Genomic DNA, 57671 nt, shown 5'->3' with positions numbered 1-57671 from the left:
TTGACCTCACGAACGAGTGCTATGAGCTCGTGATGGAGAGCGCGGCGGATGATAAGTATGACAAGATCGTTGAGATTCTGGATGAACTCGCCGCTTACGCGGCCACGCATTTTAAGAGTGAAGAGGCGTATGCGGAGAGTGTGGGCGACCCGCATCGGTTCAGTCACCGTGCGCTGCATCTGCGCTTTATGAAGAAGGTGGCAGAGATCGATCTGGAGAAGGTTGACGAGAATCAGCAGGAGTACCTGCTGAACATTCTCGACTTTCTCGCACGCTGGCTCTACGATCATATCAAGGGGCGGGACTGCAAGCTCCCGCATAAGACGGCGGCATCGTAACGGCGCACAAAAACGCCCCGCAATGAGCAGTTGCGGGGCGTTTTTGCTGTGTATTATATTTTAGGAGAGCTCTGGAAACCATATCCTTTCCTCAGGCTATGGCTTCAAACGAAAGCCTGGAGATAATATAGCACACTAGAGAATGAAATTCAATAGCATAAAAGAAAAAACTTACATATAAATTTTATATCATAAAGATAAAAGAAGGTTATTTTTCAATAAAAAACGAAAAAATAGGAAAAAAGAACTATGTTCAAGACGTTCGTTTTTTTCTATAATGAATATGGGACAAGGGAAATGTCTCAATAGAGATTGTGTACAGCCGTGCACAATCAAAAATACTCATAAGGAAATGAGGTGGCTGTAATGGCAGTCATATCACTTGCATCGGTGCTGGACGATCCGGCAAAACGGATCCCGATCAATGCGATGGTGCGTGCGGCGGCGGTATATCCTGCAAAGGATGACGCCCTCATCGAGGGGATGCGCGCACAGCGGCTCGCATATCGTGAGCAGATTCGGCAGCTGCACCGCATGGACAGTGAAGCGTACGAGGTCGACATCCAGGCACTTGCACGTTCGCTGCGCACGTTGGAGGAGGATATCCACGTGGACGCAACGCGTGAGTTGTTTGGGGATCCGTACGTAGTCGATCTGCAGGGCGTACGTCCTGCGACCGATGCCGAAGCGGCATCGGCGTAGTTCAGTTCTTCTCTTTCGGAGGGGATCGATCTGGAAAATTGCATAGAACTGCAAGCGAAAACCGCAGGAATCTGAATCGGTGTAATATCCGATCAGATTCCTGCGGTTTTTTGTGAAATGATGTGGAGAGAATGCATTGCGATTCTCTTCGCTGCCTACGCGGTCACTTGTGAAACTCTGTCTTCGCGAGAGTACGCACCACAGAAGCTGTCAGCGTCGGATCTGTTCCAAGATAAACGGATCCTTGATCTTGCCGTCCTCCGCAAAGAGGATAATCTTCGACATGATTTCCGCCGTTTTCGGATCCTCGTCGAGGAACGGCAGGAAGAGGCGGCCGCGGTGCTGACTGTGGACGGGCAGGACGTTCACCATCGCGCCCGCCTTCTGCTGCACGACGCCGCTGCCGAGGTGGACGGTATAGTCGCCGAGCGTTCCGTGGATATGCGCGTGCGCGCCCTCGAGACGAACGTTGTCGAGCTTAAAGAGCGGCAGATTGAACTGCACGATGGCGCGGCGCATCTCGATGGTCGAGTGGCTTGCCTCGGGGTCAACGCCGCCGACGTGCGCGACGGAGACGACGAGATCGACATCGCGCATGACCTCGGTGAAGATGAGGTCGGGCACATCGTCGATCGGCAGTTTCTTGAACGTCTTGCGGTCGAAGAAATCTACCCATTCGAGCGTCGGTGCTTCGATGTCGGCGGGCGAGAACCAGTCGGCGAGCGCGTAGATGCGTGCGATGATGTTCGCCTTGTAGTAGACGCGCTGCAGTCCGTCCGTGCCGTCAACGACCCAGCGGCGCGTCTTGAGCAGCGCGACGGTCTTCGCGGGCTGGATCTGGTGTCCCGCATAGCGCAGGCTCGTCTCCTTGCCGCGTTCGTCCGCTGTCTTGACGTAGAGCTCGCGGAATACCTGCTTGAACGGCTGACGGATGCCCTTTTCAAAGAGATATGTCTGATACGCCGTCCATGTGCCGCTCTCATAGAGATCGAGCGCGTGGGCGATTTTTAGTTCCGCATCCGCCGCGACCGCTGTGCGCGTGCCGTCGGGGGCAACGAGTACGCCGTCCTCGTAAAAGCCGAATGCCGTGTCCGATTTGAAGACGAGTACACGCAAGAGAGGAGCGATGACAGGATTGTGCTCCATGACGTTTGCAATCTCACGGGCGAGCAGCGGCGTGCCGTCCTCCATCATTTCCTCGAGCATCTTCCGCGCACGGCGGTACTGCTCCTTCAGATTCGTCTCCGCTTCCTTCAGTTCGAGCACGTAGGCATTCTTCTTCAGCTTTGCGGGGATGGATTTCAGCTCCTTGCCGCCCTTGGCACACACGAGGCTTACCTTGCCGTCCTCCGTCACGCGCAGCCACAGCTCCGTGTCCTCGACCGCCTTGGGCGCAAAGTGGGCGGCGTGCGCCTTGATGAGTTCCGTCTCCGCCGTCCACACGAGGCGCGTCACGTCGTCAAAGCCGCAGGCGCGGGCGAGGTTCGAGAGTGCGATCTCGACCGCCTTTGCCTCGCTCGCGCGGCGTTGTGCGCCGAACTGCCTGCTCTCCTTGAGGAAATTCTGCAGGAATGCGTAGCGTGCGAGCATATCCTTTTCCCGTGCGCGTTTCAGCGGGATCAGCCCGCAGCACAGGACGAGATCCTTGTTGCGCTTCGCCGCGATCTCCTTCTCCACGTCTGCGAGCTTCATCATGCCGCGCACCGCGTCGGCGAATTTGCGCGCCCGTGCGTGCTTCGCACCGTCGGAGATGTACTTTGCGGCATCGTAGAGACACTCGAAATGCGCCTTGCCGAGCTCCTTGTAGGCTGCGTTGAACCAGTCGATGTCAAACGCGCCCTCCTTCAGATCCTCGACGGCGATCGGGGTGTACTTTGCGATCATGCTCTCGCGATCCTTCGGGATGTCGCTCATGTGTGCCTGGAAGTAGTAACAGCCGCTTGCCATGCCGTGCCAGCCGAGGTGTGCCTCGATGAGCGGAATCCACTGCAGTGCGTACATCGCCGCCTCGACGAGCCGCTGCTCCGTGATGCCGCTTCCCGAGAGAGCCGTCTTTAACTCCGCCGCTGTCTCGCCCGCGCGCGGGTGACTGACCTTCAGCAGGTGACTGAGCGTCGATGCCTTCGCCTCGTTCGCACCGTAGTACCAGCTGCCGCGATCGAGTTTCAGTGCGCCGAGTGCCTGCAGGATGCGCACGAACGTATCCATGCCCTCGACGCGCACGATGCTTGCGACCGCAGCGGAGTGAAGCGCGGGGGTGTCGCCGCGCCGCAGCTCTGCCGTGACAATGCAGTCGATGACCTGCTGCCCTTCGTCCCGTACAAAGGCGAGGACATCCTCCGTCTGTGCGCCGCGGAAATCCGCGTCCTTTGGGTCGGGGAGGGCACCGCTGCGATATCGTTCGAGCACCTGTATGCGATTCTTTTCCACTGCTTTTTGTTTGCGTGCAGCGTCCTCGCTCATCCCGTCCGCCTGCACGCCGAGGAGCATCTTGTAGAACGCGTCCTTCTCCACCATGCCGAGGAGATGCGCCTGCGCGTGCTCGATGATGCCGACCATGCCGGACTCCGGCTCCTGCTCTGTGCGCAGCAGCTGTGCTTCGAGACGCTCCATCATGCGGTACCGCAGGGCGTAGGACTGTGCGAACTCCGCCGCACCCTGATAGCGCCGTGCGCCGTGCAGCGCGGTCTGCATGAGCGCAGTGTGGTGCATGATCTGGCGCGTATTCCCTGTGCGCCACTGGTTTTTGTACTCCACGAGAAAGAGGTTTTCGTCAAAGCAGTCGTAGGCACGGCTCATCATCAGCAGCCCTGCGGCAAAGACGAATGGGCGGTTTTCCTCTGCGTATGTCTCATAGAGTACGCGAATGACATTTTTCCCCGTCTGCCGTCCGACGTAACCCTCGCCGAAGTAACTCAGCTTCTGCGCGGCAAGGGCGGCGGGGAACGCTGTCCAGTCCCGCTCAGTCATGCGCGTCAGACCGTCGGCGAAGAATTCGTCCTCCGCCTTCGGCATACGGAGCGCGATGGCGAGCTGATAGAGCGTGGGGAAGTCCACGATTTCCTGTCGGTAGAACTCCTCCCAGACCTCAGCAAGCGGATAGTATTTGATATGATCGGGCGCGTCTTTCGCGTGCTCTGCGTCTGCCCGTTCGTAATAGCCCGCCGAAAGCGTCGTCTCCTCTCTGCCGATCCAGCGTGCCTTGTACTCGTAGTCCTCATGTTTCGCGTAGAGCGCGTTCAGTTTCGTGACGATGGCAAGCAGCTCCTCGTCCGTGCGCGGGAATATGTCTTTGAGTGTGAGCGTGTTGACGACGTGGATGGTGTTTGCCGCTGCATCGTAGCCGCCCGCCGATAATTCCTCTTTCGCGCCCGTGAGACGATTCAGCAGGCCGCGGATGCCGCCATTTTTCTCCGCATACTGAATCTCGATGGCGAAGTCCGGCGTGTATGCCGCGTCGAACAGTGCCTGCTCCTGTGCGTCCGCACCTGTGCTGCTCGACAGCTCGTCGATCAGCACCTGCTCGTCCGAGGTGGGCTTTTGGATGCCGTGTGCGAGGGCGAGCAGCTCCTCCTGTGCCATGCGCCCGTCCGCCTTGCAGCGCAGGAGGAGATCAAGTGCGCCGAGGCGTTTGTTCACGTCCTTCTGTGCGAGGAGATCTGCGATGCTGGTGCGGAGCAATTCGTCCTCCTGCGTGTAGAGAAGGTCGAGCACCGTGCGGCGCGTCTTTGCGGTCTTCAGGCGCAGCAGGGCGGCAATCTCTGTGCGGTGGCGCGGCACGAAGTCCGCAGCCGCCACGGTCGCCGTATCTTTTTTGAGGAGGATTGCTTCCGCTGTCTCGGGGGCGAGGCGCAGGAGGTCGAGAAGCGATGCCTCCTGTGCCGCACTCAGCGGTGTCTTGAGGAAGAGCCGCGCAGCGCGCTGTCCCGTGTAGCAGACGGGGAGGATGGGGGCGACGCGATCCGTCAGCGCAGTGCCGGCGCAGAGGGCAGTGAGCACCATCGCATTGGACAGTGCTTCCTTCGTCAGCGTCACATCGTACCACGGGAAGATGCACGCGGGGTACTTCTCCTCCTTGCGCTTCATTCGGTCGAGGGCACGCGCGCAGAGATCGAAGAAACGCGTGGCTTCCTCTGTGTCCGCGAAATACGTCGTTGCATCGAATTGCTTGACGAAGTCGTCGAGATCCCGCAGGATGTAGAAATCGCCCGTCATGTAGGACAGATAGCAGGCAATTTTCTTCATGTCCGCCGCACTCAGTTCCGCATCCGTGATGCCAAGGAGAACGCGCTTTGCAATGCGCCGCTCCTGTGCACCGTCCTGCAGGGCGTGCAGGAAGTACGAGACGAGCAGGACGGAGTGCGGCCGTCCCTCTGCGATGATCGCCTCCATGCCGGCAATGAGCTGCGTGAGGTCATGTATGCCCTTGCTCCACAGTCCGACCATCGCCTCGACATTGTCCTCACTGCACAGGAGTGTGTCCGCCTCCGCAGGATTGCGCAGCACGCGCATCATGAGCGCGAGGAGCTTCTTGTCCACACGCTCGCTGTCCGTGCCGATACCGATGGTCGTTGCGATCGCGCGGCGCACGGACGAGAAGCGGATGAGGTTGTGCTCCTCGATGATGCCCATGATATAGACGAAGTGCTCCTGCCGCCCGCAGTCCATTGTCTCGCAGATCGCCTGCCGCAGTCCCTCCTGCAGTTTCCCCGCGAGCAGGAGTTTGCCGACGAGCTCCACGAGTTCTGTACTGCGTGACTTGAAGATGGCGCGGAAAATATCGTAGGTGAGCACGTTCGTGTTGTTCTCACTGAGGAGCATGTCGCGGATGATGGCGATGGTCTCTGCGTCCCCACGGTCGATCCATACGGCGATCTGCTCGGGCGGGAGGAAGCTGCTGCCGTACCTCTCCACATCGTACTCTCTGCGCAGGAGCTGCAGGAAGTTCTTCCCTAAGGCGTACTCGCGCACAAGCTGCTCGACCAGATTCCAAATGCGGCCGACGTGCTGATGGTAGTCGCGTGAGCGGACGAGACGTCGGTAGTAGCGGTTCGTGTAGGGATAGGCGGCGAGGCTGTGCGCCATATCGACGAGATCCCTCCGCAGGTCCTCGCCTATCATCAGGTCAAAGGCGGGGTAGAGCGCAGGCGGCAGCACGTCATCATCGACCGTGCAGACCACGCCTTTCTTGTTGCGGCGAAAGTTTGCCACGCCGACGTCCCAGTCGTAGTCCGGTTCTCCCTTCTCGTCCGTACGGAAAAAGAGAAAGTTGAGCAGCTTTTGGCTCTGTGGATTCAGCGCGTCAAACCCTGCCTTCAGCCGCTCAATATAGCGTGTCATTTCCTCATCGCGCAAATAGTAGCTAATCATCGTATTCCTCCATCGGGTTTACCACATGGCACTATGATAAAAGTTACGGACAAAAGAAAATGCAGTACTCCTAAGCAAACCCTAGTGGAGCAAGCGGCGTAGAGTGTGCGACCCGCCCCCTGCGGATTTTAATCATTCAAGCGCAGCGCGTTTGGAATCCGCAGGTATTGGGGAATCACGAACGCAATGATGCTGTTCAGATTGGTGCGGATTTTTCGTCCTATCAAGGAGATAAACCGGAAGCATAGCGGTGGCTATGCTGAGGATTTATCGACGCAGAGAGGGCGAAAAAGATGTGCCAAGATGGACAACTGAATGTGTCCGTGATTCCCTCGCGGACGAGCACACGTCCGCTTGCGTAACGAGGGTTCTGCGTGGAGTACGCATCGCCAATCCGTAACAGTTGCCATAGCCCTACCACATACGTCCTGCGAGCATTGTCAGGCGGACAAAGGTGATCTCATCGTTTTCTCGGAGCATGACAGGCGTGTCGAGCGTGCCCCCCACTTCATCGCCGTTGATGAAGATGCGGTAGATGCCGTCCTCGAACGACTGACGCGCGTTCTCGATCGCCGCCGTGAGATCCTGCACCTGCCCGTTGTAGTCCGCGCCGAACCCGACCTTGCCGACCGTGGCGGCATCCGTGATCTCCTCGCTCGTCAGATAGCGGAGCACCGTCTCGCCCGCCGTCGCCCGTTCGTTGAACCGCGCAACCTCCGCCGTGACGAACGCCGCAATCAGCCCGCCAATGCTGCGCACCGCACCGATCTCATACGGTTTCGTCTCGATCGCGTTTCTTCGCTTCCCGATGCGCTTTACGTTCACCTGTACCTGCATAATGCTGCTCCTTTGCACCGTATTCTCACAGAGCCTTATTGTAGCATAATTTCGTATGCCGTACACGATAGTAAGAGTTAATAGAAAGAATAATTTTCGATTATAAAATTTTATAGAACTGTGATTTTGCTCACAGCGGGGCAAACGCCGTTATAGTAAAATTATATCGTGTATATAAGTCTTTTTCATGAAAAAGAATTGTTGGAGGGGTGAAGGCGTGAGCAGTATCTTCAAAAAGTTCAAGTATCTGATTCCTACGTCAGAACTTGCAGGCGGTCATGCCGAGATGCATGAGGGCGGGCGCACATGGGAGAATATGTACCGCGACCGCTGGTCGTTCGACAAGACCGTCCGCACGACGCACGGGGTCAACTGCACGGGCTCGTGCAGCTGGAATGTCCACGTCAAGAACGGCATTGTGGCGTGGGAGAATCAGGCGACGGACTATCCCGAGACGGCACCGGACATGCCGGACTTCGAGCCGCGCGGCTGTCCGCGCGGGACGACGTTCTCGTGGTATCTCTACAGTCCGCACCGCGTGAAGTACCCGTATATGCGCGGGGAACTCGCGGCTCTTTGGCGTGAGGCGCGTGCGGCGCATCCGAATGCGTACGAGGCGTGGAAGAGCATTGCCTCCGATCCCGCGAAGAAAAAGAAGTACAAGCAGGCGCGCGGCATGGGCGGCTTTGTGCGCTCGAATTGGCAGGAGGTCAGCGAGCTGATCGCCGCCTCCGTGCTCTACACGGCGTACACCTACGGCTCCGACCGTATCTTCGGCTTCTCCGTTATCCCGGCGATGTCGATGCTGAGCTATGCGGCGGGCATCCGCTTTATGCAGCTGATGGGCGGCGTCGGCCTCTCGTTCTACGACTGGTACGCCGATCTGCCGCCCGCGAGCCCGCAGATCTGGGGCGAGCAGACGGACGTGCCAGAGTCGAGCGACTGGTACAATGCGGGCTACCTCATCACATGGGGCTCGAACGTACCGCTCACGCGCACGCCGGACGCGCATTTCATGGCGGAGGTGCGCTACAAGGGCACAAAGGTCGTGTCGATTGCGCCTGACTATGCAGAGTCCTCGATGTTCGCCGATACGTGGATCTCGCTCAAGGTCGGCAGCGACTCCGCAATGGCGATGGCGATGGGGCACGTCATTCTCAAAGAATACTATGTTGACAAGACAACGCCGTTCTTCCTCGAGTATACGCGGAAGTATACGGATTTCCCGTTCCTCGTGCGCATCGAGAAGAAAGAGGACGGCACTTACATCCCCGGGCGTATGCTTTCCGCGCGTGACATGGGACGCGATGAAAAGCATTCCGACTTCCGTTACTACGTCGTGGACGACAAGACGGGCGAGATCCTCATTCCGAACGGCACGCTCGGTGAGCGTTGGAGTACACAGGAGAAGTGGAACATCCGCGAGGAGAACCGCGACACGGGCGCGGAGATCTGCCCGCGCCTCTCCGTCTGGGACGACAAGACGGGGACGGTGGAGGTGCAGCTGCCGTACTTTGGCAACGACCGCAGGGAGCGCACACTGACGCGTGCTCTGCCCGTGCGCAGGGTGAAGACGGCGGCGGGCGAGGTGCTCGTGACGACGGTCTACGATCTCACGCTTGCGAACTATGCGATCGATCGCGGCATTGGCGGCGAGAGCGCGGGCTCGTACGAGGACGACACGCCGTACACGCCCGCATGGCAGGAGAAGTACACGGGCATTTCGCCCGATCTCGTCATCAAGACGGCGCGCGAGATTGCGGACAACGCCATCAAGACGAACGGCCGCACCATGATTATCATGGGCGGCGGCATCAACCACTGGTTCCACGCGGATGCGGTCTACCGCACGATCATCAATCTCCTGCTCTTCACGGGCTGCGAGGGGCGCAACGGCGGCGGCTGGGCACACTACGTCGGACAGGAGAAACTGCGCCCGAATGAGGGCTGGGCGCGCATTATGAGCGGCTCGGACTGGCAGGGTCCGCCGAAGCTGCTCAACTCGACCTCGTTCTACTACTTTGCGACCGACCAGTGGCGCAGCGACGAGATCCAGACGGACGCGCTGACGGCGGCGAATGAAAACGCACGCTACAGCCACGCGGCGGACTATGCCGTTATGGCGGCGCGTCTGGGCTGGGCACCGTCCTATCCGACGTTCAACCGCGGCTCGAACGACCTCGCAGCGGATGCAAAGGCGGCGGGCTTCGAGGGCGCGGACGGCATCAAGGAGTACATCGTCAAGAGTCTCAAGGACAAGTCGCTGAAATTCGCATGGGAAGACCCCGATGCACCCGAGAACTTCCCGCGCAACCTCTTTGTCTGGCGCTGCAACCTGCTCGGCTCGTCCGCGAAGGGCAATGACTACTTCCTCAAGTATCTCCTCGGCACGGAGAACAGCATCTTCCAGGAGGAGGACTGTGCGACGCACCCGCAGGAGGTCAAGTGGCGCGAGAAGGAGGAGCTGGAGAAGCCGGGCGGTGCGCTCGAGGGCAAGCTCGACCTCCTCGTTTCGCTCGATTTCCGTATGGCGGGCAACGCGTTGTACTCCGACATCGTGCTGCCGACGGCGACCTGGTACGAGAAAACCGACCTCTCATCGACGGATATGCACCCGTTTGTCCATCCCTTCCAGCCTGCGGTCGACCCGCTCTGGGAGTCGCGTACGGACTGGGACATCTACCGCACACTGGCACAGGCGGTGTCTGAGGTGGCAAAGGACGCAAAGCTCACGCCGTACACGAACATCGCCGCGACCCCGCTCGGCCACGACAGCGAGGCGGAGCTGGCACAGCCGGACGGTGTCGTGCGTGACTGGAGCAAGGGCGAGTGCGAGCCGATCCCCGGCAAGACCATGCCCAACATCGCATCGAATACGATTGACTATACGAAGCTCTATGAGAAGTGGATCGCGCTCGGCCCGAATGCGGGCGGCAAGACGGCGAGCCACGGCAATACGTGGGACTCGGCGGAGGACTACGAGGAGATCCGCCGGCGCAACGGCATCATCCAGAACAAGGACTATGTGTCCTACGGCTGCCCCTCGATCTATGAGGCGCGGCAGGCGATTGATGCAGTGCTTGGAATGTCCCCGACCACCTGCGGCAGGACGGCTGTCCGCGCATGGGAGGCGGTCGAGAAGCGCACGGGTCTCGACAACCTCGTGAAGCTCGCGAAGGATCGCGAGGACGAGCGGTTTACTTACGATCAGGTCATCGCGCAGCCGCGTGAGACGATCACCGCGCCGACCTTTACGGGCAGCAACCAGAACCGCCGCTACACGCCCTTTACGAACAACGTGGAGGAGCTGATCCCGTTCCGCACACTGACAGGGCGGCAGCATTTCTACATGGACCACGAGGTCATGCGCGAGTTCGGCGAGGCACAGGCGGTCTACCGTCCGATCCTCGACTTCCGTCCGATGAACAAGTCGCTGAACGGCACGCAGAAGGAAATCACGCTGAAGTACCTCACGCCCCACAACAAGTGGAGCACACACAGCATGTACTTCGACGCGCAGCAGATGCTCACGATGTTCCGCGGCGGACAGAGCGTATGGATGAGCGAGAAGGACGCGGCGGAGATCGGTGTGAAGGACAACGACTGGATCGAGCTCTACAACCGCAACGGTGTCGTCGCCTCGCGCGTCGTTGTCTCGCCGCGCCTCCCGCAGGGCAGTGTCTTTATGCACCACGCACAGGATCGCCACATCAATGTGCCGGGCTCGAAGATCTCGGGCACGCGCGCGGGCACGCACAATACGCCGACACACATTCACATCAAGCCCACCCACCTCATCGGCGGCTACGGGCAGCTCAGCTACGGTTTCAACTACTACGGCCCGACGGGCAATCAGCGCGACTCGTACGTCGTCGTGCGGCGCATGGAGGAGGTAGATTGGCTTGAAGATTAAAGCGCAGATTGCGATGGTCATGAATCTGGACAAGTGCATTGGCTGTCACACGTGCTCCATCCTCTGCAAGAACGTCTGGACGAACCGACGCGGCGCGGAGTATATGTATTTCAACAACGTCGAAACGAAACCCGGCATCGGATACCCGAAGCAGTGGGAGAACCAGGAGAAGTGGAAGGGCGGCTGGGAGCTGAAGGACGGTCAGCTGAGCCTCAAAACGGGCGGCATGATGACGCGCCTGGCGAAGCTGTTCTACCATCCGCAGCAGCCCGAGATGGACGACTACTATGAGCCGTGGACATACGACTATGAGACGCTGATCCACACGAAGCGGCGCAATCATCAGCCCGTCGCACGCCCGCGCTCGCTGATTACGCAGAAGCGCATGGAGATCAAGTGGGGACCGAACTGGGAGGATGACCTCGCCGACGGACAGTCCGCGCGCAAGGATTACAACCTCAGCAAGATGGAACAGGAGATCACGCTCGAGTTCCACGACATCTTCATGAAGCACCTGCCGCGTCTCTGCAACCACTGCCTGAACCCCGCGTGTGTCGCCGCGTGCCCCTCGGGCGCGATCTACAAGCGCGACGAGGACGGTGTGGTGCTCATCTCGCAGGACGGCTGCCGCGGCTGGCGGCACTGCGTTCCGTCCTGCCCGTACAAGAAGATCTACTACAACTGGGAGACGAACAAGGCGGAGAAGTGCACGTTCTGCTTCCCTCGTCTTGAGAACGGTCTGCCGACCGTGTGCAGCGACGGCTGCGTCGGGCGTATGCGCTATATCGGTGTCCTGCTCTACGATGCGGACAAGGTCAAGACCGCAGCATCCACGCCCGATCCGAAGGATATCTACAAGAGTTACCTCGGTGCGCTCTGCGACCCGAACGATCCCGAGACCGTGAAGGCGGCACAGGCGGCGGGCATCCCCGACCGCTGGATCCGTGCGGCGCAGAACTCACCCTCGTACAAGCTGATCGCCGAGTGGCAGCTTGCGTTCCCACTCCATCCGGAGTACCGCACGCTGCCGAACGTCTGGTATGTACCACCCCTCAGCCCGATTGCGCGGCGCGTGGAGGAGAAGGTGTTCTTCCCGGGTGCGGCGGAGATGCGCATCCCCGTCGCCTACCTCGCACAGCTGCTGACGGCGGGCGATGAGGCCGCGATCGAGCGCGTGCTGCGCGTCCTGCTCGAGCTGCGCGCCGTCATGCGGACAAAGCAGACGGGCGAGGAACTGCCGGAGAACCTCACGCATGACCTTGAGACCTACGAGGCGATGTACCGCCTGCTCGGCATTGCCAAGCGCCGCGACCGCTTCAACATCCCCGCAGGACTGCAGGATGTCACGCATGAGAAGCTGCGCGAGCTGCAGGGCTCGGTCGGCTATGCCTGTCCCGGAGGGTGCTGCTGATGGATACGAACCGCATTCAGACACCGCTCCTTCTCACCTCCTACCTGTTCGAGTACCCCTCGGCAGAGTGGTGGGAGGGCGTTCCCACCCACGCGGCGGTGGTCGCAGATGTCGAACGTCCGCAGTCGCGCGAGGTGTTCGAGGAGTTCTTCGGCTACATCGGGGAGAGCGACCCGCAGGAGTTCGAGGATGCCTATGTGCGTGCCTTTGACTTCTCGCAGAACACGAACCTCTATCTCACGACGCACAACCGTACGGATTTCGGCAAGCAGTCCGAGGAGATGCTCGCGTACAAGCAGCTCTTCCTCGATGCGGGCTATGACCTCAATCACGAGCTGCCCGACTACCTGCCCGCGATCCTCGAACTCGCGGCAGCAGTGCCCGAGCGTGAGTCGCTGCACATCCTGACCGAGGTGCGTCCGAAACTGGAACTCCTGCGCGACCGTCTGATCGAGGCGAAGCTGCCCTACGCATTTCTCCTCGATGTCGTACTCACGGAGGCGGCAGGACTCGAAGGGAGGACAGCATAATGAAACAATTTGTTTGGGGCGTCCTGCCCTACATCGCGTTCACGTTCCTCATCGTGGGGACGATTGTGCGCTACACCGTCTTTGAGCGGAACTGGACGACGAAGTCCAGTCAGTTTCTCTCCAAGAGCGACCTGAAGATCGCGGGGCCGATGTTCCACCTCGGTCTTGTCATGGCATTCGGCGGGCACGTCATCGGTGTGCTCATCCCGAAGTTCATGACCGAGGCGGCGGGGATCAACGAGCATCTCTACCACATGATTGCGCTCGGCGGCGGCGCACCCGCAGGAGTGCTCTTCTTCGGGGGCTTCATTCTGCTTCTCATCCGCCGCTTCGGCAAGGATCGCATGGCGGTCAACACGTCGACGATGGACAAGTGGCTCTACTTATTCCTCTTCCTTGCGATCTTCTCCGGCTGTGCGTCCACGACGCTGAACGCTGTGCAGGGCGGCTTCGACTACCGCGAGACGATTTCGCCGTGGTTCCGCTCCGTACTCATGCTCAGCCCTGAGATCAGCTATATGGAGAATGTGCCGCTCATGTTCCGCATCCATATGTTCTCGTGGATGGCGGTGGCGTTCCTCTTCCCGTTCTCGCGCCTCGTCCACTGCCTCAGCGCACCGTTCGAATATCTCGTGCGCAGTCCGATCATCTATCGGAAGAAGTAAGATTGTCCCGAATGTCGCTGCAGGAATGCGGCGGCATTCTTTTATTTGACCAATGCGGAAGAATTATCTATAATAAAAAGGACTATTGGGAGAGCAGAAAGGATGGGACGAGCGATGAGCGAGACAAATGTGGGAGAATTGATTCGTTCGATGAGTGCGCAGCGCGTAGAGGTAATGCGTGCGGGCTATGAGGCGGACCTCATGGCGGCATGGGAGAAAGGAAAAGAGGCGGGCAAGGCGGAGGGCATCAGCGAGGGTGAGTTCCGAGGGCGCAAGCAGGGCGTGATCAGCGTTGCGCTGAACCTCCTGCGTGCGGGCTCACAGCCTGCCGTTGTTGCGAAGGCGGCGGAGCTGCCCGAACCGATCATCCGCAAGCTCGCGCAGGACAACGGCATCGAACTGGCGTAATACAGACGCGTGCTGTCATCGAGCGGCAAAGGAGCACGATATGGCATTCCCAAAGGAATTTCTCTGGGGCGGTGCAGTCGCGGCGAATCAGTGTGAGGGCGCGTACAATGCGGACGGCAAGGGACTCGACATACAGGACATCATGCCGCGCGGCATCACGGGCGCACCGACGCAGGAGCCAACGGCGGACAATCTGAAACTCACGGCGATTGACTTCTACCATCGGTACAAGGGGGACATTGCCCTCTTTGCCGAGATGGGGTTCAAGGTGTTCCGCACGTCAATTGCGTGGAGCCGCATCTACCCGAACGGGGACGATGCCGAGCCGAACGAGGCGGGGCTGCAGTTCTACGATAATCTCTTCGACGAGTGCCGGAAATACGGCATCGAGCCGCTCGTGACAATCTCGCACTATGAGACGCCGCTTCACCTTGCGAAAACATACAACGGCTGGATGAGTCACGACCTCATCGGCTTCTACGAGCGGTATGTGCGGACGATCTTCACGCGCTATCGGGATAAAGTAAAATACTGGCTGACGTTCAACGAGATCAACTCCGTACTCCATGAGCCGCTGCTCTCGGGCGGCATCATGACGCCGAAGGCGGAGCTGTCGCTCCAAGACCTCTATCAAGCGTGTCACCATGAGTTCGTCGCCTCGGCGCTTGCGACGAAGATCGGGCATGAGATCATCCCCGAGGCACAGATCGGCTGTATGATTCTCGCGATGCCGACCTATCCGCTGACCCCCGCGCCCGACGATATGATCGCCGTCATGCGGGCGGAGCACTTCAACGACTTCTTCGGCGATATGCACGTACGCGGCATTTACCCCGGCTATATGAAACGCTACTTCCGCGAGAACGGCATCGAGATCCGCGCGACACAGGAGGAGCTGCGGCTGCTGCGGGAACATACAGTGGACTTCGTCTCGTTCAGCTACTACGTCAGCATCTGCGAGGGTGCGGGCGGAACGGCGGGCGGCGGCAATCTCCTCGGCGGGAAGAAGAACCCGTATCTAAAGGCTAGCGAATGGGGCTGGCAGATCGACCCGCAGGGGCTGCGCTATGTGCTCAATCGCTATTATGACCGCTGGCAAAAGCCGCTCTTTATCGTCGAGAACGGCCTTGGGGCGAAGGATGTGCTCGTCGCGGACGGGGCGGGCGGCAGGACGGTCGCGGACGACTACCGCATCGACTATCTGAACGATCATCTCGTGCAGGTCGCGGAGGCAATCGCCGACGGCGTGCCCGTCATGGGCTATACGACGTGGGGCTGCATCGACCTCGTGAGCGCGTCGACGGCGCAGATGTCAAAGCGGTACGGCTTCATCTACGTCGACCGCAATGACGACGGGTCGGGAACGCTCGCACGATACCGCAAGAAGTCGTTTCACTGGTATAAGGACGTGATCGCGACGAACGGGGAATGTTTGAAGTGGTGAATCGAACAGCAGAGCATGAGGAGGTTCATGTTCTGCTTTTTTGTACGAAAACGAGGCTTATATTATCAGGAGACCTGAAACAATTTTCTTCTGTTTGAAATGCCGAGGAAGGCGCTGCTTGCGTATGTGCGGTGAGACTGCATGATGATCTCGACGGCACAAAGAAGGAGAGGAGATGTGCGGCAATGGAAAAGCAGCCGATGGCGATTGAAGTCCGCGGAGCGCGCGTTCACAATTTGAAAAATATATCTGTCGATATTCCGCTTCATAAGATTGTGGGTATTGCGGGGGTCTCCGGCTCGGGAAAGTCCTCGCTCGCACTGGGCGTGCTCTACGCCGAGGGCTCGCGCCGCTATCTCGAGGCGTTGTCGACGTATACGAGGCGGCGCATGACACAGGCAGAGAAGGCATGCGTCGATGAGGTGCGCTACATCCCTGCGGCGCTTGCACTGCATCAGCGCCCCGGCGTGCCCGGAATGCGCAGCACGTTCGGCACGTCTACGGAGCTGCTGAACGTCGTACGTCTGATGTTTTCGCGTCTGGCGAGCCATCGCTGCCCGAACGGTCACTATGCAGCGCCGACGCGCAAGGTGGCGGCGGAACAGGAGATCGTCTGCCCGACGTGCGGCGTACATTTCTATGCACCGGGTGCGGAGGAACTCGCGTTCAACAGCGGCGGTGCCTGTGAGGCGTGCGGAGGTACCGGCGTTGTCCGCGTCGTTGACGAATCGACGCTCGTGCCCGACGACTCCCTCTCGATCGACGATGGGGCAGTGCTGCCGTGGCAGACGCTCATGTGGTCTCTGATGAAGGAGATCGCGCAGAAACTCGGCGTGCGGACGGATGTGCCGTTTCGCGAACTGACTGCGCAGGAAAAGGAGATCGTCTTTCACGGACCTCCCGACAAGGTGCATCTGGTCTATCAGATCCAAAAGACCGGTGCGGCGGGGGAGATGGACTTCACCTACTTCAATGCAATTTATACCGTAGAAAATGCGCTCGCGAAGGTCAAGGATGAAAAGGGAATGAAGCGTGTGGAAAAATTCCTGCGCCAAGAAATCTGTCCGGCTTGTCACGGCACACGCCTCTCGGATGCCGCACGTGCGCCGCGCCTCGCAGAACTCTCTCTGCCGGATGTCTGCAGGATGACGCTGACGGAACTTGCGGCGTGGATCGCAGATGTTCCAAAGGCTATGCCGCGGGATATGATTCCGATGGCGGAAAGCATCTGTGAGAGTTTCCGGCATACGGCGGCGCGCCTCATGGAGCTTGGACTTGGCTACCTCACGCTCGACCGCGCGGCCTCGACGCTCTCGACGGGGGAGCGGCAGCGTATGCAGCTCGCGCGTGCCGTGCGCAATCGGACAACGGGCGTGCTCTACGTTCTTGACGAGCCGTCCATCGGACTCCATCCCTCGAACATTGATGGACTGCTGAACGTCATGCGGGAGCTTATGTCCGACGGGAACTCCATCGTCCTCGTCGATCACGATGTGCAGATTCTGCGCAGCGCAGATCATTTCATCGAGCTCGGGCCGGAGGCGGGCGCAGGCGGCGGTACGATCATCGCGCAGGGAACACTTGCAGAGATGAAAAAAAGTGCGAACTCACGCATCGGTGGTTTTCTTGACGGCAGGAAAAAGGTGCAGGTTCATACACCTGCGGCGGTCGAGGACATGTTCAAGCATGGGCGGATTGTGCTCAAGACAGAGCAGATTCATACGGTGAAGCCGCTCTCCGCCGTGTTTCCGCAGGGACGGCTGAGTGTTGTGACCGGTGTTTCTGGCTCGGGCAAGACGACGCTCATTCTGGAAAGCCTGATTCCGGCACTGGAAGCACAGCTCGGCAGGACATCGCTGCCCGCGCATGTCCGGTCGATTGCCGCCGACGGTGTGCGGCAGGTGCGGTTGATCGACGCTGTACCGATTGGCGCCAACGTGCGCTCGACCGTTGCTACCTACGCGAACGTGCACGATGAGCTGCGAAAACTTTATGCGCGTACGCCGGCAGCAAAGGAGAACGGGTATAAGGCCGGGGAGTTTTCCTATAATACGGGAAAACTTCGCTGTCCGACCTGCGACGGAACCGGCTCGATCAGCCTCGATGTCCAATTTCTGCCCGATGTCACGATCGACTGCCCCGACTGCGGCGGCTCTCGATACCGCAAGGAAGCTGCCGAGATTCTTCGTGTGCCGCGCAAGGGGAAGCAGCCGTGCTCGCTCCCCGCGTTGATGTCCCTGAGCGTTGACGAAGCACTGGCGGTTTGCTGTGATTTGAAAACGGTGCAGCGGCGCCTTCAGATCCTGCACGATCTCGGGCTCGGATATCTGACGCTCGGTGAGGCGACGCCCGGGCTCTCGGGCGGCGAGGCGCAGCGTCTGAAGCTCGCGAGCGATATGGGCAGGGGGCAGGAGGGCTCTGTATTCGTCTTCGATGAGCCGACAATCGGTCTGCATCCGCTCGATGTAGAGACTCTGCTCGGTGTGTTCCAAACGCTCATGGCGAGCGGTGCGACCGTCATCGTCATCGAGCATGACCTCGACGTTATACGCAATGCCGACTACATTCTCGACATGGGGCCCGGCGGCGGCGAAGAGGGAGGCGAGATCGTTGCCTGCGGTACGCATGCGGATATCCGGAAGGAACCCAAAAGTGTCACGGGACGGTATCTTTGAGCCGTTCTGTCGAAGGAGATGATTTGTTTGATTTGGGATAAGCTAAAAGATTTTTTTGATTTGCGCGGCGACACTGCTTCGGTACAGGAAATTACAGAACGGGTCAATGCCGGCGTGCAGTTTCGGGGGACGAATCTCAGTGTCCTGATATTGGCGATCTTCATTGCCTCCATCGGTCTCAATATGAACAGCACGGCGGTCATTATCGGCGCGATGCTGATCTCTCCGCTGATGGGGTCGATCCTTGGAATTGGCTATGGGCTTGCCCGTTATGACAGCACATACATTCGTTCCAGTGCAGGAAGGCTGCTCGCCCAAGTGATCATTTCGGTTGCTGCATCGACGCTTTATTTTTTCCTCACACCGATCGATAAACCCACGTCGGAACTGCTTGCACGGACATCGCCGGCCATTTGGGACGTTTTGATCGCGGTCTTTGGCGGCCTCGCAGGCATCATCGGTGTAACCCGCAAAGAGGGCGGGAATGTCATCCCTGGTGTTGCGATTGCAACAGCTCTGATGCCTCCTCTCTGCACCGCAGGATATGGCATTGCAACGGGCGTTATGGCGTACACCGTGGGTGCACTCTACCTGTTCTTTATCAACAGCTTCTTTATCTGTCTGACGGCATTCATCGTCCTGAAAATCATTGACATTCCCTCCAAGATAGAGCGCAACTCCGTGGAATTTTCAAGACAGAAACACTACCTGATGGCCTTTGCAGTGCTTATCACGCTGCCCAGCTGTTTCTTTGCGTATCAGAGCGTGCAGGAAAATCTGGAGAACGAGCAGGCGAAGATTTATATCGAGGAGAATTTCAAAGCACCACCTCGTCTGGCAATCTCCTATACTTTGGATAACGAGAAGAAAATGCTGACAGTGTTTACGATTGCCGGAATATCGGAGGATGATTTGACGGCATTGACGGAGAAGCTGCATGAAAAGAAATACCTCAGGCCGTTCCAGTTGGAGGTCTTTTCTGCCGAAACGGCGGAAGAGCGGGAAAAGATGGAGGCGATGATCGATCAGAGACTCAGCGAGGTTGACAAAAGTGCCATTCCCTCTATGCAGGAGCAGCAGACCGTGACCGCACTCAAGTCTGCCCGCGAGGAAAGTGAGAAGAAGGGGTCTTACATCTTGGACTGGAACCGTGAGGCACGCATCGTATTTCCGCAAATCTCCCGCATCGCCGTCGGGAGTGTGCAAGCCCCTGCTCCGGCGGCAGATAAATCGGCTGCTCTGAGTGAAACGCAAATTGCGTTCATATATCTGCAATCGGATATGGACGAAGCGTCGCGTGCTCGCTTGACCAAATGGATTTCGGACAAAGCAAAGAACCGTGTAGAGGTGCACTTCCTCCCCGAAGTTCCGCCAGCAGAGGCAAAAAAGGGATTGTAAGGAATCGCTGATAAAATAGACCCTCAGATTGGCGTAGATTTTTCGTCCTGTCAAGGAGACAAACCGGACGCATAGCCAAAGCTATGTGGAGGATTTGTCGACAAAGAGAGGGCGAAAAAGATGCGTCAAGATGGCGGTGCTGAATTTATCAGTGCTTCCGTAATCCGTGGCTGAGCGCGCGCTATGCACATCGTGTGGGCGAATTGGAAACAATAAACGAGAATAATTGAAAAAGAGATATAAAAATTGTACGCGGAAAAAAACTTGTCACTCCTTTGAACCTTGTGATAAAATGAACAAAGTCGTGCGCGGCGGTGGCTGTGATATCGCCGTGCAAATTAGTTACAAAGGAGGCGCTTAAATGGAAACGTTGGCCGCGATTATTTTTGTTGTAATGTATATGGTGATCGTCTCGGAAAAGATTCACCGCACGGTTGCTGCGATGATCGGCGCGGTGCTCATGATGCTGCTCGGCATCCTCTCGCAGGAGGTTGCGCTGCATCATGTGGACTTTGAGACGCTTGGACTGCTCGTCGGCATGATGGTGCTCGTCGGCGTGACGAAGGAGACGGGGCTGTTCGACTACGTGGCGATCAAGGCTGCGAAATCCGCAAAGGCGGAGCCGCGCCGCATTCTCGTCTACCTCTGTCTGATTACGGCGCTGTTCTCGGCGTTCCTCGACAACGTGACCACGGTGCTCCTCATGGTGCCTGTGACGTTCAGCATCACGAAGATTCTGAAGCTCGACCCCATGCCGTATCTTCTGACACAGATCATCGCGTCGAACATCGGCGGCACGGCAACGCTCATCGGCGACCCGCCGAACATCATGATCGGCAGTGCGGTGAAGGAACTCACTTTCGTCATGTTCATCGAACATCTCGCGCCCATCGCGATCATCTCAATGGTGGTGGTCATGTTCATCATGTCCGCGATCTATCGCAAGAGCCTCGTCACAACGCCGGAACTGCAGGCGGAGTTGATGCAGATGGACGAGAAGGCGGCAATCACGGATCACGGCCTGCTGAAGCGTTCGCTCTTCGTGCTCGGGCTGACGATCCTCGGATTTTTCACACACTCCTTTACGCACATCGAGTCCTCGCTGATCGCACTCACGGGCGGATTCCTGCTGCTCCTTCTCGCGGGCGGCAGCGAGCATCTCGTGGAGAAGGCGATGCACTCTGTCGAGTGGCCGACGATCTTCTTCTTCATCGGGCTCTTTATCGCGGTCGGCGGGCTGATTGAGGTTGGCATTATTGCACAGCTGGCTGAAACTGCGGTAGAAGCAACCGGGGGTGACCTGACGGCGACGGCGCTGCTGATCCTCTGGATGAGCGCGATCATCTCATCTGTGCTTGACAACATTCCGTTCGTGGCGACGATGATTCCGCTGATTCAAAATATGGGCGCAATGGGGATTACAAACCTCGAGCCGCTCTGGTGGTCGCTCGCGCTCGGCGCGTGTCTCGGCGGCAACGGTACACTCGTCGGCGCATCGGCAAACCTTATCGTGGCGGGTATGGCGGCGGAGCGCGGCGTACATATCAGCTTCATCCGCTACTTTAAGATCGGATTCCCGCTCATGCTGCTGACGATCGTACTCTCGACGGTCTATGTGTATGTGCGTTATTTGATATAAATTATTTGCAGGAAAAAGCCCGCACGGGGGCGAATCAAATTTAACAGAGAAATTTGTGGAAGGTACCGACACAGTTTCGGTGCCTTTTTGAGTTGGAGAGGAACTATGTTTATACTGGCATCTGCCTCGCCGCGCAGGCGTGCGCTTCTGCGGCAGATCGGGGCACAATTTGTCTCCATCACGCCCGCCGTGGATGAGGTGAAGGACGGGGAGCGTCCGCGCGATACAGTGATCTGCAATGCGCTGATGAAGGCACGCAAGGTGGCGGAGGAGTACCCCGAGCATGCCGTACTCGGCGCGGATACCACCGTCGTGCTGAACGGGCAGTCGTTCGGAAAGCCGCAGGATGCCGCCGAGGCACGTCACATGCTCTCCGCACTCGAGGGGCGTGAACATACGGTGCTCACGGGGATCGCGTGGGTCGTGGATGGCCGTGCGTACACGGATGCGGCGGAGACGATTGTGCGCTTTGCGCCCCTGACGCAGAAGGAGATCGCCGCCTATGTCGCGACGGGCGAGCCGATGGGCAAGGCGGGCGCGTATGCAATTCAGGGGCGCGCGGCAATCTACATCGAGGAGCTGCGCGGCTCGTTCTCAAACGTGGTCGGGCTGCCGCTTCATGCGGCTGCGGCACTCGCCCGCAAGGCGGGCGTTGCGATGGAGGACGAGGATGCATCTGCGTGATCTGCCCGCAGGTGAGCTGCCGCGTGAGCGCCTGATCGAACGCGGTGCAGGGGCGCTGAGTGACGCGGAACTGCTTGCGATTCTTCTCAGGACAGGGCGCGCGGGAGAGAACGTGCTCGAGCTCGCGCGCGGCATTGTCGCGCGCTTTCGTGAGACGGGGCTGCATGAGATTCTTGCGATGCCGCCAGCTGAGTTCGCACGCATCCCCGGCATCGGCATGGCAAAGGCGGCGACAGTGCTCGCAGCTCTTGAACTCGGACGACGTGCACAGCGCACGGCAAAGAGACGCCCGCACATCGACGCGGCAGAGGATGTGTATGAGCTGCTGCGCCCGCGTCTCACAGCGGAGAAGCGCGAGCATTTCCTCGTCCTGCCGCTCAGCTCGAAGAATGAGGTGCTGATGGTCGCGGAGGTGTCCGTCGGCACGCTCACGAATACGCTCGTCCATCCGCGTGAGGTGTTCGAGCCCGCGATCCGCTGCGGGGCGGCACACGTTATCCTTGCACATAACCATCCGAGCGGCGATCCCGTTCCAAGTGCGGAGGATCATCGGATCACGCGCGTGCTCAGGGAGGCGGGGGCGCTCCTCGGCATCCCTGTGACGGATCATGTGATCCTCGGGGGAGCGGCGTTTTTTAGTTTTTCCGAGGAAGGCATGCTGTAGATTTATACTTTTTTTTTGCGGAGAGAGGATTTTATCCTTCAATCATCGAAATATACTGATACCTTATAAATGGTCTTGTTAAAACGTGATTAGGAGGGATTATGATGAGCAAGATCAAGAAGATTCTTGTTCCGGTCGATGGATCGGTGGGCGGCTGCAAGGCGGTTGACGAGGCGCTGTTCATCGCGGAAAAATGCGATGCGGAGCTCGACTTCGTCTATGTGGCGAGCAACATCAACAAGGATATCCCGAGCCATATCGTCTTTGAACGCATCTGGGAAAAGCTGCCGGGCGACCGCAAGGCGCGCAAGCACGTCAAGAGCGGACATATCGCAAAGAGCATCCTCGAAGTTGCGGATGAGGAGCAGAGCGATATGATCATCATGGGAAGCCGCGGGCTCGGCCTCCTCAAGGGGGTTCTCATCGGCAGCGTCAGCCAGAAGGTGATCGAGGAGTCGAAGATCCCCGTCATGGTGATCAAGTAAGCAGGCGGGAGGTGGCGGCCTTGACCGTTCGAGAGCGGCTTGAGGCGCAGGAGGATGCACTCCTCTCACCGTTGGCGGCACGCAGCGCATGCGCAAAGCGCAGCCATCCGATGGAGGAGTGCCCCTTCCGCACGAAATTTCAGCGCGATCGCGACCGCATTCTGCATTCGAAGTCGTTCCGTCGGCTCAAGCACAAGACACAAGTCTACATCGTTGCGGGCGATCACTACCGCACGCGTATGACGCACACCCTGGAGGTCGCGCAGATCTCGCGGACGATTGCGCGCGGGCTCATGCTGAATGAGGACCTGACGGAGGCAATTGCGCTCGGACACGATGTCGGGCACACGCCGTTCGGGCACGCAGGCGAAGCGGTCGTGGAGGAAGTCACAGGGCATTTTGCGCACAACGAGCAGAGCCTGCGCATGGTCGAGATTCTCGAGCGCGGCGGACACGGACTGAACCTGACGGGGGAGGTGCGCGACGGCATCCTGAATCATACGGGAAAGGGCATGCCGACCACGTTCGAGGGGCGAATTGTACGCATCGCCGACCGCATCGCCTACCTCTGTCACGACTACGACGACAGCATTCGCGCGGGACTCCTCACGCCTGCTGAGCTCCCCGCCGAGGTGCGGGATGCGTTCGGCACGGATACCTCGGCGATGATCACGAGCATGGTGTCCGATATGATCGTCACCTCGGAGGCGCGCGGCGACGCGGCGCTCTCAGAGCCCGTGCAGCGTGTGATGGATGCGTTCCGTGCGTTCATGTTCGAGCGCATCTACCACTCCAAGACGCTCGCGCACGAGCGCGCACAGGCGGGGTTTGTCCTGCGTGCGCTGATGGATCACTTTACCGTGTATTTCGACACGCTCCCGCCCGAGTTTATTGCACGCGAGGAGAAGTGGGGGCGTGAGCAGTGCGTGGTGGACTATGTGGCGGGGCTGACGGACAGCTTTGCGGTGTCGCTCTTCCGCGAGATATACATTCCGCCCGTGGATCAGATGACAATTAAGCCGATATAATAAAAGGAGAAATTATGCGTGACCCGAGGATGGAGGCCTTTGTGCAGCAGGTGCGCGCTCAGACCGACATCCTTGCCGTCGTGCAGGGCTATGTTCCTCTGAAGCGCAAGGGCGGCCGCTATTGGGGCTGCTGCCCCTTCCACAACGAAAAAACTGCGTCGTTCTCCGTCGTGCCGGCCGACGGCTTCTTTTACTGTTTCGGCTGCCATGCGGGCGGCGACGCGTTCAAGTTCATATCACTCATCGAGCATATCACATGGTTCGAGGCGGTCAAGCGGCAGGCGGAGCAGCTCGGCATCCCGCTGCCCGCAGAGAAGCGCGACCCGCGTGAGGAGGCACGGCTGCGCGAACTCGACGATCTGCGCAAGGTCAATGCGCTCGCACGTGACTTCTTTCACAACTGTCTCACCATGACGCATTACGGTGCGGCGGGGCGGGCCTATCTCGCGGGGCGCGGCATTACGGAGGCTGCGATTGAACGCTGCGGCATCGGGTTTGCGCCCGATGCATGGGCAAAACTTTCCGACGCCTTCCGAAAGCGCGGCATTCCAGAGCACCTCCTTGTGACGGCGGGGCTTGCCGTGAAACGCGAGCGCGGCGGCGGTGTCTACGACCGCTTCCGCAACCGTGTCATTATCCCGATTGCGGATGAGCGCGGGCGCATCGTCGGCTTCGGCGGGCGTGCACTCGAGGGTGCCATGCCGAAGTACCTCAATACGGCGGAGACGCCCGTTTTTAATAAGAGAAAACTGCTCTACGGCCTCGACCGCGCGCATCGTGCAATCGCGAGCGAGGGCTGTGCGATCGTAGTCGAGGGCTATATGGATGCGATTGCCGCATGGGAGGCGGGCGTGGCGAATGTTGTCGCAACGCTCGGCACCTCGTTCACGGAGGGACATGCGGCGCTGCTCCTGCGCCGTGCGCCGCGCATTGTCTTTTGCTACGACAGCGATGCGGCAGGGCAGGAGGCGACGCTGCGCGCTCTCGCAGCAGTACGCGGGCGCGCGGCTGAGGTGCGCGTGCTCCTCCTGCCGGACGGCAAGGATCCCGATGAGTACGTCCGCACGCATGGCGCGGAGGCGTTCCGTGCGCTCGTTGCGACGGCGGTGCCCGTCCCGGCGTTCCGTCTGCGCCACGTGCGCACCCATATGGCGGACGGGGTGGAGGGGCAGAACGCGGCGCTTCAGGCGATGCTGCCCGTGCTTGCAGAGCTGGATGCGGTCGCGCGCGGCGCGTATGTGCGGCAGACGGCGGCGGAACTCTTTCTGGATGAGGGCGTGGTTGCGGATGCCCTGCGGAAATTTCTGCAGCGCGGCGGAGCAGAGCCTGCGGCTCCTGCTGACCTGCAGCGTCCTGTCCTACGTCAGGCGGACGACGCTGTGCGCCGCGCAGGACGCGAGCTCCTCGCGGCAGCTTGGCACACTCCTGATCTTCTCACTGAAATTTTATCTTTTATCCCGCGCACGGATTTCCCTGATGAACTCATCGGAGGAATTCTCGGTGCGATGGCGGAACATCTGCAGGCGGGCGGTGCGCTGGATGCGGACTTTATCGCCGAACAGCCTACAGCGGCGCGGGATGAGCTCATGCGTACCCTTGCCGAGGAGGGGCGGACGGATGCCTCCTATCGGGGGGCGCTGGCAACCCTCCGACGGGCGTATCTGACCGCTGCGCTCGCACGGCATACGCGCCGTGCCGAGGCGATGATGCAAGAAGGAAAAGCGGCATACATTGACGAATTAAACGAAGTGAAGAAAATACAGGATGAGATCTCCCGTGAAAATTTGAACGAATAATTCAAAAGAGACTTTAGAGCACGTTCATTTACTACGATAAGCTAAATAATAGATTTTATTAGATAATATTACGAACTGAAAGGAGGGGGCACGATGGCAACGGCAGCAGTACGTATGGAACGGGAAGATGTGCGCGAGACGGGAAATTTTGACGAGCTTGTGGCGAAGGGGAAAGCGAACGGCGGGACACTGACCTGCGGAGAACTCATTGAGGCATTTGACGCGTGGAACATAACCCCCGATGCAATGGATGGGCTCTATCAGCGGCTCAGCAGTGACAACATTGAGATTGTGGATGATACGGTGGTTGACGAGGGGACAGATGACGACGCGCTCGAACCGGTCGATGAACTCGACAAGGAAGAGGCGGAGATCGAGATCGATCTCTCCGTTCCTGAGGGGGTTGCACTCGACGATCCCGTTCGTATGTATCTGAAGGAGATCGGACGCGTGCCTCTCTTGACGGCAGAGGAGGAAGTCGACCTCGCGCGGCGCATGGAGGCGGGGGATATGACGGCGCGGCATCGCCTCGAGGAGGCGAACCTGCGCCTCGTTGTGAGCATCGCGAAGCGCTACGTCGGACGCGGCATGCTCTTCCTCGACCTCATCCAGGAGGGCAACCTCGGACTCCTGAAGGCAGTCGAGAAGTTCGACTACAGCAAGGGGTATAAGTTCAGTACCTATGCGACGTGGTGGATTCGGCAGGCGATTACGCGTGCGATTGCCGATCAGGCACGTACGATCCGCATCCCCGTGCACATGGTGGAGACGATCAACAAGTATATCCGCGTCTCGCGGCAGCTGCTGCAGGAACTCGGGCGCGATCCGACACCCGATGAGGTGGCAAAGCACATGGGGCTGAGCACCGCACGCGTGCGCGAGATCATGAAGATCGCGCAGGAGCCCGTATCCCTCGAAACACCGATCGGTGAGGAGGAAGACTCCCACCTCGGCGACTTCATCGAGGATGAGGCGGCACTCGACCCTGCGGATGCCGCATCGATGATGCTGCTCAAGGAACAGATCTCGGAGGTGCTCAAGACGCTCGCTCCGCGTGAGGCGGAGGTGCTGCGTCTGCGGTTCGGACTCGAGGATGGGCGGTCGCGCACACTCGAAGAGGTCGGACAGAGCTTTGGCGTGACGCGCGAACGCATCCGCCAGATTGAGGCAAAGGCGCTGAGGAAGCTTCGGCATCCCGTGCGTCTGCGCAAGTTACAGGGAAATATTGACCTTTGAGGCAGGTTGCCTTGCGAATACACGATAGGAGGACAGCGTTATGACAGTGGGGGCGGAGCAGAAAAAAGCACCGAGCGCCGACATCATTGAACGCCTGCTTGCCAAAGGCAAGAAAAACGGCGGCACGCTGACATACGGCGAACTCATTGACGCACTGCAAAAACAGGATATGTCCCCCGACGAAATGGACGATATGTACCAGCGGTTCAGCGACGAGGGCGTTGAGATCGTTGATGATGCGCCGAGTGCGGCGGCGGAAGAACCCGTCGACGACGATCCCCCCGAGAAGGAAGAGGAAGTCGAGATCGACCTCACCGTTCCTGAGGGGATATCCCTCGATGATCCCGTTCGGATGTATCTGAAGGAGATCGGGCATGTACCGCTCCTTACGGCAGAGGAGGAGGTCGAACTTGCCCAGCGCATGGAGGCGGGCGACGAGAGCGCGCGGCACCGCCTCGAGGAGGCGAACCTGCGTCTCGTTGTGAGCATCGCGAAGCGCTACGTCGGACGCGGCATGCTCTTCCTCGACCTCATCCAGGAGGGCAACCTCGGCCTCCTGAAGGCGGTCGAGAAATTTGACTACAGTAAGGGGTACAAGTTCAGCACCTACGCGACGTGGTGGATACGGCAGGCAATCACGCGTGCGATCGCCGATCAGGCGCGCACCATCCGCATCCCCGTGCACATGGTCGAGACAATCAACAAGCTCATCCGCATCTCTCGTCAGCTCCTGCAGGAGCTGGGCCGCGACCCGCGCCCCGAGGAGATCGCAAAGGAGATGGGCATCAGCGTCGCGCGTGTGCACGAGATCATGAAGATCGCACAAGAGCCCGTTTCTCTCGAAACGCCGATCGGTGAGGAGGAGGACTCCCACCTCGGCGACTTCATCGAGGACGAGGCGGCACCCGCACCCGCAGAGGCAGCGTCCTTCATGCTCCTGCGCGAGCAGCTTGAGGAGGTCCTCGAGACGCTGACCGACCGCGAGAAGAACGTCCTGCGTCTGCGCTTCGGACTTGAGGACGGGCGGTCGCGCACCCTTGAGGAGGTCGGGCAGAGCTTCGGTGTGACGCGCGAACGCATCCGCCAGATCGAGGCGAAGGCCCTCAGGAAGCTCAGACATCCGAGCCGAAGCAAGGTGCTGCGTGACTTCCTGGAATAGTTGACGAAATGGGCTGAATATCGTATAGTAAGCATACAAAAAGGGCGCTGCCGGTAAACGGTCAGCCCCCAAAGTTATTTGGAATAAGATCCCCGCCTAACGTTTGGAGACTGTGAGGCGGGGCTTCTTATGCTTTTGATATCACGATACAGATCGCAACGAGGAACACCAGCGAAAGAAATTCGTATGGGCCCATAAGCGAACCCCCTCTCAGGGGCTAAGAATCGACCGCCTACCGCATGGCAGCGCCTGTTTTGATTATAACCGCATGTTTCTTATCTACAAGCAACATTTTGCTTGACAGGACGGCGTATTCCCCTTATAATAGCAACGTCCGAAACATTCCTCGATAGCTCAGTCGGTAGAGCGTCTGACTGTTAATCAGAATGTCACTGGTTCGAGTCCAGTTCGAGGAGCCATTTGTTCATTACGGAGTGTAACGCAGCAGTTACACTCCTTTCTTATGTCTGTCAAAAAAGGGAGGGCGTGTATGCAGCTCGATGAACGGCTTGCGGCGATTGCCGCATTCGTTCCGCACGGTACGGCGGTTGCGGACATCGGCGGCGATCACGCCTACCTCGCCGCCACGCTCGTTATGGACGGCATTGCCCCGCGTGCCGTCGTCGGCGACCTCAGCGCGGGCGCGTGTGCGGCAGCGCGGCGCACCGTTCGGACGCAGCGCCTCACACAACAGATCGACGTACGGCAGGGCGACGGGCTGAGCGTGCTCGTGCCTGGCGAGGCGGAGTCCATCGTCATTGCGGGCATGGGCGGGGCTCTCATTGCGGAGATTCTTGCAGGCGCGCCCGTCGTCCTCACGCGCGTGCAGACCCTCGTCCTGCAGCCCATGAACGGTGCGGCGAAACTGCGCCGCTGGCTCTATGCACATGGCTGGGACATCGTCGACGAGACGCTTGCACGCGCAGGCGGCCGTCTCTACGAGATCATCCGTGCCGAGCGCGGCGCGGCAGAGATGCCTGACGACGTGCTTCTCCACATCGGGGTGCGGCTCTTTGCAAAGCGTGACCCTCTCCTGCGGGAACATATTGAGGCAAAGATTGCAAAGCTCGCCCGCGCCGCCGACGGGATGAATGTGAGCAGTGCAGCGCGGCGGAGTGCGGAATATCGTGAGACCGTATCGTGTCTCGCAGCGCTGCGTACAGTATTTGCGTTGCTTTGAGAGGAGATCCCCATGCTCAGCTGTCAGCTCATCATGAACGCGCTTGAGCGCATCGCGCCGCGCCGCCTCGCGGAGGACTGGGACAACCCCGGACTTCTCGTCGGCAGCTATGCGCAAAAAGTCGAGCGCGTGCTTGTCGCCCTCGATGTGGACGATGCGGTCACCGCGGAAGCCATCGAACGCAGGGCGGATATGATCGTTGCGCACCACCCTGCGATCTTTCGCGGCATCAAGCAGCTGCGCACCGATCTCCCGCTCGGGCGGCGGCTTGCCGCCCTCCTCACGCACAACATCGCCGTCGCGGCGGCGCACACGAACCTCGATGTCACGCACGGCGGCGTGAACGATGTGCTCGCCGCGCAGATCGGGCTGGAAAAACTCTCCTCCTTCGTCATTACGAGTCAGGAGGGCGGCGTGACCGAGAGCATCGGCCGTGTCGGCGTTCTTCCTGCTCCGACGAGCATCGAGGACTTTGCCCGCGCAGTGAAGGAACGCCTCTGCATCAGCCATGTGCGCCTTGCCTCTGCTGCCGCGCGCCCCGTACGGCGCGTCGCTGTCTGCGGCGGCGCGGGCGCGGACTTTATCGACAATGCCGTCCGCCTCGGCGCGGATGTCTACGTCACGGGCGATGTGAAGTACCACGATGCGCAGCGTGCCGTCGAGCAGGGCATGCACATCATCGATGCGGGGCACTTCGGCACAGAGGTGCCCGTCCTGCCTGTCCTCGCCGAGCATTTGCAGGCAGAGCTTGCGTCCGAACGCGGCGATATTGAGATTTTTGTCACAAACACGCAGCGCGACGTGTTCGATGTGATTATATAAGGAAGCAAAAAAGCAGGGGAAAGGGAACACTATGGATCAGAAGCATATCCGCAATTTTTCCATCATCGCCCACATCGACCACGGCAAATCCACCATTGCCGATCGCCTCATCGAGTATACGGGCACGCTCTCTGAGCGCGAGATGGAGGCACAGGTGCTCGACAGCATGGATCTCGAGCGCGAGCGCGGCATCACGATCAAGGCACAGACCGTGCGCCTCGACTACCGCGGTGAGGATGGGGAGCTGTACGAGCTGAACCTGATCGACACACCGGGGCACGTCGACTTCAACTACGAGGTCTCGCGCAGCCTTGCCGCGTGCGAGGGCGCACTCCTCGTCGTCGATGCGGCGCAGGGCGTTGAGGCGCAGACCCTTGCGAACGTCTATCTCGCGCTCGAGCACGACCTCGAGATCGTGCCCGTCATCAACAAGATTGACCTGCCGAGCGCCGAACCCGACCGCGTAAAGAGTGAGATTGAGGACAGCATCGGACTCGACACGAGTGCCGCCGTCCTCGCCTCGGCAAAGACGGGGATCGGCATCAAGGAGGTGCTCGATGCCGTCGTTGCCTACATCCCGCCGCCGGAGGGCGACCCCGAGGCACCGCTCAGAGCGCTGATCTTTGACTCGTACTTCGATCCGTACAAGGGCGTGATTGCGAACGTGCGCGTGAAAGAAGGCACGATCAAAAAAGGAATGAAGCTGAAGCTCATGGCGACGGGCAAGACCTTCGACGTGACGGATGTCGGCTGCTTCCGTCCCCAGCCCGTCGATACGGGGGCGCTCGGAACGGGCGAGGTCGGCTTTATCGCGGGTGCACTGAAAGATGTACGCGATGTCCGTGTGGGCGACACCGTGACAAGCGCGGAACGCCCTGCTGCCGAGGCGCTGCCCGGCTATCGCGGCGTGACGCCGATGGTGTTTTGCGGGCTCTACCCCGAGGACAGCAAGGACTACGACAACCTCCGCGAGGCTCTGGAAAAGCTGCAGCTCAACGATGCGGCGCTCGTCTTTGAACCGGAGACCTCGATTGCACTCGGCTTCGGCTTCCGCTGCGGCTTCCTCGGGCTCCTCCACATGGACGTGATTCAGGAGCGCCTCGAACGCGAGTACAACCTTGGGCTCATCATGACGGCTCCCTCCGTCGTCTACCACGTTTACCGCACGGATGGAAACATGGTGGAGGTCAGCAACCCCGCAGACCTCCCGCCGACAACCGAGATTGACCACATCGAGGAGCCGTGTGTCAAGGCGACCGTTATTGTGCCGAAGGACTACGTCGGTGCGGTTATGGAGATCTCGCAGGAGAAGCGCGGCGTGTTCCAGACCATGGACTACCTCGACGCGACGCGCGTTACCGTCATCTATCACATCCCGCTGAACGAGATTCTCTACGACTACTTCGACCGGCTGAAATCCGCTACGCGCGGCTATGCCTCCCTCGACTACGAGCTCATCGACTACCAGACATCGAGCCTCGTCAAACTCGACATCCTGCTCAACGGCGACCCCGTGGATGCCCTCTCGACCATTGTTCACCGTGACCGCGCCGTTGCACGCGGCCGTCAGCTTGCCGTAAAGCTGAAGGGCATCATCCCGCAGCAGATGTTCGAGATCCCGATTCAGGCGGCGATCGGGAGCAAGATTATCGCGCGCGAGAACGTGCGCGCGCGGCGCAAGGACGTCCTTGCGAAATGCTACGGCGGCGACATCACACGCAAGCGCAAGCTCCTCGAAAAGCAGAAGGAGGGCAAGAAGCGCATGAAGGCGGTCGGCAGTGTGGAGCTCCCGCAGGAGGCATTTATGGCGGTGCTGAAAATTGATGAATAACGCACAGGCGACACAATGGGGCATCTATGCCCACATCCCCTACTGCGTGAAAAAATGTGCATACTGTGACTTCATTTCCTCCGCCGTCGGAAAAGATACGCGCGCGGAGATGGAGGACTACGCGGCGGCGCTTCGGGCAGAGATCCTGCGCGAGGTGCCGCCGCTTCGTGCGCGGTGGGGCGATGCGGCAACGGTCTACCTCGGCGGCGGCACGCCGACGGCACTGCCCGCTGCACTGCTCACCGGAATTCTGGAGACGCTTCGCACGGCGGCGGGAACGCCTGTGGAATGCACCGTCGAGGCGAATCCCGGTACCGTGGACGCAGCGTATCTCACGCAGCTTCGCGCGGCGGGGGCAAACCGTCTCAGCCTTGGTGTGCAGAGCTTCGACGATCGTCTGCTTCGCGTCATCGGGCGCATCCACACAGCTGCGGAGGCGGAGCAGGCATTTCGCGCGGCGCGTGCGGCGGGGTTCGAGAACATCAGTCTCGACCTGATGTATGGTCTTCCGACGCAGACCCTCGATGACCTGAAGAAAAGCGTCGACGAAGCACTTGCGCTTGTCCCTGAGCACATCTCCGTCTACGGGCTGACCGTCGAGGAGGGAACGCCGTTTGCTGCGGCAGAGGCACAGGGGAAGCTTGCGCTTCCCACAGAGGACGCGGCGGAGGAGATGTACGACTGGCTGACGGCGGCACTTCCCGCACGCGGCTATGTGCGCTACGAGATCTCGAACTTTGCACGGCAGGGCTGTGAGAGCCGTCACAACCTCGGCTATTGGAGAAACGTTCCCTACCTCGGTGTCGGCGCAGCGGCGCACGGCTATGTGGACGGCGTACGCTTGGGCAACGAACCTGACACGGAGAAGTACATCCGCGCCATACAGACGGGCAGGAGTGTCCGCACGCCCGAGGATACGGAGCGCACCCGCACGAATGCAATGGAAGAGTACGCCTTTCTCGCACTGCGCACACGAGAGGGGATTGATACGGCGGATTTTTCACGCGCATTTGGTGTGGACATTGATACTGTTTATGGAGCGGTGATTGAGAAATATATCGCGCAGGGGTTGCTGCGCCGTGCAGACGGATTCGTCGCTCTGACGAATGAAGGCATGAAGGTCGGCAACGAGGTGTTTGCCGCCTTTTTGCATTAGATAAAACTTTGTGCTATGATAGACATCGCTTATTGTTCCTAACTTCCGAAAGGAGAACTGCCATGAAACACCTGATTATGATCGAGATGGAGGGCTGTCCCTACTGTGCAAACGCGCATCGTGCAATGGATGCGCTGCGTGCCGAGGGCTATGATGAGGACGTGTGCGTCATATTTCTTGACGAGAACAAACAACCGGAACAGGTGCAGCCGTTCGCGGGGGAGTACTATTACGTCCCGAGCATCTTCATGGACGGGGAAAAGCTCTACGAGGCGCAGCCGGGAGACAGTTATGATAAAATTTATGCCGCGGTGAAGCGCGCCTTCGACGCGGCACGTGCGGATTGAACGCCGTATTTATAGGAAATATGCAAAAGTTGCATAAGGAAAAACGAAAATAAAACTTGTAAAATCATCTGAAATCCAGCATAATAACGAAAGCGCTATTTTCACAATATACATAAAGATCCTCGGCCTGTCTCCGTATACGGGTAATGCGGCGGCGTTCACGAGGCGAAAAACAAGATGAGGTGAGTTTATGCATCAACCCGTAACCGACAATCCTTTTGTCATCATGGTCATCAACATGGTCATCGTCTTTGCTGTGTTGACAGCGATCTGGGGGCTCATCGAGCTGACCCATTTGCTTGACCCGACGAAGAAGAAGGCGGAGCCGCCCGCATCCGCCCCTGCCGCTCCCGCGCCTGCCCCCGCAGCCCCCGTTGCCCCTGCCGTACCCACAGGGCTCAGCACGGAGACCGTCGCTGTTATTGCGGCTGCCGTCACCGCCTGTGGCTACAGCGCCGAGCAGATCCACGCGATCCGTCCGGCAGAGCAGCCTGCATGGCGCAACTTCGGACGCACACAGGGTATGCGCACGCCGCGCTGAGAAGGGAGTGACAGATTATGGATTTTATCAATGCGTTTACTGTCTCCCTGCAGGCAGTTGTTGACGGCAGCGGATTTGTCGGCATGAGCGGCGGCAACGTTATCATGATTGGTGTCGGACTTGTCTTGCTCTACCTCGCGTTTGCACGTGACTTCGAGCCGCTGCTCCTGAGCCCGATTGCCTTCGGCTGTATCCTCGCGAACATTCCGTTCAACGGCTTTGAGGAGCCGGGAGTCATGTCCGCGATCGGCATGGGTATCAAATACGAGATCTTCCCGCCGCTCATCTTCCTCGGTGTCGGTGCGATGACGGACTTCGGTCCGCTGATTGCACGGCCCTCGAGCCTGCTCATGGGTGCGGCGGCACAGTTCGGTGTTTTCGTCGCCCTGCTCGGCGCGATGATGCTTGACTTCACGGCACAGGAAGCGGGCTCCATCGGCATCATCGGCGGCGCGGACGGTCCGACCTCGATCTACCTCGCGACCAAGATGGCGCCGCATCTCCTCGGTGCAATCGCCGTTGCGGCATACACCTACATGGCACTCGTGCCGCTCATTCAGCCGCCCGTTATGAAGCTCCTCACCACAAAGAAAGAGCGTGAGGTCGTCATGGAGCAGGCTCGTGAGGTCACGAAGTTCGAGCGCATCGCGTTCCCGATTGTCTCGACCATCTTCATCAGTCTGCTGCTGCCGTCCATCACGGCACTGCTCGGCATGCTGATGCTCGGCAACCTCTTCCGCGAGAGCGGCGTGACGGATCGTCTCTCCGATACGGCGCAGAACGCCCTCATCAACACGGTCACGATCTTCCTCGCACTCGGCACGGGTCTCACGATGAGCGCGGAGAGCTTCCTCGTCAAGGAGACCATTCTCATCATCTGCCTTGGTCTCGTCGCATTCATCTTCGGCACGGCGGCGGGCGTTGTCCTCGGCAAGATCATGTGCCGTGCGACGGGCTGGAAGGTCAACCCCCTCATCGGCTCTGCGGGCGTCTCCGCTGTTCCGATGGCGGCGCGCGTCAGCCAGATCGTCGGCATCAAGGCAAAGCCTGGCAACTACCTCCTCATGCACGCCATGGGGCCGAACGTCGCCGGGGTTATCGGCACCGCGGTTGCGGCAGGTACGATGCTCGCGATGCTGATGTAAACAGCGTTTTTTAAGTGAAAATACGCCTAAAGACAACGCTTTGCATTTGACAAAATCCTCCTTCATATGTACTATGAGGGAGGATTTTTGATTCCAGATCTCGCTCTGTTCTTCCACCGGAGCGAAAACAATGTTTATTTTTACATGGAAGGAAGATTTTATGCGCGGAACATTCTATGGCATCGGCGTCGGCCCCGGCGACCCCGAGCTTCTCACCGTCAAGGCAATCAAGGCAATCGAGGCGGCGGATGTCCTCATTGCCCCCAAGACGGAGAAGAAGGACGGCAGTGTCGCTCTCGAAATCGCACGCCCGTACCTGAAAAAAGATATCGAGATCGTTTACCAAGTCTTTCCGATGGTAAAGGATTTCGCGGAAGACACGGGCGCGTGGGAGGCGAACAAGGCGGAGATCCTTGCACTCCTGAATGCGGGCAAAAACGTTGCCTTTTTGACGCTCGGCGATCCCATGTTCTTCAGCACCTACATCTATGTGTTCCGTCTCCTCGAACATGAGGACGTGAACATCGTCACCATCCCCGGCATACCTGCCTTTATCGCCATCGGCAGCCGCGTCGGCCGCCCAATCGTGGAGGGCAACGACGTGCTCGCCATCATCCCCGGCACGGCGGAGCAGGAGCGCCTTGAGGAGGTCATGGCGGTCGCGAGCAGTGCCGTTGTCATGAAGGTCTACCACAACTCCGCTGAGATCATCGACCTCCTGCGGCGCAACAACATGACGAAGGAGGCGGTGCTGGTCAGCCGTGCGGGGCTCGACGACGAGCGCATCATTTACGACCTCGAAGCCCACGCGGATGAGAAGCTGAACTACCTCTCCACCATCCTTACACGGAGGAGCTGACATGATGAAACAGTGGGCACTTGCCCTTTTCACGGCGACATCACTTCTTCTCACTGCCTGCGGCACACCTGCGGCGGAGAATACGAATGCGGCCGGCGCGTATGCCTCCATTACGGACGACAACGGGCGCACCGTCACATTTGACAAGAAGCCCGAGCGCATTGTCGTCACCTCCGCCTCCTTCCTCGAGCCGCTCTACGCCGTCGGCGGCAGTGTCGTCGGCCGCCCCGATTCAAAGTCGAAGATCCCCGATGCGGCGAAGGATGTCACGAGCATCGGCAGAGTCTACCAGATCGACGCGGAGAAGATCATCGCACTGCAGCCCGACCTCGTCATCCTAAACAAAGGAATGAATGAGAAGCTCGTCGATACCCTCGCCGCGAACAACATCAAGACACTCATCCTCGACATGAAGAGCTTCGAGGACGTAAAGCGCGAGATCGGAACATTTGCGACGCTCACGGGCGAGAAGGCAAAGGGGGACGAACTCATTCGCAAGATGGATGCAGACATCGAAGCCGTCCGCGCCTCCATCCCGCAGGAAAAAAAGCGTGTCGCCATCATCCACAGCACGGGACAGGGCCTCTCCGTCCAGCTTGACGGCAGCATTGCGGGCAACATTGCAAACATCCTCGGCTGGGAGAACACAGCGGCGGGGATGCCCGCGCTGGACAAGAACCCCGATGCCGCGCCCTACAGCATGGAGACGCTCGTCGCGCAGAACCCCGACATCATCTTTGTCACGAGCATGGGTGAGGAGGCGGAGATCCGCGCCTCGATGGAGGCGATGTTCGCGGAGAGCCCCGCGTGGCAGAGCGTCGGCGCGATCCGTGACGGACGCGTCTACTACCTGCCGCAGGAGATGTTCCTGTTCAGCCCCGGCATCGACTACCCAAAGGCAGTACAGTACATGGCGAGGCTTGTCTATCCATGAAAAAACGCATCCTGCTCCTCGTCCTCTTTGCCGTGCTTGCGGTGCTTGCAATGCTCCTCTCTGCCGCGAAAGGGTCTGTTGACATCCCCATTGGGGAGATCATCGGCATCCTGAGCGGCACACAGAGCGGAGCAAACGCACAGATCCTCTGGAACATCCGCCTTCCGCGCACCATCGTCGCCGCACTCGTCGGCATCAACCTCTCTCTTTCGGGGGCGATCCTGCAGGCGATCCTCAGAAATCCGCTCGCCGACCCGCACATCATCGGCATCTCGTCCGGTGCGGGTCTTGCGGGCATTTTTATCATGCTCATGCTGCCGGGGGCGGCGTGGCTCATCACCCCTGCCGCGTTCGGCGGCGCGATGCTTGCCGCACTCCTCATCTATATCCTCGCGTGGCGCGACGGCATCCGCCCGACGCGCATCATCCTCGCGGGCGTTGCCGTGTCAGCGTTTCTCGGCGCGGGTATCTCCGCGCTGATGATCCTCTACAGCGACCGCGTGCACAGCGCACTTATGTGGATGGTCGGAGGGCTCTCCGCGCGCAGCTGGCCGCACGTCGAGATGCTGCTGCCGTACACTGTCGCAGCGGGACTCCTCGCGCTCCTCGCCGCGCAGCGGCTCAACATCCTGCAGCTCGGCGACGACATGGCACGCGGCATTGGGCTCGCCGTCGAGCGCACACGCATCCTTCTCACGGCGGTCGCCGCGCTCCTCGCCGCGAGCGCCGTCTCTGTGGTCGGACTCCTCGGCTTCGTCGGGCTGATTGTTCCCCATGCGGCGCGCCTCATGATCGGAGCGGACTATCGCTTCCTGCTCCCTGCGGCGGCGCTCCTCGGCATCGCCGTCGTCACCCTCAGCGATACGGCGGCACGGCTGCTGTTTGCTCCCTTGGAACTTCCTGTGGGCATCATCATGGCTGCAGTCGGTGCGCCGTTCTTTCTCTATCTTCTGAGGAGGCAGCTATGAGTGCGGGACTTATGGCGCGTGATCTCAGCGTCAAAATTGCGGGCAAGGAGATCCTGCACGGGCTCAGCGTCGATATCGCCGCAGGGCGGCGCACTGCCATTGTTGGCCCCAACGGCGCGGGCAAGACCACCCTCCTGCGTGCCCTCGCCGGACTGAACCGCCGCTATACGGGCGAGATTCAGCTGGATGGACGCGAACTCGGCAGTTACACCGAGAAGGAGCTTGCACGCGTGCGTGCCATCCTGCCGCAGGAACGTACGGCAGCGCAGGGGCTGACTGTGGAGCAGCTTGTAACGTACGGACGATTTGCTCATGCGAACCTCTTTCAGACGCGCTCAGACCCGGAGGACAGAGAGGCAATCGCGTGGGCGATGGAGACCGCGCACGTCTCCGCATTTGCGGAGCGCGAGGTGCATACCCTCTCGGGCGGCGAGCGGCAGCGCGTCTTTCTTGCGATGGCGCTCAGTCAGCGCCCGCGCCTCCTGCTCCTCGACGAGCCGACCACCTACCTCGATGTGGCGCATCAGCTGCGCGTCATGGAGATCATCTCACAGCTCAACCGCATACATGGTATGACGATCCTCATGGTGCTGCACGATATGGCGCATGCCATGCAGTATGCCGACGAGATCGTCCTGATGCAGAGGGGGCGCGTCGTCCATGCGGGTACGCCCGCCGACGTGCTCACGGAGGAACGCATTGCCGACGTGTTCGGCGTCCGCGTCGAGATCTTCACGAACTCCCGCGGCATCCGTGTCCCGTCTCCCGTGGCACTGGTGGGGGAACGATCTGCGTCAAAATAAATTGACAACGTACAAATATTTTCATACAATGTAATAAAATAGAAAGGAGGTGAGAATATGGCACAGGCAAGTGTGAGCATCCGTATGGATGCGGACCTCAAGCGGCAGTTTGATGAGTTTTGCTCCGAGATCGGGATGACGATGACGACTGCGTTCTGCGTCTTTGCAAAGACAGCGGTGCGCGAGCGCAAAATCCCGTTCGAGATCTCGGCGGAACGCAGTAATGATCCGTTTTATTCGCCAAGCAATATCCGTTACTTGGAAGAATTGAAGCGTGATATTGAGATGGGGAAGGCACATTTTTCTGAGCATGAGTTGATTGAGGTAGATTGATGGGGCTGCTTTGGGAAGATCGTGCGTGGGAAGAGTATCTGTACTGGCAGACGCAGGATCGAAAGACACTGAAACGGCTCAATGCCATCTCCGCGATATTCAGAGAAGTCCTCTCGATGGGCTTGGCAAGTCGGAGCCGCTGAAAGGAAATCTTCGCGGATGGTGGAGCAGACGTATTGATGAGACGAATCGTATTGTTTATTATGAACAAAACGGGATTATTCACATTGCCTCCTGTCGTGGACATTACGAAAAGTAATACCACTAGGAAAACGCTGATAAAATAGACACCCTCCTGTATGGAGTGAGTTTGCCTCTTTGCGCGGATGCAGAATGTCTGCATCCGTTTTGCTTTGTTTTCAGATGAACAAACATAAATCGAAAATTATAACCTGCTATAAAATTTTTTGACGATTGGTACTTGCAATTTATATCGGGACGTGCTATGATGAAATCGTTCCAAGGGAAGAGAATGGATCGCGAAAAGGAAACATGGAAACTTTTGCGAAATCTCGCTCCTTTGGAAATCAGATGTTTTCTGTTTTACAGAAGGAGGAGTTTCTCATGAAGAAGACTCTCGTATCCGCACTTGCAACGGCTCTCGTTGTCGGTGCAGCAAGCACCACGTTCGCAGCTGCGAACCCGTTCTCCGATGTGCCCCGTGATCACTGGGCATACGATGCTGTGACGCAGCTCGCCTCCGATGGCGTCATCGAGGGCTACGGCGACGGCACGTATCGCGGCGACCGCAACATCACGCGTTACGAGATGGCGCAGATGACGGCGAAGGCGATGGCAAAGGGCGATATGTCCGCTTCGGATCGTGCGCTCGTTGACCGCCTCGCTGCTGAGTTCGCTGACGAGCTCAACAACCTCGGCGTTCGCGTCTCAAACCTCGAGAAGCACGCTGACATGGTGAAGTGGAACGGCAAGCTCGAGTATACCTATGAGAGCAAGCGCAGCGAGACGGGCGACACGCTTGAGGATTCCAAAGGAAATAAGCACAAGAAGATCAACAGCGATCTTCTCCTCTTCCGCCTTGAGCCGACGGCTGAGGTCAACAACCACTGGACGGTCAATGCACGTCTCGATGCAACAACCAACATGAAGAAGGACAGCGGCATTGATGACGATGACAAGGATCAGGCACGCGTTCAGCTGAAGCGCGCATGGGCGCAGGGCGACTATGACAGCTTCATGGTAAAGCTCGGCAAGATGGAGCTCGCCTCCGCTGAGGGCTACACGGGTGCGGGCAACCTCGTTCTCGACCGTGAGTTCTCGGGTGCAGAGGTCAGCTTCGGCAAGAATGTCAGCGTCAAGCTGCAGGCTGGTCAGGTGAATGACCTTGATGGTGTACATGCGAACTATCAGGGTGCAGAGCTTCAGCACAACAGCGACAAGTGGCTCGCCGGTCTCGCATACTATCGCTTCAAGTCCGATGGACTCAAGGGCGAGCTCAAGAACGCCAACGACACGACGGCAGCTGTCTGGGCAGTGAATGCGGGCTACCGCTTCGACAAGAACGTTCAGCTCTCGGGTGCATATGCACGCATGAACGATGCAAAAGAGTCCAAGATGAAGAAGTCCTATCAGTTCGGTCTGGACTACAAGGGCGCATCGTCTGAGGATCAGGGTTCGTGGGGCGCATATGTTGCGTACCGTTACCTCGGTTCGGCTTCTCCGGCTGCAACAGAGGATGGTGCTCTCTTCCAGACAAAAGGTATCGAGCTCGGAACGAACTACACGCTCTGGAAGAACGTTATCCTCTCCGCGAAGTACTTCAAGGGCAAGAACATTCTCGACACGAGCGACAAGGTTTCGCACCTCTTCGGCCGCGTTGAGTTCCTGTTCTAAGAGAATCACGTCACAATCTGCGGCATGCGCCGCATAAGAAAATCCCCCTCCGTAGGGAGGGGGATTTTTATTGTGTCTATAGACAGCACCTGAAAATGCTTTTAGATGGAGCAATTCATACTTCCTGTAAAGAAATCCCCCTTTCCGCTTGTTTGGAAAGGGGGATTATGTGGTTCCCGTTTATGCAGATACGTCGATGCTGTTTCCAAGGCTCGGGTCAAGGCTTGCAGTGCTTTCCTCGATGAGTTCGAGAGCGTCCTTGCCGGAGTCCATTGCCATCTTTGCGACGGCGATGCCAAGGCTCTGCTGTGCCTGCATCTGGTGCATACCGACCGACATCTGTGCGATATCCATTGTGAGATCCATTTTACTGTCTCCTTAGACGTAGATGCTGAAGAGGTTCAGCATGTTCGAGTAGCGCGACATGGTGGGCAGCGATCTGCCGTTCAGCAGGTTCGACGCGTAGTTGAGCTGGCTGCCGATCGCCTGCTCCATCGAGGGGATGACGCGGCTGCGTGCCATCTGGGCATACTGTGCGTGACGGTCGGCACGTCCGGCGAGTCCGCCCCTGCCGAGGATTGCCTCGGACTGTGCGGGGGAGTCCGTGAGAGCACGGGCCAGGCGGCTCTCATTCACGCTCATATTACCTGTTTTGGCATCGACGGTAATGCCCATCTTGGCATAGGAGTCCGCCTTGTACGTGGTGTCAGAGAACTCGGTCGTGAGCTGACGGACACCCTTGCCGAGGCTCTTGTTCTCGCGCAGGAAGTCATTCGTCTCGTTGTACTCACTGACGAGATCCTTGACGTTGCTGATGGCGCTTTTGAGGCGGTCGCTGTAGGTCTTGGACCCGTCTGCGTTGGTCGTGATGTCGGTGCTGCTCAGTTGGAAGTCCGTATTGCTGAGTTTGCCGGCGGACTTCCGGAGATCCTTCATGTTCGAGTCGTACTCGGCGTAGAACCGTGAGCTGGTCTCCGCGTAGGACTTGCGCAGGCTGCGTGCCTGATTCGCAATATCCATGATGGAGCGCAGTTCCTTTGCACTGGACTCCGTGCCTCTGTACTGTGTGGAGTAGTAACTCGAACCGCGGTGTTTGCGGTTCTGATCGGCGAAGAGTGCTGCCGTTGCGTCCGTGCGCGAGTTGTTCGCGTAGAGCGAGCTGTAGATGCTGCGCGCGGCGCCGGTCATCTGTGTGATTGTCGCCATATATGTTCCCCCTTCCATGGTCGTGGGAATAATTTCCTACATACTATTATATCGTTTTTTGCAAAAATGTCATTAGTTTTCCGAGAAAAAATTATTGCGCGCAGCAATTATGTGGTAGAATAGGAAAATATTTGTGGAGGAGGTGCGATGTGAGGGCTGCGTTTATGACGCTCGGCTGCAAGGTGAACCAGTTCGAGACGGAGACGATGGAGGGGCTGTTCCGCGCACGCGGCTATGAGGTCGTGCCGTTTGAGACGGCGGCGGATGTGTATGTTATCAATACGTGCTCGGTGACGCATCTGAGCGACCGCAAGTCGCGCCAGCTGATCCGCCGCGCAGCGCGTACGAATCCAGCTGCCTGCATTGCGGTGACAGGCTGCTACGCGCAGGTCGCGCCTGAGGAGATCCGTGCACTCGAAGGGGTGCGCGTGGTGATCGGGACGAAGGAGCGCGCGCGCATCGTGGACTATGTGGAGGCATCCCTGCGTGCGGATACGGGGGTGGCGGGGACAATTACGGATATCATGCAGGCGCGCGTCTTTGAGGATATCCCGCTGCACGCTATGCCGCACCGTACGCGCGCGTTCCTGAAGATCGAGGACGGCTGCCAGAATTTCTGCACGTTCTGCATCATCCCATATGCGCGCGGCCCCGTGAAGTCGCGCGAGCTCTCTGCCGTCGCGCGCGAGATGCGTCTGTTGACGGAGGCGGGATTTCACGAGGTGGTGCTGACGGGCATCCATCTCGGGGCGTATGGGATTGATCTCGTGGCACGTCCGACGCTTGCGGACGCGTGCCGCACGGCGCTCGCGGAGAAAGGACTGCGGCGGCTGCGGCTCGGTTCTCTGGAGTCGGTGGAGCTCTCAGCGGAGCTCCTCGAACTGATGCGGACAGAGCCGCGTTTCGCGGCGCATCTGCATCTGCCGCTGCAGGCGGGGAGTGATAACGTGCTGCGCGCGATGAACCGTCACTATACGACGGAACAGTTCGCACAGCTCGTCGCGGATGTGCGTGCGGCGGTGCCGGGGGTGGCGATCTCGACGGACATCATCGTGGGCTTTCCGGGGGAGACGGAGGAGGACTTTGCGGCGGGGCTCGCGTTCGTGCGTGCGATGGGATTTGCGCGGATGCACGTCTTTCCGTATTCGGCGCGCAAGGGGACGCCCGCGGCACGGCGCACGGATCAGGTACCGCCGATGGTGCGCAGGGAGCGTGCGGCACGGATGCAGGCACTCGCGGAGGAACTGGCAGAGGCGTATCACCGCACGCAGCTCGGCTCTGCCCAAGAGGTGCTCTTTGAAACGACGGAGGACGGCGTGACGGACGGGCTGACGGAGACGTATGTGCGCGTCTATACGGATGCGCCCGTGACACGCGGCGAGATTGTTCCCGTGCGGCTCACGCACCTCTACAAAGACGGTGTGTGGGGTGAGATGGCGTGATGGCCTGCTCCGCTGGAGGACAGGGGTACTTCTAAAAAACTCCTTGACAGCCCTCCCCATATCTGCTATTATAATCAAGTCGCGAGACACGTGACTCAGTAGCTCAGTTGGATTAGAGTATTTGACTACGAATCAAAGGGTCGGGGGTTCGAGTCCCTCCTGGGTCACCATACATCGAATGCAGGACGTTGGCATATGCCGACGTCTTTTTTGTTATTCTCAATAAACGCATTGAGAATGAAAATATGAACGAGATTCATATTTTGCTTTTCAAATATGAAATTTTTCGCTATAATATAGTTCCACAGGACGAAAGAAAGGGTGAAGTTCTTTTGGAGGAGAAAATGGGACGTCGGGAGCGCAAGAAGCTGCAGTCGCGACGCACGATTCTCGAAGCTGCGATCAGCGAATTCTCGAAGAAGGGCTACAAGGAGACCTCGGTTGCGGATATCATGGGCACCGCAGATCTCGGCATTGGGACTTTTTACAATTATTTCAGTTCGAAAGAGGATCTGCTGTTCTCCCTGCTCGGGCGTCTTGGTGAGACGATCCGCATGGCTCTCGCTGAGGCACGTGCAGCGGAGCGCACGTCGCTCGAACTTCTTGAGGTGGGGGCGCGTGTGACGGCGAAGTTCCTCGATGAGAACCGCTACGTCATGCCGCTCTTTCTCTCGGCGTCGCATCATGGTGCACCACATGCTGCTGAGGGCATACCCCCGCACGCATCTGGGGAAAATCCATCGGGCAGCCGTATGGCACCGCAGATCAAGCAGGTGTTCACAGAGATCATTCGTGAGGGGCAGGCAGCGGGGGAGATCCGCAGTGATGTGCCGGTCGATCTGATCGCGGAGATGTTCCACTCGCTCTATCAGGCAGCGGCGTTCAGTCAGCTGGATCTGACGTTTCAGGAGAACATTGCGCTCAAGACGCGTTTGCTTCTCGATGGGATTCGCAAGCGGAATGAGCAGCCCCCCTGCGATTGATTTGGGATTTTTGTGTATTTAGGAGACCCTTATGATCAGTGTGACGAAGCTTCTTTTTATGGATGAATACTACGGCGACGCGCTGCGCTACGGGCATAACGCACACCGCATGAAGAGCGGTGCTGCGGAGGGGATGGGGCCTGTGGTGGTCTGGAACTCGACGCGTACGTGCAACCTCCGCTGCCGCCACTGCTATATGTCCTCGGACGGGCAGAAGTACGAGGGCGAGCTGACGACAGAGGAGGCAAAGCGCTTTATCGACGGACTGGCGGAGTTCCGCGTGCCCGTGCTTCTCTTCTCGGGCGGTGAGCCGCTGATCCGCCCCGATTTCTTTGAGCTGGCGGAGTATGCGCGGGACAAAGGCGTGCGCCCGACACTCTCGACGAACGGGACGCTCATCACGCGTGAGGTGGCACAGCGGATCAAGGATCTCGGTGTTGGCTACGTCGGCATCTCGCTCGACGGGCTTGCGGACGTGAACGATATGTTCCGTGGGGTCGAGGGCGCGTATCAGCGTGCGATGGAGGGGATCGAGAACTGCGTCGCCGTGGGGCAGCGCGTGGGGCTGCGCTTTACGATCAACCACCACAATATCATGGAGCTCGATAAGATCTTTGACTTTATCGAGGAGAAGGGCATCAACCGTGTCTGCTTCTACCACCTCGTCTATTCGGGGCGCGGCGGACAGATGATGGATGAGGATGTGACGGCGGAGGAGTCGCGCCGCGCGATGGATACGATCATCGCACGGACGAAGGACTTCGAGGCACGCGGCCTGAAAAAGGAGATTCTGACGGTGGACAACCACTGCGACGGGGTCTATATGTATCTGAAGGCGCTCGCGGAGGGAAACGATGCAGGGGCGGAGCAGATCAAGAAGCTGATCGGCGCGAACGGCGGCAACCGCTCGGGCATCGCGTTCGGCGAGGTCGATCACCTCGGCTATGTGCATCCCGATCAGTTCACACAGCACCATACGTTCGGCAATGTGCGTGAACGGAAGTTCGGCGATATCTGGCAGGATATGACGCATCCGATCCTCGCGGGGCTGAAGGACAGGAAGCCGCTGCTCAAGGGACGCTGCGCGAAATGTCAGTACCTCAGCTGGTGCAACGGGAATTTCCGCACGCGTGCCGAGGCGCGGACGGGGGACTTCTGGGAGTCCGATCCATCCTGCTATCTGACGGACGAGGAGATCGGTGTGCGGGGGGCGGCACTGTGAGCGCGGCGATGGAGGCGGCGCACGGCGCACAGGGCCCGATGGGGGCGCATCCGCACGTGGCGGGACACACTGCGGGTGCAGGGCATCCCCACGCGCATATGGGCGGGCATCCAGGCGGACATCCGCACGGCATGCCGAAGAGCCATCCGCAGGGCGTTGCGGGCGGCGGGGTGAAGATCATCTCGTGGAACACGACGAACGCATGCAATATGTACTGTGCCCACTGCTACCGCGACGCGGGCTGCCGCGCGGATGAGGAACTCTCGACGGAGGAGGGCAAGAAGCTCCTGCGCGAGATCGCGAAGGCGGGCTTCCGCATCATGATTTTCTCGGGCGGCGAGCCGCTGACGCGCCCCGATATCCTCGAGCTTGTTTCCTACGCGCGCGGGCTCGGGCTGATCCCCGTGTTCGGCACGAACGGGACGCTGATCGACCTGCCGATGGCAAAGGCACTGAAGGAAGCGGGCGCATGCGGGATGGGCATCTCGCTCGACTCGATGGATAAGACGAAGCATGATACGTTCCGCTCGTTCCCCGGCGGCTGGGACGGCGCGGTGCGCGGCATGATGAACTGCCGTGAGGCGGGGCTGCCGTTCCAGATCCATACGACGGTGATGGATTGGAACGCGCACGAGCTTGAGGCGATGACGGACTTCGCTGTGGAGATCGGCGCGAAGGCGCATCATTTCTTCTTCCTCGTGCCGACGGGACGCGCGGAGACGATCGAGGAGGAGTCGCTGCGCGCGGAGGCGTATGAGGATGTGCTCTCGCGCATTATGAGGAAGCAGGAGACGGTGGACATCGAGCTGAAGCCGACCTGTGCGCCGCAGTTCCTGCGCATCGCCGATCAGCTCGGCGTGGATACGCGCTTTACGCGCGGGTGTCTGGCGGGGCTGACGTACTGCATCATCAGTCCGCGCGGCAAGGTGCAGCCGTGTGCGTACCTCAACCGTGAGCTGGGGGATGTGCGCGAGACGCCGTTTGATGAGATCTGGGCGAAGAATGAGGTGTTCCAGGAGCTGCGCACACTCGACTACGGCGGTGGGTGCGGCTCGTGCAGCTACAAGAAGTCCTGCGGCGGCTGCCGTGCGCGTGCGGCGTACTACCATGGCGGCGACTTCATGGCGGAGGAGCCGTGGTGTCTGTACCACGGACGACGCGGCGAGGCATAACAGAATAGACGAAAGCCCCCGATGTCGGTCGGGGGCTTTTGTGTGCGTCAATATTCCTTTACATGCAGTGCGCGCATGGCGTTGAGGATGGCGAGCACGGTGACACCGACATCGGCGAAGATCGCCGCCCAGAGTCCTGCGTAGCCAAGTGCGCCGAGGACGAGGACGATGCCCTTGATGCCGATGGCAAAGATGATGTTCTGCCACGCGATGCGCATGGTCTTGCGTGCGATGTCAATGGCCGTCGCGATCTTTCGCGGCTCGTCGGTCATGAGAACGACATCCGCTGCCTCGATTGCCGCATCCGAGCCAAGTGCGCCCATGGCGATGCCGACATCGGCGCGTGCGAGAACAGGCGCGTCGTTGATGCCGTCGCCGACGTAGGCGAGGGTCTTGCCATTCTGCTGTGCAGCAATACGTGTCTCGACCTGTGCGACCTTGTCCTGCGGGAGAAGCTCGGCATGGATGGTATCAATGCCGAGGCTCTTTCCAACGCTCATGCCGATTGGGCGCGAGTCGCCCGTGAGCATGACCGTCTCGCGGATGCCGCGCTCCTTTAGGGCACGGACTGCCTCCGCCGCGTCCTCCTTGATCTCGTCCGCGACATGCACCACTCCTGCGAAGCACCCGTCAATGGAGAGATAGACCGCACCCGTGTGCGGGACAGGTGGGATGTTTATCGTTTTCTTTGCTGTGAGGAAGTCATGCGTGCCAAACAGGATGAAATGTCCATTGATGTGCGCGGAGATGCCGCGTCCTGCGTTTTCCTCCATCGCATGCACGTCCGTATCCTCGGTCGTACCGCCACCGCCCGTGAAGGCGCGCAGGATGGAGCGCCCGATGGGATGGGTGGAGTAGCGTTCGGCGTTTGCCGCGTAGAAGAGCACGTCCTCCTCAGCGAACCCCTCGGCGGGAATGACGCTCGCGACGTGGAAGCTGCCCTTCGTGAGCGTACCGGTCTTGTCAAATACAACGGTGTCCGCCTTTGCCAGTGCCTCCAGGTAGTTGCCGCCCTTGATAAGGATGCCGACACGGCTCGCGCCGCCAATCCCTGCAAAGAAGGAGAGCGGCACGGAGATGACGAGAGCGCACGGGCAGGAGATGACGAGGAAGGTGAGTGCACGGTAGATCCACATGCCAAACGGATCGCCCGTGACGAGCGGCGGGACCAGTGCGAGGAGTACCGCACCGATGACGACGGCGGGGGTGTACCAGCGGGCAAAGCGCGTGATGAATGCCTCGGTAGTCGCCTTCTTGTCCGTCGCCTCCTCCACGAGCGACAGGATGCGCTCGACGGTCGATTCCTCGTACGGGGTTGTGACGCGCACCTCAAGGACACCCGACTGGTTGATGCAGCCGCTGATGATCTCGTCGTTTGCACGCACCACACGCGGCATGGATTCGCCTGTCAGAGCGGAGGTGTCGAGGTGTCCCTCTCCCTTCGTGATGATGCCGTCAAGCGGGACACGCTCGCCCGGGCGGACGATGATCGTCTCGCCGACCTCGACCTCGTCGGGGAATACCTCCTCCTCCGCACCGTCGCGCAGAACACACGCCGTGTCGGGACGAATGTCCATGAGGGAGGAGATGGAGCGGCGCGAACGCTGAACGGCATAGCCCTGGAACCCCTCGCCGATCTGGTAAAGCAGCATGACGGCAACGCCCTCGGAGTAGTCGCCGAGGGCGATCGCACCGAGGGTGGCGACTGCTATGAGGAAGTTCTCGTCAAAGACGCGTCTCTGGCGAATATTTGCCGCCGCACGCCAGAGGATGTCCCAGCTGATGAGAGCGTAGGCTGCGAGGAGGAGTACGACACCGACGGTAATGTCTTCGAGGACCATTCCCGATATGAAGAGTGCTGCCGCTCCTCCGATGCGCATGAGCATGCGCTTCTGTTTCTTCGTCATGAGGATTCCCTCGCGTTACGCCTCGAGCACTGCGTCCGGCTCGATGGTCTTGGCAACCTTCTTGATCTCTGCAATGATCTCGTCAAAGCGTGCGTCGTCTGCGTCGAGCGTCATGCGCTCGCTGAGGAAGTTGATGCGAACCTTGTTCACGCCCTCGATCTTTGCCGCAGCATCCTCAATCTTCTGAGCGCACTGGGCGCAGTCGATGTCACGAAACTTGAATGCCTTTTTCATGGAAATCCGCTCCTTTATTCAAATAACATATGAGCAACTATTCATGTGTTTGATTATAATAGGGGAGGAAGAGATTGTCAATAGGTAGTATTTTTATTTTTGCAAGCAAAAACCCCGAAGCGACCACTTCGGGGTTCTTTGAAGGATAGCTTACAGCTTAAACTTCGACGTGATGTCGTTGAGCTTCGCGGCGGTCTGTGCGAGGGACTCGGCATTGTCGCTCACGTCGTGCAGGCTTGCGCTCTGCTCCTCGGAGGCGGCAGCGACGGTCTCGGCGTTTGCCCCGGTCTTCTCGGCGACAGAGCTGATGCTCTGGACGTTGCCGACGACATCCTGCATATCGTTCGCAGTGTGGTCGACTGCCTGACTGATGTGTGCGATGCTGTTTTGGACTTCGTCGAGACGCTTCTGGATGGAGTCGAAGCTCTTCTCCGTCTCCACTGTGACCTCCTTGCTCGCCGCAACTTTCTCCTCGGCGCTCTCGATGGCGCCTGCAGCGACCTGGATGCTCTCGATCATATGGGTGATGGTCTGTTCGATCTCGTTCGTCGCAGCAGAACTCTGCTCGGCGAGCTTCCTGACCTCCTCGGCGACGACGGCAAAGCCGCGCCCCGCCTCACCTGCGCGCGCTGCCTCGATGGCGGCGTTGAGCGCGAGGAGATTCGTCTGACCTGCGATTTCGCGAATGGTTGTGACGACGTTCTTGATGGCATCGGATCCCGTGACGAGCTTCTCCGAGACCTGCGAGATCTCCGTCATGGCGTCGCCGACGGTATCATTCTGCTGGACAAGTTGGTGAATATACTTCATGCCCTGGTTCGCGTCGTCCACGGCGTCGCTTGCTGTCTGGTTTGCATGGACGCCGCTTGCACTCATCTCCTCAGTGCGTGCACTGACCTGCTCGATGGCAGATGTGATCTCGCCGATGCTGGTGTTGTTGTGTACCGCATCGGAGGCGACATCCGTGATCGTATGGGCGATGCTCTCGGAGACCTGCATCTGTGACTGGACGGAGTTCGAGAGGTCGTTGCTTGACTTGGAGAGATTGTCCGCTTCCGTCTGGATGGAGCGGACGATGTGGTGAAGCGCATCCTTCATCTCGAGCAGCTCGTTTGCCATATCGCCGATCTCGTCGTTCCACGTAGCACGCGAGCCCTGGAAGGAGAGGTCGAGCTTGCCGAGCTTTCCGACTTCGCCGCGCAGCTTGACGAGGCGGCCTGCAAGTTTTCGTGCATACCATGTGGCGGCGACACCGATGCCGATGATGCCGACAATGCTGATGACGAGCACGATGATAAAGATGTGATCGACGTTGCTGTTCAGCTTCTCAAGCTGCTGCTCCTGTACGGTGGTCTGGATCTCTGCCGCTTTGTTAAAGAGGGCGTCGATCTCGTCCGTCTTTTTGCGGAGTTCCGTGGCTGCTGCCGTCGCCGCCTCCATGTCGTTGCGCTGGTAAAGATCGATGATATCCTTCGTCTTCCCTGTATAGTCGTGTACCGCCTTGCGCAGTTCCTCGCCGCGTGCCTTCGCATCGGCATTGACCGCATGGTCGGCAAACGTGCTGAGATTCGTGTCCGCCTTCTTGAGTGCGTTCTCCGTATCCGCCGCACGGCTCGGATCGCGCGTGATGATGTAGCCGCGCAGCTCGCTCAGCCCCTGATGGAAGTCATCCTCCGCCTCGAGCAGTGTGATGCTGTTCTTGACCGTGACGGAGAGCAGATGCTGATAGTCTGCACTCGATGTCTTGAACTCATAGAGCACGACGGCAAGCAGCACGATCATCAGTGCGATGACGCTGCCGACCAGCCCTGTGAGCTGCAGCCCGATGGGCATTCGCTGTCCCATAAAAATCCTCCTCGTTTCCTTCCCTCGGTCACATTCCTGCGTGTTCTCACGCACTGTGACATTATATATGTGCGTAAATATTTTGCGCTTGATGGGACAACTTGTCAATCCCTTTTTTTAGAATGAGAAAAATTTTTTCTAAACCAGACACAGGCTATTGCAATGAGGCAGGGAATATGATAAATTTACATCCATAAATTTCCTGCCTGCACGATGCACCGGGCGTTCGCTGTGGACGACGGGGGCGGTGCACGCACTTTTGGAACGATTAGCCGGCCTTGGTGAGGGAGCACCTCGGGACTTGGCGGGGTGATTAGTGTCTGCACGACGGAATCTTTGATATATATTGTGCATAGACGACCAAATGACGGCAGGAAATCGAAGCTGGTGCATTCACCAGCTTTTCTTTTTGTCCAAAATGCGGTAGAATACTTTTGAAGACGGGAAGATTTGACGATTACAATAATATGGTATGGATTTGCATTACACGGAGGTAATGACATGGCGATTTTCGAGGGAATCGGAAGGATCGGAGAGTATGCGCAGCTGAAGAATCTCAGGCGTGAGATGAAGTATCGCATAAAGACAGGCAAGAGTCTCGCGGAGGCAATGGGAGCGCCTGTGCAGCCGGGCAAGGTAAAGTCAAGCGAACTGCAGCAGACGCGGGAAAAATCCGACGCAAACCGCGAGATGCAGATTCGTCAGAAGCTGCGGCAGGGGCAGAAGCTCTCTGCCGTCGATATGAGGTATCTGAAAGAGAACAACCCCGATCTCTATGAGAAGGTGGTGCGGATCGAGGAACGGCGCGAGATGCTGGCACGTGCGCTGAAGCGTGCCAAGACGAAGGAGGAGGCGCAGCGTGCAGTCGCGCAGGCAAACATCTCGGTGCTCTCGGAGATGCAGAAGGGCGGCGGTGAGACTCCCTCGCTGCACGGCATGGGCAGCGGTTCCTCTGAGGGGGCAGCCTCCTCTGCTATGACCGCAGGCGGCGGCATGGGGGACGCACTCGATGCTCCTGCGGCGGACAGCGGCGATGCCGCACCGGCGGCGGGCGAGATGCAGAGCGCATCGCCCGGTGATGTACCCGCGCAGAGCGGCGGGGCGCATACAGCGGAGCATATGGACGCCGCACATAGCGGGCACGCGGAAGGAAATGCGGAGAAGGAGGGCTTCCAGCCCGGTCCCTCGACGCGCGATCAATACGGCAACCGCCGTGTACTCTCGCGCGAGGAGATGGACGACATGCTGCGGCAGGCGCAGGAGTCTGGAAAGCTCACGCCGCTCGACAACGAGAAGGTCTATCTCCTGCGTGCGCTGCAGCGCGAGTGGATGGAGTTTGCGAACTCCGAGGAGTATAAGAACCTCCCGAACACAGCGCTGGATGCGGCGGAGGAGGAGGAACACGGCGTGCGCCGCATCCAGCGCACGGAGGCGGAAGGCACTCCCGCGCGTGCACTCACGCCGAGCCCTGCCGAGATCCTCACTGCCGCCCGTCGCTATTACCATACGGCGCAGTCCGGCGAAGCCTTTGAGGCAAGAGGTTGATTCCTTTAGAAAGGATCTATATATGTTTACATTCAAAGGGGACGGATTTCCCAGTTTTCACGGCATCACGCCGCAGATTCACGAGGAGGCGTTCGTCGCTCCGCAGGTATTCCTCTCGGGCGATGTACGCATCGGACAGTATGCGAGTCTCTGGCCGGGCGTGGTCGCGCGCGGTGATGTGAACTACATCTCCGTCGGTGACTGCTCGAATATTCAGGATCTCACCTGTCTGCACGTCGCGGACGACAACCCGTGCATCATTGGGGACTACGTGACCGTTGGCCACAGCGCGTGCATCCACGGCTGTGAGATCGAGGATCACGTCCTCATCGGCATGGGCGCGATTGTCCTGACGGGCGCAAAGATTGGGCGCGGTTCCATTGTCGCGGCGGGTGCTGTCGTGAAGGAGAATGCCGTCATCCCGCCGAACTCCCTCGTCGCAGGGGTTCCCGCGAAGATCGTGCGTGAGAATATCGACCGCGTCGCGACCATCCATGCGCAGGCGCTCAAGTACAAATGTGAGTGGGCAGTGGAGTACGGTGTCTATCCCGAGATCGGCGGCGAGCGCTTTCACGGCGAGAAGGTCATTTGATGGCGGAGGAGGATCTCGTCCGCCAGCCGCACGGGCGTGAGCAGCAGGTGAAGATGGAGATCGTCTCCATGATTCATGGCGGCGAGTCGCCCTACGATGTGATTTTTCACGTTGCGCAGTGGCTTGAGAAAGCCTCGGGTGAGCCGGGATACGCACAGTACGTCGAAGACGCTATGCGCGCGGTGTATGGCTGTGCACTCATGCACGTGCGCCCGATGGAGGACGAGCTGCGCGATGTGGAGGAGCGCCTTGCGCGCATCCGCATCGCCTACGAGAAGCCGGAGTTTACGGAGGAGGAGAAGAAGCGCATCCGCTTTGCCATTGACCTCCATGTCAAGAACATCGCACGTCTGAAGGAGTGCATCGCACGTGCAAAGGCGAACGGTGAGACGACGGAGATTGTGAAGAACTAGACCGATTTGGTGCACAATTTTATACATAAAAATCATAAAGCTCATACCTTGCGCGTATGGGCTTTTTTGTGATAAAATATAGACAAATCCCAGAATTGCGGGATGATTTCGAGAACTGTTGGAAGTATCGGCAGGAGGAGTGGATCATGAAGATTTCTACCGTAAAGAAAGTTTTTGCGGCAGGCGCAGTCCTTGCAGCCGCAGCGCTGCTCTTCACAGGGTGCAACGGCAACTCCGACGTGGAGGGGAAGACGTTCCTCAACATCGGTACGGGCGGCACGGCGGGGACGTACTATCCAATCGGCGGTGCTATTGCGGAAGTCTTGAACAAGGAGATTCCGGGCATGAGTGCGAGCGCGCAGAGCACGGGAGCCTCCGTTGCCAATGTCAATATGCTTGGCGACGGCGAGATCGATCTCGCGACGGTGCAGAACGACATTGCGTATTATGCCGCGAACGGAACGGAGATGTTCAAGGACAAGAAGATCGACGGGCTGCAGGGCATCGCCTCGCTCTATCCCGAGACCTGCCAGTTCGTGACGCTGAAGTCCTCTGGGATCAAGAGCCTCTCAGAGCTCAAGGGGAAGCGTGTTGCCGTCGGCGCAGTAGGCTCCGGTGTGGAGGCGAATGCACGCCAGATTCTCGAGGCGTATGGTATTACCTATGACGATATCGACGAACAGTTCCTCTCGTTCGCTGAGGGGGCAAGCGCGCTGAAGGACGGCAATGTGGATGTCGCCGTTCTCACCGCGGGCTATCCGACGGCGTCTGTGCAGGACATCGCCGCACAGAATCCGATTCGGCTCCTCCCTGTGGACGAAAATATTGCAGACCGCCTGACGGCGAAGTATCCGTTCTACACGAAGACCGTCATTCCCGCAGGGACCTATGCGGGCTTTGATGAGGCGGTGCCGGGCGTCTCCGTTATGGCGATGCTCGTCGCGGGACCCACGGTGAACGCCGACCTCGGCTATAGCGTGACGAAGGCGATCTTCACGAATCTCGACCGGCTGCAGGCGGCGCATGCCGTCGGCAAGCAGATCTCCAAGGAGACGGCAAAGAGCGGCATGTCGCTGCCGATGAACGAGGGCGCGGAGAAGTATTTCAGCGGAAAGTGAGTGCGGATTTGACGCGCGTGTTCCGATGACGATGCCGCAGTGCTCCTGTATACGCGTGTATACCATCATACAAGAAGCCCTCCGCTTGCGTACGGAGGGCTTTTTATGATAAGATACGTTTATTATCGCCGCATGCGACGATAGTTCGAGAACTTTTCTATTGTATAATGGAGGGAAAGAACATGAATATCTCTACCGTAAAGAAAATTCTTGCGGCAGGCGCGGTCCTTGTATTCTCTGCCGCGCTTCTCACCGGCTGCGGCGGCGACTCCGCATCGTCGGGAGACAAGAAGTTCCTCAACATCGGAACAGGCGGCACGGCAGGTACGTACTACCCCATCGGCGGCGCGATTGCCGAGGTGCTGAACAAGGACATCCCGGGCATGAACGCGAGTGCACAGAGCACGGGTGCGTCGGTTGCGAACATCAATATGCTGCGTGATGGTGCGGTCGACCTTGCGACGGTGCAGAACGACATCACCTACTACGCGGTGAACGGTACGGAGATGTTCAAGGACAAGAAGGTGGACGGACTGCAGGGCATCGCCTCGCTCTATCCGGAGACCTGCCAGTTTGTGACGCTCCAGTCCTCCGGCATCAAGAGTCTCTCAGAGCTCAAGGGCAAGCGTGTTGCCGTAGGAGCTGCAGGCTCGGGCGTAGAGGCGAATGTGCGCCAGATTCTCGCAGCATACGGCGTCAGCTATGACGATATCGACGCGCAGTTCCTCTCGTTTGCCGAGGGCGCAAGTGCGCTGAAGGACGGCAACGTGGATGTCGCCGTCCTCACGGCGGGCTACCCAACCGCATCGGTGCAGGACATCGCTTCTCAGAACCCCGTGCGTCTGCTCCCCGTGGAGGAAAAAATTGCGGACGGGCTGATCGCGCAGTATCCGTTCTACACGAAGACCGTCATCCCCGCAGGAACGTATGCGGGCTTTGATGAGGCTGTTCCGAGTGTCTCCGTCATGGCGATGCTCGTCGCGGGACCCTCAGTGAATGCCGACCTCGGCTACAGCATCACGAAGGCGATCTTCTCGAACCTCGACCGTCTGCAGGCTGCGCATGCTGTCGGCAAGCAGATTACGAAGGACACGGCGAAGGCGGGGATGTCCCTGCCGATGAACGCGGGTGCGGAGAAGTACTTTAACGAGAAATGAGAGCGTATCTGATCGCCCTTGCGGCGGCGGTGCTTCTTGTTGCGTTTGACATCCTGAGTGCGCCGGCGCTCCTGCTGCATGCGGACGGGACAAAGATCGTCCTTGTGCGGCAGATTGGGGATGAAATTCCGCTGACGATCCACTTCATCCATTCTGTGCAGAAAACCCCCGTCGAGGAGTTCCTGACCGTGCATGCGGACGGGCATTTCCATCTGACGGGCACGCGCTATCAATCGCACGGCGTGGGGCTGCCCTTTCTCCCAGAGGAAGGGGCGTTCCGACAGGAGGGGGACTGCTTCGTCCTCGATATGGATCGCGACTATGCGAACCTGAGCCTCCGCACGGGCGTCGGCACGGAGCTCACCATCACGGCGGGGGGGAAGACCATCCCGGCCTACGAGATGTACCCTGTCGGCACGCGTATCGACCTCGTCGTTGCGCCGCTTTACACGTATTTTCTGTGAGATAATCCGAGGCCGCCAATCGGTGGCCTCATATTTCTTTTGTCCTGTTTTTGCGAAATATAAAGACACTTTCGTCAAAGGATGTGAACTCTCTATGACCGATCACAAGACTGCCGAAGCAGTCCTCAAAAAATACGACCGCGAATCAAACACCGTCCACTACGCAGGCCTGCCGAAGAAAATCGTCGCCGCGATTGCCATCACATTTTCCGTTTTCCAGCTCTATACGGCAACCTTCGGCATCCTCGACGCGCAGCTCCAGCGTGCCGTCCACCTCGGCTTCGGACTTGCGCTCGCCTATCTCCTCTATCCCTTTCGGCGCGCGTGGACACGGGACAGCTTCTTTCACCCGATCGATGTGATCTTCGCCGTTCTCGGCGCGGCGGCACCTGCCTACATCGTCATCCAGTACCGTGAGCTCGTGACACGCGCAGGCTCTGTGTCAACGGCGGATGCCGTCGTCGGCGGCATCGGTATCCTGCTCGTCATTGAGGCGACGCGGCGCGTTGTGGGGCTGCCGATGGTGACCGTCGTTCTCTTCTTCCTCGCGTACGCTTTCCTCGGACCTTATATGCCGGGTGTGCTGGCACACCGAGGCCTCTCGATCGAGCAGCTCGTCAGCCATCTCTACTTCACGACAGAGGGCATCTTCGGCATTCCGCTCGGTGTCTCCTCGACCTTTATCTTCCTCTTTATCCTCTTCGGTGCGTACCTTGAAAGTACGGGGCTCGGCAAGTTCTTCATCGACCTCGCGAACGCAGTCGCGGGCTGGGCGAGCGGCGGCCCTGCGAAGGTTGCCGTGCTGTCGAGCGGACTGATGGGCACGGTCTCAGGCAGCTCCGTCGCGAACGTCGTCGGCACGGGTTCGCTTACGATCCCGATGATGAAGAAGCTCGGCTACCATCCGAACTTCGCGGGCGCGGTCGAGGCGGCGGCCTCCACGGGCGGGCAGCTCATGCCTCCGGTTATGGGTGCAGCGGCATTCCTCATGGCGGAGTTCGTCGGCGTTTCCTACATCGAGGTCGTCAAGGCGGCGGCGATCCCCGCACTCCTCTACTTTACGGGTGTGTGGCTCGGTGTGCATTTCGAGGCGAAGCGCAAGAACCTCAAAGGAATCCCGCGCAACGAACTGCCGAATTCGTTGACCCTCATCAAGGAACGCGGGCACCTCGCGATCCCGCTCGTCGTCATTGTCTATCTCCTCGTATCGGGCTAC

Annotated in this window: 52 protein-coding genes and 2 tRNA genes (2 of these 54 running past the window's edge); 47 read left to right on the top strand and 7 right to left on the bottom strand. The window is 59.1% G+C overall.

Annotated elements, in window-relative coordinates:
• Together BCS37_RS10550 and BCS37_RS10545 are read left to right on the top strand one after the other, a co-directional pair.
• Positions 1-338: the 3' portion of a bacteriohemerythrin gene (locus BCS37_RS10550; protein ID WP_069181390.1), read on the top strand. Its footprint begins 70 nt before the window's first position; 338 of the gene's 408 nt are visible here — the last part of the coding sequence; its start codon lies off the left edge, out of view; the stop codon is at positions 336-338.
• 366 nt (positions 339-704) lie between these two features.
• Entirely contained in the window at positions 705-1040 is a 336-nt protein-coding gene (locus BCS37_RS10545; protein WP_069181389.1) for a hypothetical protein, read from the top strand.
• Between the two features lie 210 nt (positions 1041-1250).
• Here BCS37_RS10545 and BCS37_RS10540 read toward each other — a convergent pair whose 3' ends face one another.
• Together BCS37_RS10540 and BCS37_RS10535 are read right to left on the bottom strand one after the other, a co-directional pair.
• Positions 1251-6410 (bottom strand): DUF4132 domain-containing protein, encoded by a 5160-nt coding sequence (locus BCS37_RS10540; RefSeq protein ID WP_069181388.1) that lies wholly within the window; start codon positions 6408-6410, stop codon positions 1251-1253.
• Between the two features lie 414 nt (positions 6411-6824).
• Complete coding sequence (locus BCS37_RS10535) at positions 6825-7247, bottom strand: hypothetical protein (RefSeq protein ID WP_069181387.1); 423 nt, start codon at positions 7245-7247, stop codon at positions 6825-6827.
• Between the two features lie 217 nt (positions 7248-7464).
• Here BCS37_RS10535 and BCS37_RS10530 point away from each other — a divergent pair, with 217 nt between their 5' ends.
• From BCS37_RS10530 to BCS37_RS10380, 33 genes are all read left to right on the top strand, one after another.
• Complete coding sequence (locus tag BCS37_RS10530) at positions 7465-11160, top strand: nitrate reductase subunit alpha (RefSeq protein WP_069181386.1); 3696 nt, start codon at positions 7465-7467, stop codon at positions 11158-11160.
• Complete coding sequence (gene narH / locus BCS37_RS10525; protein ID WP_069181385.1) at positions 11150-12571, top strand: nitrate reductase subunit beta; 1422 nt, start codon at positions 11150-11152, stop codon at positions 12569-12571. Before BCS37_RS10530 ends, narH begins: the two co-directional genes overlap by 11 nt.
• On the top strand, positions 12571-13101 hold the full coding sequence (gene narJ / locus BCS37_RS10520) for a nitrate reductase molybdenum cofactor assembly chaperone (protein ID WP_069181384.1): 531 nt from the start codon (positions 12571-12573) through the stop codon (positions 13099-13101). The genes narH and narJ overlap by 1 nt, the downstream gene beginning before the upstream one ends.
• Positions 13101-13766: a respiratory nitrate reductase subunit gamma gene (narI, locus tag BCS37_RS10515; RefSeq protein ID WP_069181383.1), complete on the top strand. Its 666-nt coding sequence runs from the start codon at positions 13101-13103 to the stop codon at positions 13764-13766. Before narJ ends, narI begins: the two co-directional genes overlap by 1 nt.
• A 114-nt stretch (positions 13767-13880) precedes the next feature.
• Positions 13881-14174 carry a hypothetical protein gene (locus BCS37_RS10510; protein ID WP_069181382.1) on the top strand — a complete coding sequence of 98 codons (294 nt, stop codon included), beginning with the start codon at positions 13881-13883 and terminating at the stop codon, positions 14172-14174.
• A 40-nt stretch (positions 14175-14214) separates the two neighbouring features.
• Complete coding sequence (locus BCS37_RS10505; RefSeq protein WP_069181381.1) at positions 14215-15618, top strand: glycoside hydrolase family 1 protein; 1404 nt, start codon at positions 14215-14217, stop codon at positions 15616-15618.
• A gap of 185 nt (positions 15619-15803) precedes the next feature.
• Positions 15804-18293 (top strand): excinuclease ABC subunit A, encoded by a 2490-nt coding sequence (locus BCS37_RS10500; RefSeq protein WP_069181380.1) that lies wholly within the window; start codon positions 15804-15806, stop codon positions 18291-18293.
• An 18-nt stretch (positions 18294-18311) separates the two neighbouring features.
• The gene (locus tag BCS37_RS10495; protein WP_069181379.1) at positions 18312-19691 is read left to right on the top strand and encodes a DUF389 domain-containing protein; all 1380 of its coding nucleotides are present in this window, start codon (positions 18312-18314) and stop codon (positions 19689-19691) included.
• 37 nt (positions 19692-19728) lie between these two features.
• The gene (locus tag BCS37_RS12295; RefSeq protein ID WP_083205817.1) at positions 19729-19854 is read left to right on the top strand and encodes a secretion protein HlyD; all 126 of its coding nucleotides are present in this window, start codon (positions 19729-19731) and stop codon (positions 19852-19854) included.
• Positions 19855-20052: 198 nt separating this feature from the next.
• Positions 20053-21330 (top strand): SLC13 family permease, encoded by a 1278-nt coding sequence (locus BCS37_RS10490; RefSeq protein WP_069181378.1) that lies wholly within the window; start codon positions 20053-20055, stop codon positions 21328-21330.
• 105 nt (positions 21331-21435) lie between these two features.
• A complete protein-coding gene (locus tag BCS37_RS10485; protein ID WP_069181377.1) occupies positions 21436-22014 on the top strand; it encodes a Maf family protein in 579 nt (192 codons plus the stop codon).
• A complete protein-coding gene (radC, locus tag BCS37_RS10480) occupies positions 22001-22678 on the top strand; it encodes a RadC family protein (protein ID WP_069181376.1) in 678 nt (225 codons plus the stop codon). Before BCS37_RS10485 ends, radC begins: the two co-directional genes overlap by 14 nt.
• Before the next feature lie 101 nt (positions 22679-22779).
• Positions 22780-23163 (top strand): universal stress protein, encoded by a 384-nt coding sequence (locus BCS37_RS10475; RefSeq protein WP_173862602.1) that lies wholly within the window; start codon positions 22780-22782, stop codon positions 23161-23163.
• Positions 23164-23183: 20 nt separating this feature from the next.
• Positions 23184-24191: a deoxyguanosinetriphosphate triphosphohydrolase gene (locus BCS37_RS10470; RefSeq protein WP_069181374.1), complete on the top strand. Its 1008-nt coding sequence runs from the start codon at positions 23184-23186 to the stop codon at positions 24189-24191.
• A 14-nt stretch (positions 24192-24205) separates the two neighbouring features.
• Complete coding sequence (dnaG, locus tag BCS37_RS10465; protein WP_069181373.1) at positions 24206-25987, top strand: DNA primase; 1782 nt, start codon at positions 24206-24208, stop codon at positions 25985-25987.
• A gap of 93 nt (positions 25988-26080) precedes the next feature.
• Positions 26081-27223: an RNA polymerase sigma factor RpoD gene (gene rpoD, locus BCS37_RS10460; RefSeq protein WP_069181372.1), complete on the top strand. Its 1143-nt coding sequence runs from the start codon at positions 26081-26083 to the stop codon at positions 27221-27223.
• A 40-nt stretch (positions 27224-27263) separates the two neighbouring features.
• Positions 27264-28382, top strand: a complete 1119-nt coding sequence (rpoD, locus tag BCS37_RS10455) for an RNA polymerase sigma factor RpoD (RefSeq protein ID WP_069181371.1) — start codon at positions 27264-27266, stop codon at positions 28380-28382.
• A gap of 343 nt (positions 28383-28725) precedes the next feature.
• A tRNA-Asn gene (locus tag BCS37_RS10450) sits at positions 28726-28801 on the top strand.
• Positions 28802-28872: 71 nt separating this feature from the next.
• Entirely contained in the window at positions 28873-29562 is a 690-nt protein-coding gene (locus BCS37_RS10445; protein WP_069181370.1) for a tRNA (adenine(22)-N(1))-methyltransferase, read from the top strand.
• A 12-nt stretch (positions 29563-29574) separates the two neighbouring features.
• Positions 29575-30384 (top strand): Nif3-like dinuclear metal center hexameric protein, encoded by an 810-nt coding sequence (locus tag BCS37_RS10440; protein ID WP_069181369.1) that lies wholly within the window; start codon positions 29575-29577, stop codon positions 30382-30384.
• 31 nt (positions 30385-30415) lie between these two features.
• Positions 30416-32215, top strand: a complete 1800-nt coding sequence (gene lepA, locus BCS37_RS10435) for a translation elongation factor 4 (RefSeq protein WP_069181368.1) — start codon at positions 30416-30418, stop codon at positions 32213-32215.
• Positions 32208-33371, top strand: coding sequence for a radical SAM family heme chaperone HemW (gene hemW / locus BCS37_RS10430; RefSeq protein WP_069181367.1), 1164 nt, complete (start codon positions 32208-32210; stop codon positions 33369-33371). Before lepA ends, hemW begins: the two co-directional genes overlap by 8 nt.
• Positions 33372-33433: 62 nt before the next feature.
• On the top strand, positions 33434-33718 hold the full coding sequence (locus BCS37_RS10425; protein WP_069181366.1) for a glutaredoxin: 285 nt from the start codon (positions 33434-33436) through the stop codon (positions 33716-33718).
• Between the two features lie 190 nt (positions 33719-33908).
• On the top strand, positions 33909-34259 hold the full coding sequence (locus tag BCS37_RS10420; RefSeq protein ID WP_069181365.1) for an OadG family protein: 351 nt from the start codon (positions 33909-33911) through the stop codon (positions 34257-34259).
• Between the two features lie 17 nt (positions 34260-34276).
• Entirely contained in the window at positions 34277-35404 is a 1128-nt protein-coding gene (locus BCS37_RS10415; RefSeq protein ID WP_069181364.1) for a sodium ion-translocating decarboxylase subunit beta, read from the top strand.
• A gap of 160 nt (positions 35405-35564) precedes the next feature.
• Positions 35565-36263 carry a precorrin-2 C(20)-methyltransferase gene (gene cobI / locus BCS37_RS10410; protein ID WP_069181597.1) on the top strand — a complete coding sequence of 233 codons (699 nt, stop codon included), beginning with the start codon at positions 35565-35567 and terminating at the stop codon, positions 36261-36263.
• A 1-nt stretch (position 36264) separates the two neighbouring features.
• On the top strand, positions 36265-37197 hold the full coding sequence (locus tag BCS37_RS10405) for an ABC transporter substrate-binding protein (protein WP_173862601.1): 933 nt from the start codon (positions 36265-36267) through the stop codon (positions 37195-37197).
• Positions 37194-38165, top strand: coding sequence for a FecCD family ABC transporter permease (locus BCS37_RS10400; protein ID WP_069181363.1), 972 nt, complete (start codon positions 37194-37196; stop codon positions 38163-38165). The genes BCS37_RS10405 and BCS37_RS10400 overlap by 4 nt, the downstream gene beginning before the upstream one ends.
• Positions 38162-38968 (top strand): ABC transporter ATP-binding protein, encoded by an 807-nt coding sequence (locus BCS37_RS10395; RefSeq protein ID WP_069181362.1) that lies wholly within the window; start codon positions 38162-38164, stop codon positions 38966-38968. The genes BCS37_RS10400 and BCS37_RS10395 overlap by 4 nt, the downstream gene beginning before the upstream one ends.
• Positions 38969-39025: 57 nt before the next feature.
• Positions 39026-39301, top strand: a complete 276-nt coding sequence (locus BCS37_RS10390) for a type II toxin-antitoxin system RelB/DinJ family antitoxin (protein ID WP_069181361.1) — start codon at positions 39026-39028, stop codon at positions 39299-39301.
• Positions 39301-39444 (top strand): type II toxin-antitoxin system YoeB family toxin, encoded by a 144-nt coding sequence (locus BCS37_RS12390; RefSeq protein ID WP_442983887.1) that lies wholly within the window; start codon positions 39301-39303, stop codon positions 39442-39444. Before BCS37_RS10390 ends, BCS37_RS12390 begins: the two co-directional genes overlap by 1 nt.
• A complete protein-coding gene (locus BCS37_RS12385; RefSeq protein ID WP_442984044.1) occupies positions 39399-39560 on the top strand; it encodes a Txe/YoeB family addiction module toxin in 162 nt (53 codons plus the stop codon). Before BCS37_RS12390 ends, BCS37_RS12385 begins: the two co-directional genes overlap by 46 nt.
• Before the next feature lie 305 nt (positions 39561-39865).
• Complete coding sequence (locus tag BCS37_RS10380) at positions 39866-41155, top strand: S-layer homology domain-containing protein (protein WP_069181360.1); 1290 nt, start codon at positions 39866-39868, stop codon at positions 41153-41155.
• A gap of 180 nt (positions 41156-41335) precedes the next feature.
• On the opposite strand, the gene BCS37_RS10375 is transcribed toward BCS37_RS10380, so the two are convergent.
• Both BCS37_RS10375 and fliD read right to left on the bottom strand, forming a co-directional pair.
• Entirely contained in the window at positions 41336-41521 is a 186-nt protein-coding gene (locus BCS37_RS10375) for a YjfB family protein (RefSeq protein ID WP_069181359.1), read from the bottom strand.
• 12 nt (positions 41522-41533) lie between these two features.
• Positions 41534-42361, bottom strand: coding sequence for a flagellar filament capping protein FliD (gene fliD / locus BCS37_RS10370; protein WP_069181358.1), 828 nt, complete (start codon positions 42359-42361; stop codon positions 41534-41536).
• Between the two features lie 149 nt (positions 42362-42510).
• Between fliD and mtaB the strand changes: the two genes are divergently transcribed.
• The 5 genes from mtaB to nirJ2 all read left to right on the top strand — a co-directional run bounded on the left by mtaB (position 42511) and on the right by nirJ2 (position 47180).
• Complete coding sequence (gene mtaB, locus BCS37_RS10365; protein WP_069181357.1) at positions 42511-43803, top strand: tRNA (N(6)-L-threonylcarbamoyladenosine(37)-C(2))-methylthiotransferase MtaB; 1293 nt, start codon at positions 42511-42513, stop codon at positions 43801-43803.
• A gap of 92 nt (positions 43804-43895) precedes the next feature.
• Positions 43896-43973 (top strand) — tRNA-Arg (locus BCS37_RS10360).
• Between the two features lie 174 nt (positions 43974-44147).
• Positions 44148-44786, top strand: a complete 639-nt coding sequence (locus BCS37_RS10355; RefSeq protein ID WP_069181595.1) for a TetR/AcrR family transcriptional regulator — start codon at positions 44148-44150, stop codon at positions 44784-44786.
• A gap of 31 nt (positions 44787-44817) precedes the next feature.
• Complete coding sequence (gene nirJ1 / locus BCS37_RS10350; RefSeq protein WP_069181356.1) at positions 44818-46008, top strand: putative heme d1 biosynthesis radical SAM protein NirJ1; 1191 nt, start codon at positions 44818-44820, stop codon at positions 46006-46008.
• Between the two features lie 8 nt (positions 46009-46016).
• The gene (gene nirJ2, locus BCS37_RS10345) at positions 46017-47180 is read left to right on the top strand and encodes a putative heme d1 biosynthesis radical SAM protein NirJ2 (RefSeq protein ID WP_173862620.1); all 1164 of its coding nucleotides are present in this window, start codon (positions 46017-46019) and stop codon (positions 47178-47180) included.
• A gap of 47 nt (positions 47181-47227) precedes the next feature.
• Here nirJ2 and BCS37_RS10340 read toward each other — a convergent pair whose 3' ends face one another.
• The 3 genes from BCS37_RS10340 to BCS37_RS10330 all read right to left on the bottom strand — a co-directional run bounded on the left by BCS37_RS10340 (position 47228) and on the right by BCS37_RS10330 (position 51166).
• Complete coding sequence (locus BCS37_RS10340; protein WP_069181355.1) at positions 47228-49087, bottom strand: heavy metal translocating P-type ATPase; 1860 nt, start codon at positions 49085-49087, stop codon at positions 47228-47230.
• Between the two features lie 15 nt (positions 49088-49102).
• Positions 49103-49321 (bottom strand): cation transporter, encoded by a 219-nt coding sequence (locus BCS37_RS10335; RefSeq protein ID WP_069181354.1) that lies wholly within the window; start codon positions 49319-49321, stop codon positions 49103-49105.
• A gap of 150 nt (positions 49322-49471) precedes the next feature.
• On the bottom strand, positions 49472-51166 hold the full coding sequence (locus tag BCS37_RS10330; RefSeq protein ID WP_069181353.1) for a methyl-accepting chemotaxis protein: 1695 nt from the start codon (positions 51164-51166) through the stop codon (positions 49472-49474).
• Between the two features lie 501 nt (positions 51167-51667).
• Between BCS37_RS10330 and BCS37_RS10325 the strand changes: the two genes are divergently transcribed.
• The 7 genes from BCS37_RS10325 to BCS37_RS10295 form a co-directional block, all read left to right on the top strand.
• The gene (locus BCS37_RS10325; RefSeq protein ID WP_069181352.1) at positions 51668-52711 is read left to right on the top strand and encodes a hypothetical protein; all 1044 of its coding nucleotides are present in this window, start codon (positions 51668-51670) and stop codon (positions 52709-52711) included.
• A gap of 22 nt (positions 52712-52733) precedes the next feature.
• Positions 52734-53303: a gamma carbonic anhydrase family protein gene (locus BCS37_RS10320; RefSeq protein ID WP_069181351.1), complete on the top strand. Its 570-nt coding sequence runs from the start codon at positions 52734-52736 to the stop codon at positions 53301-53303.
• On the top strand, positions 53303-53716 hold the full coding sequence (locus BCS37_RS10315) for a hypothetical protein (RefSeq protein ID WP_069181350.1): 414 nt from the start codon (positions 53303-53305) through the stop codon (positions 53714-53716). Before BCS37_RS10320 ends, BCS37_RS10315 begins: the two co-directional genes overlap by 1 nt.
• 146 nt (positions 53717-53862) lie before the next feature.
• Positions 53863-54834: a TAXI family TRAP transporter solute-binding subunit gene (locus BCS37_RS10310; protein ID WP_069181349.1), complete on the top strand. Its 972-nt coding sequence runs from the start codon at positions 53863-53865 to the stop codon at positions 54832-54834.
• Between the two features lie 182 nt (positions 54835-55016).
• Positions 55017-55991 (top strand): TAXI family TRAP transporter solute-binding subunit, encoded by a 975-nt coding sequence (locus BCS37_RS10305; protein WP_069181348.1) that lies wholly within the window; start codon positions 55017-55019, stop codon positions 55989-55991.
• Positions 55988-56455, top strand: coding sequence for a DUF1850 domain-containing protein (locus tag BCS37_RS10300; RefSeq protein WP_069181347.1), 468 nt, complete (start codon positions 55988-55990; stop codon positions 56453-56455). The genes BCS37_RS10305 and BCS37_RS10300 overlap by 4 nt, the downstream gene beginning before the upstream one ends.
• Positions 56456-56549: 94 nt before the next feature.
• Positions 56550-57671: the 5' portion of a TRAP transporter permease gene (locus BCS37_RS10295; RefSeq protein WP_069181346.1), read on the top strand. 798 nt of this gene lie beyond the right edge of the window; the window shows 1122 of its 1920 coding nt (coding positions 1-1122); the start codon lies at positions 56550-56552; its stop codon lies off the right edge, out of view.

It is taken from the genome of Selenomonas sp. oral taxon 920 (genome assembly GCF_001717585.1).
Lineage (GTDB): Bacteria > Bacillota > Negativicutes > Selenomonadales > Selenomonadaceae > Centipeda.
The sequence above is the reverse complement of the archived record's forward strand: the minus strand, read 5'-3'. Positions and strand labels throughout refer to the sequence as shown.

Coding starts and splice junctions, on each gene's coding strand:
- BCS37_RS10545 (WP_069181389.1), top strand. CDS start 705: ATGGCAGTCATATCACTTGCATCGGTGCTGGACGATCCGGCAAAACGG.
- BCS37_RS10540 (WP_069181388.1), bottom strand. CDS start 6,410: ATGATTAGCTACTATTTGCGCGATGAGGAAATGACACGCTATATTGAG.
- BCS37_RS10535 (WP_069181387.1), bottom strand. CDS start 7,247: ATGCAGGTACAGGTGAACGTAAAGCGCATCGGGAAGCGAAGAAACGCG.
- narJ (WP_069181384.1), top strand. CDS start 12,571: ATGGATACGAACCGCATTCAGACACCGCTCCTTCTCACCTCCTACCTG.
- narI (WP_069181383.1), top strand. CDS start 13,101: ATGAAACAATTTGTTTGGGGCGTCCTGCCCTACATCGCGTTCACGTTC.
- BCS37_RS10510 (WP_069181382.1), top strand. CDS start 13,881: ATGAGCGAGACAAATGTGGGAGAATTGATTCGTTCGATGAGTGCGCAG.
- BCS37_RS10505 (WP_069181381.1), top strand. CDS start 14,215: ATGGCATTCCCAAAGGAATTTCTCTGGGGCGGTGCAGTCGCGGCGAAT.
- BCS37_RS10500 (WP_069181380.1), top strand. CDS start 15,804: ATGGAAAAGCAGCCGATGGCGATTGAAGTCCGCGGAGCGCGCGTTCAC.
- BCS37_RS10495 (WP_069181379.1), top strand. CDS start 18,312: ATGATTTGTTTGATTTGGGATAAGCTAAAAGATTTTTTTGATTTGCGC.
- BCS37_RS10490 (WP_069181378.1), top strand. CDS start 20,053: ATGGAAACGTTGGCCGCGATTATTTTTGTTGTAATGTATATGGTGATC.
- BCS37_RS10485 (WP_069181377.1), top strand. CDS start 21,436: ATGTTTATACTGGCATCTGCCTCGCCGCGCAGGCGTGCGCTTCTGCGG.
- radC (WP_069181376.1), top strand. CDS start 22,001: ATGCATCTGCGTGATCTGCCCGCAGGTGAGCTGCCGCGTGAGCGCCTG.
- BCS37_RS10475 (WP_173862602.1), top strand. CDS start 22,780: ATGATGAGCAAGATCAAGAAGATTCTTGTTCCGGTCGATGGATCGGTG.
- dnaG (WP_069181373.1), top strand. CDS start 24,206: ATGCGTGACCCGAGGATGGAGGCCTTTGTGCAGCAGGTGCGCGCTCAG.
- rpoD (WP_069181372.1), top strand. CDS start 26,081: ATGGCAACGGCAGCAGTACGTATGGAACGGGAAGATGTGCGCGAGACG.
- rpoD (WP_069181371.1), top strand. CDS start 27,264: ATGACAGTGGGGGCGGAGCAGAAAAAAGCACCGAGCGCCGACATCATT.
- BCS37_RS10445 (WP_069181370.1), top strand. CDS start 28,873: ATGCAGCTCGATGAACGGCTTGCGGCGATTGCCGCATTCGTTCCGCAC.
- BCS37_RS10440 (WP_069181369.1), top strand. CDS start 29,575: ATGCTCAGCTGTCAGCTCATCATGAACGCGCTTGAGCGCATCGCGCCG.
- lepA (WP_069181368.1), top strand. CDS start 30,416: ATGGATCAGAAGCATATCCGCAATTTTTCCATCATCGCCCACATCGAC.
- hemW (WP_069181367.1), top strand. CDS start 32,208: ATGAATAACGCACAGGCGACACAATGGGGCATCTATGCCCACATCCCC.
- BCS37_RS10425 (WP_069181366.1), top strand. CDS start 33,434: ATGAAACACCTGATTATGATCGAGATGGAGGGCTGTCCCTACTGTGCA.
- BCS37_RS10420 (WP_069181365.1), top strand. CDS start 33,909: ATGCATCAACCCGTAACCGACAATCCTTTTGTCATCATGGTCATCAAC.
- BCS37_RS10415 (WP_069181364.1), top strand. CDS start 34,277: ATGGATTTTATCAATGCGTTTACTGTCTCCCTGCAGGCAGTTGTTGAC.
- cobI (WP_069181597.1), top strand. CDS start 35,565: ATGCGCGGAACATTCTATGGCATCGGCGTCGGCCCCGGCGACCCCGAG.
- BCS37_RS10405 (WP_173862601.1), top strand. CDS start 36,265: ATGATGAAACAGTGGGCACTTGCCCTTTTCACGGCGACATCACTTCTT.
- BCS37_RS10400 (WP_069181363.1), top strand. CDS start 37,194: ATGAAAAAACGCATCCTGCTCCTCGTCCTCTTTGCCGTGCTTGCGGTG.
- BCS37_RS10395 (WP_069181362.1), top strand. CDS start 38,162: ATGAGTGCGGGACTTATGGCGCGTGATCTCAGCGTCAAAATTGCGGGC.
- BCS37_RS10390 (WP_069181361.1), top strand. CDS start 39,026: ATGGCACAGGCAAGTGTGAGCATCCGTATGGATGCGGACCTCAAGCGG.
- BCS37_RS12390 (WP_442983887.1), top strand. CDS start 39,301: ATGGGGCTGCTTTGGGAAGATCGTGCGTGGGAAGAGTATCTGTACTGG.
- BCS37_RS10380 (WP_069181360.1), top strand. CDS start 39,866: ATGAAGAAGACTCTCGTATCCGCACTTGCAACGGCTCTCGTTGTCGGT.
- BCS37_RS10375 (WP_069181359.1), bottom strand. CDS start 41,521: ATGGATCTCACAATGGATATCGCACAGATGTCGGTCGGTATGCACCAG.
- fliD (WP_069181358.1), bottom strand. CDS start 42,361: ATGGCGACAATCACACAGATGACCGGCGCCGCGCGCAGCATCTACAGC.
- BCS37_RS10355 (WP_069181595.1), top strand. CDS start 44,148: ATGGGACGTCGGGAGCGCAAGAAGCTGCAGTCGCGACGCACGATTCTC.
- nirJ1 (WP_069181356.1), top strand. CDS start 44,818: ATGATCAGTGTGACGAAGCTTCTTTTTATGGATGAATACTACGGCGAC.
- nirJ2 (WP_173862620.1), top strand. CDS start 46,017: ATGGAGGCGGCGCACGGCGCACAGGGCCCGATGGGGGCGCATCCGCAC.
- BCS37_RS10340 (WP_069181355.1), bottom strand. CDS start 49,087: ATGACGAAGAAACAGAAGCGCATGCTCATGCGCATCGGAGGAGCGGCA.
- BCS37_RS10335 (WP_069181354.1), bottom strand. CDS start 49,321: ATGAAAAAGGCATTCAAGTTTCGTGACATCGACTGCGCCCAGTGCGCT.
- BCS37_RS10330 (WP_069181353.1), bottom strand. CDS start 51,166: ATGGGACAGCGAATGCCCATCGGGCTGCAGCTCACAGGGCTGGTCGGC.
- BCS37_RS10325 (WP_069181352.1), top strand. CDS start 51,668: ATGGCGATTTTCGAGGGAATCGGAAGGATCGGAGAGTATGCGCAGCTG.
- BCS37_RS10320 (WP_069181351.1), top strand. CDS start 52,734: ATGTTTACATTCAAAGGGGACGGATTTCCCAGTTTTCACGGCATCACG.
- BCS37_RS10315 (WP_069181350.1), top strand. CDS start 53,303: ATGGCGGAGGAGGATCTCGTCCGCCAGCCGCACGGGCGTGAGCAGCAG.
- BCS37_RS10310 (WP_069181349.1), top strand. CDS start 53,863: ATGAAGATTTCTACCGTAAAGAAAGTTTTTGCGGCAGGCGCAGTCCTT.
- BCS37_RS10305 (WP_069181348.1), top strand. CDS start 55,017: ATGAATATCTCTACCGTAAAGAAAATTCTTGCGGCAGGCGCGGTCCTT.
- BCS37_RS10300 (WP_069181347.1), top strand. CDS start 55,988: ATGAGAGCGTATCTGATCGCCCTTGCGGCGGCGGTGCTTCTTGTTGCG.